General features: G+C 70.9%; 53 protein-coding genes, 1 tRNA gene and 2 pseudogenes (2 of these 56 running past the window's edge). 36 read left to right on the top strand and 20 right to left on the bottom strand.

All coding sequences use genetic code 11. From position 1 onward, the window contains the following. Positions 1-427, top strand: partial view of a hypothetical protein gene (locus tag ACIHCX_RS23410; protein WP_400032460.1) — the 3' portion only. 32 nt of this gene lie to the left of the window's left edge; only the last 427 of its 459 coding nucleotides appear in the window; the start codon falls outside the window, past its left edge; the stop codon is at positions 425-427. Between the two features lie 221 nt (positions 428-648). On the opposite strand, the gene ACIHCX_RS23405 is transcribed toward ACIHCX_RS23410, so the two are convergent. Beyond that, on the bottom strand, positions 649-1,107 hold the full coding sequence (locus ACIHCX_RS23405) for a hypothetical protein (RefSeq protein WP_400032458.1): 459 nt from the start codon (positions 1,105-1,107) through the stop codon (positions 649-651). A gap of 45 nt (positions 1,108-1,152) precedes the next feature. Then, positions 1,153-1,236 (bottom strand): annotated as a pseudogene (locus tag ACIHCX_RS23400) (glutamine synthetase); the annotation flags it as partial. A gap of 275 nt (positions 1,237-1,511) precedes the next feature. Between ACIHCX_RS23400 and ACIHCX_RS23395 the strand changes: the two are divergent. Continuing rightward, a complete protein-coding gene (locus tag ACIHCX_RS23395; RefSeq protein WP_400032456.1) occupies positions 1,512-1,781 on the top strand; it encodes a hypothetical protein in 270 nt (89 codons plus the stop codon). A gap of 4 nt (positions 1,782-1,785) precedes the next feature. Here the strand turns inward: ACIHCX_RS23395 and ACIHCX_RS23390 are convergent, their stop codons facing one another. Then, positions 1,786-2,538 (bottom strand): hypothetical protein, encoded by a 753-nt coding sequence (locus tag ACIHCX_RS23390; protein ID WP_400032454.1) that lies wholly within the window; start codon positions 2,536-2,538, stop codon positions 1,786-1,788. A 290-nt stretch (positions 2,539-2,828) separates the two neighbouring features. Between ACIHCX_RS23390 and ACIHCX_RS23385 the strand changes: the two genes are divergently transcribed. Further along, complete coding sequence (locus ACIHCX_RS23385; RefSeq protein ID WP_400032452.1) at positions 2,829-3,326, top strand: hypothetical protein; 498 nt, start codon at positions 2,829-2,831, stop codon at positions 3,324-3,326. 179 nt (positions 3,327-3,505) lie between these two features. Beyond that, positions 3,506-6,448 (top strand): hypothetical protein, encoded by a 2,943-nt coding sequence (locus ACIHCX_RS23380; protein ID WP_400032450.1) that lies wholly within the window; start codon positions 3,506-3,508, stop codon positions 6,446-6,448. A 486-nt stretch (positions 6,449-6,934) separates the two neighbouring features. Here the strand turns inward: ACIHCX_RS23380 and ACIHCX_RS23375 are convergent, their stop codons facing one another. Next, positions 6,935-7,423, bottom strand: a complete 489-nt coding sequence (locus ACIHCX_RS23375) for a hypothetical protein (RefSeq protein ID WP_400032448.1) — start codon at positions 7,421-7,423, stop codon at positions 6,935-6,937. A gap of 164 nt (positions 7,424-7,587) precedes the next feature. Between ACIHCX_RS23375 and fxsT the strand changes: the two genes are divergently transcribed. The 3 genes and pseudogenes from fxsT to ACIHCX_RS23360 all read left to right on the top strand — a co-directional run bounded on the left by fxsT (position 7,588) and on the right by ACIHCX_RS23360 (position 11,066). After that, complete coding sequence (fxsT, locus tag ACIHCX_RS23370) at positions 7,588-10,479, top strand: FxSxx-COOH system tetratricopeptide repeat protein (protein WP_400032445.1); 2,892 nt, start codon at positions 7,588-7,590, stop codon at positions 10,477-10,479. A 91-nt stretch (positions 10,480-10,570) separates the two neighbouring features. Beyond that, a pseudogene (locus ACIHCX_RS23365) lies at positions 10,571-10,648 on the top strand (single-stranded DNA-binding protein); the annotation flags it as partial. Between the two features lie 76 nt (positions 10,649-10,724). Then, on the top strand, positions 10,725-11,066 hold the full coding sequence (locus ACIHCX_RS23360) for a hypothetical protein (RefSeq protein ID WP_400032443.1): 342 nt from the start codon (positions 10,725-10,727) through the stop codon (positions 11,064-11,066). 609 nt (positions 11,067-11,675) lie between these two features. Here the strand turns inward: ACIHCX_RS23360 and ACIHCX_RS23355 are convergent. Both ACIHCX_RS23355 and ACIHCX_RS23350 read right to left on the bottom strand, forming a co-directional pair. Further along, positions 11,676-12,341, bottom strand: coding sequence for a GNAT family N-acetyltransferase (locus tag ACIHCX_RS23355; RefSeq protein WP_400032441.1), 666 nt, complete (start codon positions 12,339-12,341; stop codon positions 11,676-11,678). Beyond that, complete coding sequence (locus tag ACIHCX_RS23350; protein WP_400032438.1) at positions 12,322-13,080, bottom strand: GntR family transcriptional regulator; 759 nt, start codon at positions 13,078-13,080, stop codon at positions 12,322-12,324. Before ACIHCX_RS23350 ends, ACIHCX_RS23355 begins: the two co-directional genes overlap by 20 nt. 461 nt (positions 13,081-13,541) lie before the next feature. Between ACIHCX_RS23350 and ACIHCX_RS23345 the strand changes: the two genes are divergently transcribed. The 14 genes from ACIHCX_RS23345 to ACIHCX_RS23280 all read left to right on the top strand — a co-directional run bounded on the left by ACIHCX_RS23345 (position 13,542) and on the right by ACIHCX_RS23280 (position 24,770). Then, entirely contained in the window at positions 13,542-13,808 is a 267-nt protein-coding gene (locus ACIHCX_RS23345; RefSeq protein WP_400032436.1) for a DUF6284 family protein, read from the top strand. Beyond that, complete coding sequence (locus tag ACIHCX_RS23340) at positions 13,805-14,107, top strand: DUF6303 family protein (RefSeq protein WP_400032434.1); 303 nt, start codon at positions 13,805-13,807, stop codon at positions 14,105-14,107. Before ACIHCX_RS23345 ends, ACIHCX_RS23340 begins: the two co-directional genes overlap by 4 nt. After that, positions 14,104-15,105: a DUF2637 domain-containing protein gene (locus tag ACIHCX_RS23335; protein ID WP_400032432.1), complete on the top strand. Its 1,002-nt coding sequence runs from the start codon at positions 14,104-14,106 to the stop codon at positions 15,103-15,105. Before ACIHCX_RS23340 ends, ACIHCX_RS23335 begins: the two co-directional genes overlap by 4 nt. Then, positions 15,102-15,440: an RRQRL motif-containing zinc-binding protein gene (locus ACIHCX_RS23330; RefSeq protein ID WP_400032430.1), complete on the top strand. Its 339-nt coding sequence runs from the start codon at positions 15,102-15,104 to the stop codon at positions 15,438-15,440. The genes ACIHCX_RS23335 and ACIHCX_RS23330 overlap by 4 nt, the downstream gene beginning before the upstream one ends. 29 nt (positions 15,441-15,469) lie before the next feature. Next, on the top strand, positions 15,470-15,772 hold the full coding sequence (locus tag ACIHCX_RS23325) for a hypothetical protein (RefSeq protein WP_400032428.1): 303 nt from the start codon (positions 15,470-15,472) through the stop codon (positions 15,770-15,772). Positions 15,773-15,865: 93 nt separating this feature from the next. Further along, on the top strand, positions 15,866-17,437 hold the full coding sequence (locus ACIHCX_RS23320) for a hypothetical protein (RefSeq protein WP_400032426.1): 1,572 nt from the start codon (positions 15,866-15,868) through the stop codon (positions 17,435-17,437). Between the two features lies 1 nt (position 17,438). After that, positions 17,439-19,541 (top strand): hypothetical protein, encoded by a 2,103-nt coding sequence (locus ACIHCX_RS23315; RefSeq protein WP_400032424.1) that lies wholly within the window; start codon positions 17,439-17,441, stop codon positions 19,539-19,541. A 211-nt stretch (positions 19,542-19,752) separates the two neighbouring features. Next, positions 19,753-20,274, top strand: coding sequence for a hypothetical protein (locus ACIHCX_RS23310; protein WP_400032422.1), 522 nt, complete (start codon positions 19,753-19,755; stop codon positions 20,272-20,274). Between the two features lie 18 nt (positions 20,275-20,292). Next, positions 20,293-20,601, top strand: a complete 309-nt coding sequence (locus ACIHCX_RS23305) for a hypothetical protein (protein WP_400032420.1) — start codon at positions 20,293-20,295, stop codon at positions 20,599-20,601. 87 nt (positions 20,602-20,688) lie between these two features. After that, positions 20,689-21,618, top strand: a complete 930-nt coding sequence (locus ACIHCX_RS23300) for a bifunctional DNA primase/polymerase (protein WP_400032418.1) — start codon at positions 20,689-20,691, stop codon at positions 21,616-21,618. 86 nt (positions 21,619-21,704) lie between these two features. Then, positions 21,705-22,037, top strand: coding sequence for a hypothetical protein (locus ACIHCX_RS23295; RefSeq protein WP_400032416.1), 333 nt, complete (start codon positions 21,705-21,707; stop codon positions 22,035-22,037). Next, entirely contained in the window at positions 22,034-23,260 is a 1,227-nt protein-coding gene (locus tag ACIHCX_RS23290; protein ID WP_400032414.1) for a DUF3631 domain-containing protein, read from the top strand. The genes ACIHCX_RS23295 and ACIHCX_RS23290 overlap by 4 nt, the downstream gene beginning before the upstream one ends. A 167-nt stretch (positions 23,261-23,427) precedes the next feature. Beyond that, positions 23,428-23,625, top strand: a complete 198-nt coding sequence (locus ACIHCX_RS23285; RefSeq protein WP_400032412.1) for a helix-turn-helix domain-containing protein — start codon at positions 23,428-23,430, stop codon at positions 23,623-23,625. Then, complete coding sequence (locus tag ACIHCX_RS23280; RefSeq protein WP_400032410.1) at positions 23,625-24,770, top strand: tyrosine-type recombinase/integrase; 1,146 nt, start codon at positions 23,625-23,627, stop codon at positions 24,768-24,770. The genes ACIHCX_RS23285 and ACIHCX_RS23280 overlap by 1 nt, the downstream gene beginning before the upstream one ends. 66 nt (positions 24,771-24,836) lie before the next feature. Here ACIHCX_RS23280 and ACIHCX_RS23275 read toward each other — a convergent pair. The 3 genes from ACIHCX_RS23275 to ACIHCX_RS23265 form a co-directional block, all read right to left on the bottom strand. Further along, positions 24,837-24,912 (bottom strand) — tRNA-Arg (locus ACIHCX_RS23275). A 56-nt stretch (positions 24,913-24,968) separates the two neighbouring features. Then, positions 24,969-26,594, bottom strand: a complete 1,626-nt coding sequence (locus ACIHCX_RS23270; RefSeq protein ID WP_400032408.1) for an IclR family transcriptional regulator C-terminal domain-containing protein — start codon at positions 26,592-26,594, stop codon at positions 24,969-24,971. 76 nt (positions 26,595-26,670) lie between these two features. Next, complete coding sequence (locus ACIHCX_RS23265; RefSeq protein WP_400032406.1) at positions 26,671-27,966, bottom strand: M6 family metalloprotease domain-containing protein; 1,296 nt, start codon at positions 27,964-27,966, stop codon at positions 26,671-26,673. A gap of 387 nt (positions 27,967-28,353) precedes the next feature. On the opposite strand from ACIHCX_RS23265, the gene ACIHCX_RS23260 reads away from it, so the two are divergent. After that, positions 28,354-29,007, top strand: coding sequence for a TetR/AcrR family transcriptional regulator (locus ACIHCX_RS23260; RefSeq protein WP_400032404.1), 654 nt, complete (start codon positions 28,354-28,356; stop codon positions 29,005-29,007). 247 nt (positions 29,008-29,254) lie between these two features. Beyond that, complete coding sequence (locus ACIHCX_RS23255; RefSeq protein WP_400032402.1) at positions 29,255-30,808, top strand: MFS transporter; 1,554 nt, start codon at positions 29,255-29,257, stop codon at positions 30,806-30,808. A 100-nt stretch (positions 30,809-30,908) separates the two neighbouring features. Here the strand turns inward: ACIHCX_RS23255 and ACIHCX_RS23250 are convergent, their stop codons facing one another. After that, entirely contained in the window at positions 30,909-31,442 is a 534-nt protein-coding gene (locus tag ACIHCX_RS23250) for a MarR family winged helix-turn-helix transcriptional regulator (protein WP_400032400.1), read from the bottom strand. A 105-nt stretch (positions 31,443-31,547) separates the two neighbouring features. Between ACIHCX_RS23250 and ACIHCX_RS23245 the strand changes: the two genes are divergently transcribed. Continuing rightward, a complete protein-coding gene (locus tag ACIHCX_RS23245) occupies positions 31,548-32,339 on the top strand; it encodes a dioxygenase (protein ID WP_400032398.1) in 792 nt (263 codons plus the stop codon). A gap of 469 nt (positions 32,340-32,808) precedes the next feature. Further along, entirely contained in the window at positions 32,809-33,807 is a 999-nt protein-coding gene (locus tag ACIHCX_RS23240; protein ID WP_400032396.1) for an RNA polymerase sigma factor RpoD/SigA, read from the top strand. Between the two features lie 270 nt (positions 33,808-34,077). Here the strand turns inward: ACIHCX_RS23240 and ACIHCX_RS23235 are convergent, their stop codons facing one another. Beyond that, a complete protein-coding gene (locus ACIHCX_RS23235; protein ID WP_400032394.1) occupies positions 34,078-35,112 on the bottom strand; it encodes a helix-turn-helix transcriptional regulator in 1,035 nt (344 codons plus the stop codon). A 62-nt stretch (positions 35,113-35,174) separates the two neighbouring features. Here ACIHCX_RS23235 and ACIHCX_RS23230 point away from each other — a divergent pair, with 62 nt between their 5' ends. The 5 genes from ACIHCX_RS23230 to ACIHCX_RS23210 all read left to right on the top strand — a co-directional run bounded on the left by ACIHCX_RS23230 (position 35,175) and on the right by ACIHCX_RS23210 (position 41,409). After that, positions 35,175-36,716, top strand: a complete 1,542-nt coding sequence (locus tag ACIHCX_RS23230; protein ID WP_400032392.1) for an MFS transporter — start codon at positions 35,175-35,177, stop codon at positions 36,714-36,716. A 172-nt stretch (positions 36,717-36,888) separates the two neighbouring features. Then, on the top strand, positions 36,889-37,650 hold the full coding sequence (locus tag ACIHCX_RS23225; protein ID WP_400032390.1) for a DeoR/GlpR family DNA-binding transcription regulator: 762 nt from the start codon (positions 36,889-36,891) through the stop codon (positions 37,648-37,650). After that, positions 37,647-38,588 carry a 1-phosphofructokinase gene (gene pfkB, locus ACIHCX_RS23220; RefSeq protein WP_400032388.1) on the top strand — a complete coding sequence of 314 codons (942 nt, stop codon included), beginning with the start codon at positions 37,647-37,649 and terminating at the stop codon, positions 38,586-38,588. Before ACIHCX_RS23225 ends, pfkB begins: the two co-directional genes overlap by 4 nt. Positions 38,589-38,729: 141 nt before the next feature. Next, a complete protein-coding gene (locus ACIHCX_RS23215) occupies positions 38,730-41,009 on the top strand; it encodes a fructose-specific PTS transporter subunit EIIC (protein WP_400032386.1) in 2,280 nt (759 codons plus the stop codon). 145 nt (positions 41,010-41,154) lie between these two features. Beyond that, the gene (locus ACIHCX_RS23210; protein WP_400032384.1) at positions 41,155-41,409 is read left to right on the top strand and encodes a hypothetical protein; all 255 of its coding nucleotides are present in this window, start codon (positions 41,155-41,157) and stop codon (positions 41,407-41,409) included. Between the two features lie 59 nt (positions 41,410-41,468). Here the strand turns inward: ACIHCX_RS23210 and ACIHCX_RS23205 are convergent, their stop codons facing one another. Further along, positions 41,469-42,215 (bottom strand): DUF6227 family protein, encoded by a 747-nt coding sequence (locus tag ACIHCX_RS23205; protein ID WP_400032382.1) that lies wholly within the window; start codon positions 42,213-42,215, stop codon positions 41,469-41,471. Between the two features lie 206 nt (positions 42,216-42,421). Beyond that, positions 42,422-43,450, bottom strand: a complete 1,029-nt coding sequence (locus tag ACIHCX_RS23200; protein WP_400032380.1) for a P1 family peptidase — start codon at positions 43,448-43,450, stop codon at positions 42,422-42,424. Between the two features lie 133 nt (positions 43,451-43,583). Between ACIHCX_RS23200 and ACIHCX_RS23195 the strand changes: the two genes are divergently transcribed. Further along, positions 43,584-43,790 carry a hypothetical protein gene (locus ACIHCX_RS23195; protein ID WP_400032379.1) on the top strand — a complete coding sequence of 69 codons (207 nt, stop codon included), beginning with the start codon at positions 43,584-43,586 and terminating at the stop codon, positions 43,788-43,790. A gap of 28 nt (positions 43,791-43,818) precedes the next feature. Here ACIHCX_RS23195 and mscL read toward each other — a convergent pair whose 3' ends face one another. From mscL to ACIHCX_RS23165, 6 genes are all read right to left on the bottom strand, one after another. Beyond that, on the bottom strand, positions 43,819-44,277 hold the full coding sequence (mscL, locus tag ACIHCX_RS23190; RefSeq protein WP_400032378.1) for a large conductance mechanosensitive channel protein MscL: 459 nt from the start codon (positions 44,275-44,277) through the stop codon (positions 43,819-43,821). A 63-nt stretch (positions 44,278-44,340) separates the two neighbouring features. Further along, on the bottom strand, positions 44,341-45,000 hold the full coding sequence (locus ACIHCX_RS23185) for a hypothetical protein (RefSeq protein ID WP_400032376.1): 660 nt from the start codon (positions 44,998-45,000) through the stop codon (positions 44,341-44,343). Between the two features lie 135 nt (positions 45,001-45,135). Beyond that, positions 45,136-45,969, bottom strand: a complete 834-nt coding sequence (locus tag ACIHCX_RS23180) for an S-methyl-5'-thioadenosine phosphorylase (protein ID WP_400032374.1) — start codon at positions 45,967-45,969, stop codon at positions 45,136-45,138. 100 nt (positions 45,970-46,069) lie between these two features. Continuing rightward, positions 46,070-46,396: an FmdB family zinc ribbon protein gene (locus ACIHCX_RS23175; RefSeq protein WP_400032372.1), complete on the bottom strand. Its 327-nt coding sequence runs from the start codon at positions 46,394-46,396 to the stop codon at positions 46,070-46,072. 67 nt (positions 46,397-46,463) lie between these two features. Beyond that, positions 46,464-47,759, bottom strand: a complete 1,296-nt coding sequence (locus ACIHCX_RS23170; RefSeq protein ID WP_400032370.1) for an MFS transporter — start codon at positions 47,757-47,759, stop codon at positions 46,464-46,466. Positions 47,760-47,962: 203 nt separating this feature from the next. Next, on the bottom strand, positions 47,963-49,474 hold the full coding sequence (locus ACIHCX_RS23165; protein ID WP_400032743.1) for a potassium/proton antiporter: 1,512 nt from the start codon (positions 49,472-49,474) through the stop codon (positions 47,963-47,965). A gap of 215 nt (positions 49,475-49,689) precedes the next feature. On the opposite strand from ACIHCX_RS23165, the gene ACIHCX_RS23160 reads away from it, so the two are divergent. Continuing rightward, complete coding sequence (locus ACIHCX_RS23160; RefSeq protein WP_400032368.1) at positions 49,690-52,539, top strand: penicillin acylase family protein; 2,850 nt, start codon at positions 49,690-49,692, stop codon at positions 52,537-52,539. Positions 52,540-52,634: 95 nt separating this feature from the next. Here ACIHCX_RS23160 and ACIHCX_RS23155 read toward each other — a convergent pair whose 3' ends face one another. After that, positions 52,635-53,249: a 5-formyltetrahydrofolate cyclo-ligase gene (locus ACIHCX_RS23155; protein WP_400032366.1), complete on the bottom strand. Its 615-nt coding sequence runs from the start codon at positions 53,247-53,249 to the stop codon at positions 52,635-52,637. A 103-nt stretch (positions 53,250-53,352) separates the two neighbouring features. On the opposite strand from ACIHCX_RS23155, the gene galU reads away from it, so the two are divergent. The 4 genes from galU to ACIHCX_RS23135 form a co-directional block, all read left to right on the top strand. Then, the gene (gene galU, locus ACIHCX_RS23150; protein ID WP_400032364.1) at positions 53,353-54,279 is read left to right on the top strand and encodes a UTP--glucose-1-phosphate uridylyltransferase GalU; all 927 of its coding nucleotides are present in this window, start codon (positions 53,353-53,355) and stop codon (positions 54,277-54,279) included. A gap of 4 nt (positions 54,280-54,283) precedes the next feature. Then, positions 54,284-55,606, top strand: a complete 1,323-nt coding sequence (gene glp / locus ACIHCX_RS23145) for a gephyrin-like molybdotransferase Glp (protein WP_400032362.1) — start codon at positions 54,284-54,286, stop codon at positions 55,604-55,606. 86 nt (positions 55,607-55,692) lie between these two features. Beyond that, entirely contained in the window at positions 55,693-56,205 is a 513-nt protein-coding gene (gene moaC, locus ACIHCX_RS23140) for a cyclic pyranopterin monophosphate synthase MoaC (protein ID WP_400032360.1), read from the top strand. Further along, positions 56,202-56,654, top strand: partial view of a molybdenum cofactor biosynthesis protein B gene (locus tag ACIHCX_RS23135; RefSeq protein WP_400032358.1) — the 5' portion only. Its footprint extends 90 nt past the window's final position; 453 of the gene's 543 nt are visible here — the first part of the coding sequence; the start codon lies at positions 56,202-56,204; its stop codon lies off the right edge, out of view. The genes moaC and ACIHCX_RS23135 overlap by 4 nt, the downstream gene beginning before the upstream one ends.

Here is a 56,654-nt window from a genome sequence, read left to right as displayed (position 1 = left end):
ACAGCTCGCTGAGCTTCTTGACATCGTGTACTACGAGGTGAGTGGTCGCAGGTCTGATGGCTTTGATCAGCCGAGCGATGATGCTGAGGAGGAGATTGGTGACGACCGCGCAGACATCCAGCTCATGCAGCGGGTGGAGGGGAACCACTTGGCGGTCCGAACACGCGCCATGGTTGTGACGTCGGAAGGACGAATGGTTGCCGACGTGGCTGCCGTATTCCGTACGCCGGAACCTGTCAGTATCCCAGCGGCCATTGCGAAGCGCTTTGCCGCAGTCATCGCAACACCCGTAACACGGCCTTACCTGCGGGAAGCGATCCATCAGTCTGCCGTGAAGCTGGGCATCGCTGCACCGCTTCTCTCCGTCCTGGACCTTGAAGAGGTTGGCCTCTTGCCGGCAGTTACCGAGCGTAAGCCCCTACCCTGAGGCATAGGCCTCTCCCGCATGCTCCCTGCGTAAACTGCCACCGCATCATTCACCGTCGCGCTCCCTGGCCGACTACGAGGGAACTGCGGAGCCTCACGGGGGTGTGGAGCCCGCTGCCGGCCCGTCATAGCCCTCCCAGACCGCTCGTCTAGCTGGGCAAACACCCGTGAGGACGCGACTGTGAGTCGCGCCCTCATGGCCGTTGCTGGTCATTGTCGTCTCTACTGCGGGTATCCCTGCTCGGTCATGCACTGCTGGAACGTCTTCTCGTGCATGGTGGCGGAGTACGCATCGGTGAGAGCGTCGGCTGTGTCGTCACCGATGGAGGAGTTGCCGGGGTAAGCCTGGTCGGCGACGGTCTCGCAGTGGGCGCGGGCTTCGGTCTGTGTGAACTGCACATGGTCGTTGCTGTCCCGCGTAGGGCTAACCGCGGTGCCGACGGCGTCTTGCCCGTCCTTGCCAGCTGGTCCGGGCAGGCCTATCGGGCCGGGCGGTCCGGAAGGGCCGGGAGCGCCCGATGGCCCCGCGGGGCCGGGCTTGCTGTGCTGGGTTTGCAGCTCGCTGATCTGCATCTGCTGGACAACGAGCGCCGTGGACTGTGCGGCAAGCACGGCGATGAGTGCCCCGACGAGCACGAGGTGCCGCCGCGGTCTTCGCGGTGTTTCGTTTTCGGTGCTCACGTACCCCCCTGGGTCTGCGATGGCGAAAGCGTAGGGGGACCTGCACAGCACTGGCAGGTGCTTGCGCAGCCCGTACGCCGTGACCTCGCTGCGGAACTCGTGCCACTCGGCGGGCTTGTTGCGGAGGAAGAGGCGCGGGTCGGGAGCGACCTCGCGCGATCAAGACTGGCGCAGCGCAGACCGGTAGCCGAACGGTCGTCGTTGGTCGCTGTGGGCCGCCCTTCGACGGCCCACAGACGGCCCACAGACGGCCCCGCAGGGCGACCCGGCAGATTTACAGTCCGCGCGGCTAGTCTGGCGTGACCGGCGGTAAACGACCTGGACACCTAGTGTGCCCCACGCCAACCCCACAGGGCCATCGGTTCGGCCTGTCCCTCTACGGCCACTGAACCAGCGGCAAGGTCATGGCCAGTACCGCGGCGGCCTCCCTGCGGCATCCGAGCACCCGCGGTCTGGACCGCCTCGTCGTCCTGCCCACCGACAACGACGCCGAGGACCAGCCCGAACCCCAGGCAGTGCACCACACCCTCGCCCCAATGGGCGGCTTCACCTTGTGCCTGTGCGTCGTCATGGGCTGGGGTAGCGTCCTCCTCGCCTACGTTCTCACCCCGGCGTGGACGCCATGGCCCAGCCTGGCCCGTTGCCGCACGCTGACAGTTGCCGAGGAGTCCTGATCACTCAGCAAGGCCCGTCCGCGAGGTGTGTCGCAATCTCGTAGTCGACGCCTTTCATAACGTGGTCGCAGAACAGGCAGTGGGCGCGTTTGTGACTGTGCTCGTCGACCGCGGCCCTGGTGGTGCAGGAGACGCAGTAGAGGAGGATGCCTTTCGCGGCGGCGAGCTGGGGCGCGAGGCGATTCATGCGCTGCTTCACAAACACCTTGATATGACCGAGACCGCTGCGGATCCGGTCCAGAGATCGCCGTTCTTCTTCCCCACAGCGCATAACGACGCTGGAGTCGCTGAGGACTGTTGTCAGCAGGAAGTCCAGAACGGTGGCCGCGCGGGCCTCCATGGCCGTCGCGTTGTGGACGAGGCCGAAGTGCTGCAAGGCGTTACGGTCCCGGGTCAGGGCGCGGACGGCCTTCATGTCGTCGTCGGTGATGGCGACATCCGCGATGTTGCGGAGCCGGGCGAGCGCGTCATCGACAGTGCAGCTCTTGAAGTTGCCGCTCTGGTAGCGGTCCCAGGTGGCGCGGCCGGGGTCGTCGAAGGCGAGGCTCCAGTGCTCGTCAACCAGGATCGCCTTGAGCAGGACCTCGGTGCCAGCGTGAAGGTGGAGAACGGCGTACTTCACGTCCCGGGGGGTGACGTTGGCGCCGGTGAGGTGGTGCACCGCACTTTCCAGGTAGTCGAGCCCGTTGCGCAGCGGAGGGAACTCCAGCTGGTGTCCGTCCGGTCTTTCCGAAGTGTTCTCGTCGGCTGTTGCCACCGGTTCCCCCTGATCGGCGTCTGGAGGCCGCAACCTACTACGTGGCGCCGGTGTCCGTACCAGGATTTCCCGAGTGCTGACGTGCCGTCGGCGCAAGCGCACCCTCTACGGCTGGATGCAGGCCGGGCGGCGGCACGTCCGAGGCCGTCTACGCGGAAGTCCGTAATCTTCTGCACGTGTGGCTCTCAGGGCTGGTCGGGGTCGTGTTCACGCCGAAAACCGTCCGTGTGGCCATGTCCGTTGGGCATGATGTAGCGGCGTGAACGTTATGGGGAGGGGGAACTGGTCGCATGGTGATCGAGGCCGGGGTGGTGGCTGGGTACGTGATCGCGTGGGCAGTGCGCAAGGCCCGCCGGGCGACTGGCCGTCTGGATGCCGAGGCCGATGGGATCATTGATGCGGGGCTGGACCGGCTACACACGGCGGTAGTCGATAAGCTCGGCGCGCATCCCGCTCTGGATGATCTGGCCGAGGAGGCCGCCGCCGATGAGGGGCAGGTCAGCGAGTTGACCCGCCAGCAGGTGGAGTTGGCGGTCACTGCCGCAGCTCGGAAGGACGACACGTTCGGTCAGCAGGTCACCGAACTGGTGGCCCAGCTGCAGGCCGCTGAGAAGAGTGGCGGCACCTCGGTCGTGGCTGGCGCCGGGTCGGCGGTGTTCACTGGAAACACCCAGGCCAGCGGCAACGGGATCGCGTTCGGGCAGGTCGGCGGGGACGTGCACGTGGACCGCGGGACTGTCGGCGAGCAGCCGCCGGACCCTTCCGAGCCGGGCCGGTCCCGCCCCTGACCGTACCCGGAGCATCCAGCAGCGTGGCCGCTGTCACGGCGCCGCGGACGCCGTCCGATCCGGTTGGCCTGCGGCCCGGGCACGACTGCGAGGCGGGCGGCGGTACCACCATCGAACGTGTTGCCGGGAACGCGCATGTGACGGTTAACCACTACTGGACGTCTGCCACGCCACGGCCGGTGCGTTCGACGTACCGGCGGCAGGTGGAGCGGATCGCCCCGCTCCGGTTGCTGGACCGGGAATCCGAGCTGGCCGAGTTGGCCGCCTTCTGTCTACAGGAGCAGCGCGGCCCGTACGTGTGGTGGCAGGCTGGGCCTTGGGCGGGCAAGTCCGGGCTGCTGTCCACCTTCGTCCTCACCCCGCCTGAACCCCTTTCTGCCGGCGGGGTGAGGTTGGTGTCGTTCTTCATCACCGCCCGGCTGGCCTCACAGGACACCCGGGAAGCGTTCACGACCACGCTGAGTCAGCAGCTGTGTGCCCTGCTCGGGGTGGACCTGCCAGCCGGTGGGGATGAGGCTGCCCGGGAAGTGGCCCTGATGGATCTGTTCGCCGACGCCGCGGCCGCCTGCCAGCAGGCGGGGGGCCGGCTGGTGCTGGTTGTTGACGGGCTGGACGAAGACCGTGGCATAACCACCGGGCCGGGAGCGCACAGCATCGCCGGGCTGCTGCCGGGCCGCCCCCCGTACGGGATGCGGGTCGTCGTCGCCGGCCGGCCCAACCCTCCGATCCCCGACGACGTGCCCGACTGGCATCCGCTGCGCGACCCGGGCATCGTCCGCCTGCTCGGCGACTCTCCGCACGCCCGGGATCTGCAGCGACTGGGCCACTCCGAACTCAAACGCCTACTGAAGGGCACCCCCGTCGAGCAGGATCTGCTGGGCCTGCTGACCGCCGCGCGTGGCGGCCTGTCCGGCCCCGACCTACGGGAGCTGACCGGCGCGGACCTGGTGACCGTGGAGGAGGTACTGCACACCGTGGCTGGGCGCACCTTCACCCGCCGGCTCGCCACCTGGGCACCGGACGACGGACCGCAGGTATACCTGCTCGGCCACGAGGAACTGGACAAAGCCGCCTGGCACTACCTCGGCCCCGACGACCTGGCCCGGTACCAGGACCGCCTGCACACTTGGGCCGAGGGCTACCGCACCCCTACCGACGGTCGGCCGCCGTGGCCGTCGCACACACCCGAATACCTGCTGACCGGCTACCCCCGCATGCTGGCCACCGCCGGCGACACCAACCGCCTGACCGCCCTGGCCATCGACCCGGCACGCCACGACCGGATGCTCGACCTGACCGGCGGCGACACCGCCGCCCTCACCGAGATCGAAACCTGCCAGGACTTGCTCCTGGACTGTTCACAACCGGACCTGTACGCCCTGGCCAGGCTGTCCCACCACCGCGGCCAGCTCGAATCCCGCAACGCCCTCATCCCCACAACCCTCCCCGCCGTGTGGGCCACCCTCGGCTACCCCAACCGGGCCGAGCAGATCGCCCGGGCCATCACCCACCCCGGCCAGCGGGCGCTGGCGCTGGCCGGGGTGGTTGGGGCGGTGGCCGCTGCCGGTGACCACGTGCGGGCCCGCGAGCTGGCCACCGACACCGAGCAGATCGCCCAGGCCCTCGCCAGCCCATATGAGCGGGCGCTGGCGCTGGCCGGGGTGGCCGGGGCGGTGGCCGCCGCCGGCGACCACGAACACGCGAAGCAGATCGCCCAAACCCTCACCAACCCGGACCAGCGGGCGCGGGCGCTGGCCGGGGTGGCTGGGGCGGTGGCCGCCGCCGGCGACCACGAACACGCCGAGCAGATCGCCCGAACCCTCACCAACCCGTTCCAGGGGGCGCGGGCGCTGGCCGGGGTGGCTGGGGCGGTGGCCGCTGCCGGCGACCACGTGCGGGCCCGTCAGTTGGCCACCGACACCGAGCAGATCGCCCAGGCCCTCACCAACCCGTATGAGCGGGCGCGGGCGCTGGTCGGGGTGGTTGGGGCGGTGGCCGCTGCCGGTGACCACGTGCGGGCCCGCGAGCTGGCCACCGAAACCGAGCAGATCGCCCAGGCCCTCGCCAGCCCATATGAGCGGGCGCTGGCGCTGGCCGGGGTGGCCGGGGCGGTGGCTGCCGCCGGCGACCACGAACACGCGAAGCAGGTCGCCCGGGCCATCGCCCACCCGGACCAGCGGGCGCGGGCGCTGGCCGAAGTGGCTGGGGCGGTGGCCGCCGCCGGTGACCACGTGCGAGCCCGCGAATTGGCCACCGACACTGAGCAGTTCGCCCGGGCCATCGCCGACCCGCGGCGGGCGCTGGCGCTGGCCGGGGTGGCTGAGGCGGTGGCTGCCGCCGGCGACCACGAACACGCGAAGCAGATCGTCCGGGCCCTCACCAACCCGTTCCAGCGGGCGCTGGCGCTGATCGGGGTGGCTGGGGCGGTGGCCGCCGCCGGCGACCACGAACACGCCGAGCAGATCGCCCGGGCCCTCACCGACCTGTATGAGCGGGCGCTGGCGCTGGCCGGGGTGGCTGGGGCGGTGGCTGCCGCCGGTGACCACGTGCGGGCCCGTCAGCTGGCCACCGACGCCGAGCGTTTCGCCCGGGCCACCATCACCGACCCGGACCGGAAGGCACGGGCGCTGACCGAGGTGGCTGGGGCGGCGGCTGCCGCCGGTGACCACGTGCGGGCCCGTCAGCTGGCCACCGACACCGAGCAGTTCGCCCGGGCCATCACAGACCCGTATGAGCGGGCGCGGGCGCTGGCCGGGGTGGCTGAGGTGGCGGCTGCCGCCGGCGACCACGAACACGCCGAGCAGATCGCCCGGGCCCTCACCGACCCCCGCCAGCGGGGGCGGGCTCTGGCCGAGGTGGCTGAGGCGGTGGCCGCCGCCGGCGACCACGAACACGCCGAGCAGATCGCCCGGGCCATCACCAACCCGGAACGGAGGGCGCGGGCGCTGACCGAGGTGGCCAAGGTAGTCGGTCCGTCGCGGGCCGGTTGTTTGCTGGGGGAGGCATTCACGCTGGGATCGTGGCTGACGCCTCTGCCGGTCTTGGCACTTCTGTACCCGCAGGAGGTGATCCGGATCGCTGACGCGGTGTACGCAGAGGAAGCTTCTCGCGATGCCCAGTAGATGAGGTACTTGCAGCGGGCGAACCCTCAGCTCACCTGCGCCGACGATTTCGAAAACTATCTGCTACGCCCGTGGCATAGCTATGCCACGACGGTTTTCAAGAGCGTCGCGATACCACGGCCGAACCCTGCTCTGACCTGCATCGATGGGTTCATCGGTCCGGCTTTCCAGCACGTTGGCCCACACATGGCCCACGGAGCCCCGAGTTGAGCACGTGGGCACGCTGGGCGACCGTCTGCATTTCAGGCCGTGTCTTGGCGGGGCCGGGCCCGATCACGGGGCTGCGGGAGATTTCAATTGGTGATGGTGGTGCCCTGCTGTTGGCGTACGTCGGCGGAGATGCCGGGCAGCCGCGCCCTCACCCGCGTACGGGTGCACCGTTGGGGTGTGTCTCGGGTTGTCCATGCCCCCTGTGGTTGTGACGGGAATGGCTGCCAGTGATGGCGTCATCTGACGGTCTTCGCGCGGTGCCGGACTTGTGTCCGTCTACCGTGGGTCGGCTGGGACGGCCGCGAGGAGGTTCGGGACTCCGCAGGCACTGGCGAGGAGGTCGGCATAGGCGGTCAGGACACTGCGGGTTTCGCGCAGAGCAGTGCGAAGTTCGTCGGCACGGCTCCAGGCCTGCTCGTGGTCACGACGCGAGCGATCGGCGGGACGGCACGACTCCCAGTCTTCAAGCGCGGGGTGCCAGTGGGCGAGCAGGGGGCGGATGCCGTAGTTGAGCATGGCCACCGCCAGGTAGCCGAAGTTGTACTGGCCGTCCTTCTTGGGTTCGGCGACCTCGGGGCCGTACTTGCGCAGGACTTCGCGGGTGGTGGTGAAGAGGGAGTACAGGCTACTGAGCGCTTCGCGTAGGAGTCCTTCGTCGGCCCGCAGCGGCACGACCGAGACGCGGGTCACCAACTCGACGTACAGTTCCCAGGCCGCCCGTCGTTCGGCATCGTTCGGCTCCCAGGTACCGGAGATCTCCAGCACGCGCAGGTTCAGCTTTACATCTACGCTCTTCGGCGCCCGCACCATCTCATGCCCCCTGCCTGGACTGCTCAATTTCCACGATTCGCATCTGTGGCCACCGTATACGGGGGATCATGGGTGCGGCGTCATGTCACGAACGTCATTAAGGGGGAAGTGGGGGAGGGATGGCCGCAGCAGCGGAGTCGATCTTCGTCAGTTACGCCGGGCCGGACCGGGCCTGGGCGGAGTGGGCGGCCTGGCATCTGCGGGAGGCTGGCCACCACGTAGAAATCGATGTGTGGGACTGGCGGACGGGCGACAACTTCGTTGAACGGATGAACGACGCCATGCGGCGCGCCACGACGGTGGTGGCGCTGTTCTCCAACAACTACTTCGACCGCACCCGGTGGACCCGGGAGGAGTGGACCTCTATCGTCGCGCGTCGCGAGCGTCTTATTCCTCTGACGATCGCACCCCTCGCGGCCGCTGAGGTCCCCGACATCCTCAGCGCCGTCCTCCGAAAAGACCTGCACGGCCTGGACGAGCAGGCCGCCATTGCCGCGCTGCTGGACGCCGTCAAAGGGCCCACCGGCCCAAACGCGAAGCCTGTCTTTCCGGGCGCACCCGCACCCGCACGCACCTCCCCCGCTGGCTCCAGCAGTCAGCGTCCCCGACTGCCCAGCGGCGCACGCGTGGTGCCACACGTGTGGAATGTTCCAGACCGTAATCCCCACTTCATTGGGCGTGAGGCCCAGCTCGCCCAGATTCGGGACGGGCTGCTGGGTGGTCAGCGGGCGGTTGTCCAAGCCCTGCACGGCCTAGGCGGCATCGGCAAGACGCAGATCGCCCGCGAGTACGCCCACCGCTTTGCCAGCCAGTACGACACTGTGTGGTGGATCGACGCCGAACAAGCCGACCAGATTCATACCTGGTACACCGAGCTGGCCGCCCGGCTGAGTATCGCCAAACCCGACGCTGGCGCCGAACACAATGCCCGCACGCTGCTGGAACACCTGCGCGCCCAGGACCGGTGGCTGATCATTCTGGACAACGCCGACGACCCTCAGGACCTCGAGGGTCTGATCCCCTCCGGCCCCGGCCATGTCCTGATCACCTCGCGCAATCCCGGCTGGAGCGATCGCGTCCACGGCCTGAACCTGGGCGTGTTCACCCGAAGCGACTCCCTGGCCTACCTCGCCGCCCGCGTCCCTCTCATCAACCCGGAGCAGGCCGACGGCCTCGCGGACGACCTCGGTGACCTCCCCCTCGCCCTGGCCCAAGCGGCCGGAGTCATCACCAGCGGCATGACCGTGGACCGCTATCGGGTGTTGCTCGCCGAGAAGACCGCCAAGCTCATGGACAACGGCGGTCCGCACAGCTATCCAACGCCCCTGGCTGCCGCCGTGGACATCGCCACCATCCGCTTGGCCGCCGACCGGTCAGATGCTGCCGAATTGCTTCGTCTCGGCGCCTACTTCGGCCCCGACTCGATCCCCATCGCGTGGCTGGAGGCCGCCCTCGATCAGTTGGCCATCGACGTCGACCCGGATGATTTCATGTGGCCTCAGGCAGCCCTCCAACTGTTGGCCCGGTACGGTCTAGCTCGCCTTGACCACGAAACCTTCCAGATCCACCGGCTCACCCAGGCCATCCTCCGCGACCGGTCCACGGAGGCCGACGCCACTGTGGCGGAAGACGACGTCACCACGATCCTGAAGATCGCCACGCCCCAGGGCCCTGAGGCCCCGGCCACTTGGCCCCAGTGGGCCGCTCTCACCTCGCACCTCACAGCACGCAAGTACAGCGCCGCCAATCGCCCCCAACTGCGCCCGGCGCTGATCCAGGCTGCCCGCTACCTCATCACGAGCGGCCAGCCACGCGCCGCCCGCGAACTCACCACCACCCTCCACCACACCTGGACCCGCACCCTCGGCGACGATCACGAAGACACCCTCACCAGTGCACAACACCTCTGTCACGCCATGAGTGACCTCGCGGAGTACGCCGAGGCCCGGCGTATGCAGGAGGACATCCTCGAGCGCCGTCGGGCTGTCCTCGGCGACGACCACCCCGACACCCTCCAATCTGCTAACGACCTGGCCGTCAACCTGAATAACCTCGGTCAGCGCGCCGAGGCCCTGCGGATGCACTACGACACCCTCGAGCGCCGTCGCACTGTCCTCGGCGACGACCACCCCGACACCCTCCACTCCGCCCAGAACGTCGCCGGCACTCTGTATGACCTCGGCCAGTACGCCGAGGCCCGACGTATGACAGAGGACATCCTCGAGCGCCGTCGCACTGTCCTCGGCGACGACCACCCCGAAACGCTCCGCACCGCCTACGGCCTCGCCAGCACCCTGCACAACCTCGGCCAGCACGCTGAGGCCCGACGTATGGCAGAGGACATCCTCGAGCGCCGTCGCACTCTCCTCGGCGACGACCACCCCGACACCCTCCGCTCCGCCCACGGCCTCGCCACCACCCTGCACAGCCTCGGTCAGCCCGCTGAGGCCCGACGTATGCACGACGACACCCTCGAGCGCCGTCGCACTCTCCTCGGCGACGACCACCCCGACACCCTCCGCACCGCCCACGGCCTCGCCACCACCCTGCACAGCCTCGGCCAGCACGCCGAGGCCCGACGTATGGCAGAGGACACCCTCGAGCGCCGTCGCACTGTCCTCGGCGACGACCACCCCGACACCCTCCGCACCGCCCACGGCCTCGCCACCACCCTGCACAGCCTTGGCCAGCACGCCGAGGCCCGACGTATGCACGACGACACCCTCGAGCGCCGTCGCACTCTCCTCGGCGACGACCACCCCGAAACCCTCCGCTCCGCCCTCGGCCTCGCCACCACCTTGGGTGCCCTCCGAGAACACGTTGCGCCAGTGCGACTACTGAAAGACACTCGTGCCCGAAGCCGCCGCACCCTCGGCAATGGCCATAAATTCACGGAGGCTGTGACCCAGGCACTCGCTCGGGCATTGACTGCCGCTGGTAAGCCTCACGAAGCGCAGAGACTGCTGGCTTCACTCAAGACTGGGCCGCGCCAAACTCGACGGAAGCGCTGACCTGGCTTAAGAACCAGGCCCTCATCCACCGTACGTAGCCCGGGAGAGCAACCGCCAGGGTTCGCGGGCACCACGCCCTCTCTCCTGCATACGAGGCATGCGCGTCATCGTGCAGGGCCGGCTGAAGCAACGGTCCTACGAGGACCGTGAGGGCGTCAAGCACATGGTCTAGGAGCTGGACGTCAGGGAAGTCGCCGTCAGCCTGCGCAGCGCCACGGCCAAGGGACCCTGAGCACCTCGACGACATGGGCGACGTGGACTACAAGGGGAACGACGCGCTGCGCGAGATCGACGCGTTCACCGAGTTCGGCACGCGCATCAAGAACGAGGTGAAGGTCGACTACGAGTGCGCCAACCTCGTCACGTTCGCCGACTTCCCACACGTGCACAGCTACGGCAAGGTGGGGCGATCAACGTCAAGTTCGACTACGGCGGGAACGACCCGCTCTTCGAGAACTTCGCTGTTTCACGCGAAGCTGCATGCGAGTCGACCTGACCTGCAGGAATCCCACGCCGCGTACGTCGAGGGCTACACCGACAAGAAGCTTCGAAGAGCGATCTCGGTGACCAAATCCGCCCATGACTAACCAGAGCGCATGAGTACCGAGCCGTCAACAGCACATGATTCAAGCGGTATTGGGGCGCTGAGAGACCCGGACGTGGTGTCAGTGCCGTGCGTCAGAATGGTCCACGCGGCCACGGCCCCTCCGAACACGGCGGGGACCTCCTGGTCCTAACGCAGGCCCATGGGCTCCTCCGGAAACGGCGGCGGCCCCCTGGTCCTACGCAGGAGGCCGCCAACACCGTCAGAGACGCCAACCGAAGGAGGCCAACATCTCCAGCACCAGGAAGTGTAGGTGCAGGGTCTGTCATCGCCCCACCTACACGATCACCTGCCCCGGCCGGAAGCGTGACCGCATACGCACCAGCATCGCCGAACGGCAAGCTCAACGCCACTTCCGCCGCCTTCTGGGCTCTGCCGCGGATGAACTCATGCGGGCTGGTGTGAAAGCCAGCTTGAGTGGGGTTGCAACCTTCGCTCTCTACTGGTGGCATCACCGCCACTGATCGACTGGAGGGCTCGGTGTCCGGTCTCCGCCGCGCCGGGCCCTCCGCGATTGTCCAGAGAGGTCGACTCAACGCCTGTCACCCGTCGACACCCCATCGTCGTGCGCCGGTGTACGTGGCTGTTGATGTCAGAGTGTGGTCCCGTTTCCGCTGGTCATGTCGTCGTTAGCCCCTGCTTCCGCCCGTTGGTGCGGCACTTCGGGGGACATTGCCGTATCTCCGTGGCACCCCTCATAGGGGCCAACAGGCAAAAGGTCATCTGGCAGGGCTAGCTCACCCGCCCGGCGTTGAGCGAGCCACCCCGAGCGCCTGTGGGACGGTGCCTCGGTGCGTACGTGCTGGAACCCCAACCGTTCGTAGTACGCGTGCAGCCCGGCGTTCGTGCGCCACGTGTCGATGCGGACCCAGGTTCGTCCTTCCAGGGCGGCGAGCCGGGACATCCAGTCGATGACCCGTGTTCCGAGCTGCCGGCCAGACGCTTCTCGGGCAACGATCAGCTTGTAGAGGTACAGCGCTGCTTCAGGACGATCGGCATCAGTCCAGAAGTCCCGGTCGACAGGACCACGGCTGACGGTGGCGAGTACCTCGTCACGCTCGCCGACGACGACCCACGCCCGCCCCTCGTCTATGCTCGCGCGCCACTTCGAGATAGCGCGCTCGCCGGTCTCCCGGTCGCTCCACTGGTCGGTTCCCTTAGTGCGTAGCCACTCTTCGGCCTCTGCGCGTAGGGCCAAGAGGGCGGGTACGTCCTGCGCCGCGGCGGGGCGGAGGTACTCAGTCCGTACTGACTTCATAGAGGATCTTGTGCCTGTCTCCGGGAAGGATGGTGACCATGCAGCGGAGGGGGCGGTCGTCCGCGTCATAGCCCGTTCGGGTGTGCTCTGCGACTGGAGTAGCTGCGGGAAGGCCAAGTTGCTCTGCTTCCTGGTGAGTCGGCATACGGACTGAGATTTCGTCCACGAACTTGGCTTGCACGAGTCCTACGGAGGCCAGGATGCCGCCGGGCGCTGAGACGTCGCGCGGCTCCATCAAGGGTGTGCCGACCACGAGTTCCTGAGGGAAGTACGAGTCGGCGAGTGCATAGGGCCGGTTGTCTATGAACCGGATGCGCTTGCGCGCCACAGCCAATCCGTCTGCGGGGAGCCCAAGACGCTCTCGGACGTGGGGCGGGGGCACAACGATGGAGACCGAGATCTCTTGGCGGGGAGCGTTTCCGTTCTCCGCGATTGCGCTCGCCCACTGGTCGCCGGCGGTCCGCCCATCCACGGCATTCGCGTGGCGGCTCCGACTTTCGAGCGTCGTCCAGTTCCAGACGACAGGGGGGTAGTCCTCGCGGACGTACTTCCCTTGCCCCTGGCCGGTAACGACCAAGCCTTCGTCAATCAAGAGGCGGACACCGGCGCGGACGGTCTCGCGGCTGTAGCCGTACTGACTCATCATCCTGGATTCGCTGGGCAGGGCCTCACCCGGTGCCAGCCGGCCGGACTGGATCTGTTCGCGCAGGTCATAGGCGATTTCCTGCGCCTTCGTCATACCGCGTCGCACTGCCAAGACATCCCCTCTGGTCCGACTCCTCCGTACAAGTTAGACCAGGGGACTTGACTCTCCAAGTAGGACTCGTGCAATCTCTTGCTGCGGCACTCCTCCAGACAAGTCGGATGAGGTGTCACGTCCGGTTCTGCCGTACAGGTGCGCCCGGAGGGAAGCCCCAGCTCAGGCGGGGGTGAGTACGAAGGAAGCGCAAGTTCCTTGACAACTGAATGGGGATCACACCGCCTCTCCTCGGCCAAGTAGGCGGCCACACGGGTCCCCCGTGTGAGGTACAGCGCGACTCAATCTCCGCAGCACCGCTGCGGCCGGTTGCCTCCGCTGCTCGTCTCGTACGAGCAGCGCTGAGGGGAGCCGGATGTTCCGACTTCAACGGCGCGCGGCCCCGGTGCGGGAACACCGGGGCCGCTGTTCGGGCCGTTCCTGTCTGAGAGGAACCAGACCCAATGAGCCACATCGTTACTGTTCAGGACGCTGTTACCGCGTTCGCCGACTTCATGGAGCCGACGGACGCTGAGCTGGACGCGATCGAACTGGAGATGCCCGCGATCCTCGCGGACGTCGACCTGCTGGACGCGCAGATCATCACCCTTGACCGCACGCCGACCGAGCTGGACAACCGGCGCATCCGCCGGGCCCGCAATCGGGTGCTGGCCGCGCGTCGCACGCTGGCCAACCACTCCGCGGACACGCACCGGGACGGTGCGGCGTGAGGGAGCAGGAGACGGCGCGGGAGTTCACCGCGCAGATGTCCGTGCGGGACGGCCGCTGGCGCCTGTACGTCGTGCTGCTCGGCACGACGGAGCGGTGGCCCGAGTTCACGTTCGGCCGGCGCTGGCCGGCGCCGACGCTCACGGAGCGTTCACGAGCGCTCAGCGTCCTCGGGTTCGAACCGGTCGCGGGCGGTGAGTGGGCGTGGTCGGAGGACAGCAAGATTCCCAACGACCCCGCCACCGCGGTCATTCTGATTGCTGCGATCCGGGTGCGTTCACGGGCGGAGGTGGCCGCGTGAACGCCGTTCATATCCGTTCAGCCGAGCGCGCCCTGTCCGTCGGCACATGGCTGATCGTGGCCGGCGCGGTGCTCTACTCGGTGCTCACCGTGACGCCGCTCGCGGCCGCTCACACTCCGGCGAAATGGTCGTGGACCGCGCCGATTCTCCCGCTGGTCGTGGACGCGGCGGTCGTCATCGTGGTCCGCCTGGACGCCGTTCTCGCCCGACTGGGCGGTCACGGTGGCCGGTGGCCCGTCGTACTGCGGTGGATGACCGGCTGCATGACCCTCGCCCTCAACGTTGCCGACTCCGCCCTGAAGAACGACCTGGTAGGCGTGGCTGTCCACGCCGTGGCACCGCTGCTGCTGATCGTCACCGCGGAGACCGGGCTCGCCTACCGGCGCGCTATCGCCGCCGCCGTGACGCGGCTGGAGTCCGAGCAGCGCGCCGAGCGAGAAGCGCGGGAGCGGGCCGTAGTCGAGCGCCGTGAGGCGGCAGACCGGCGGGCCCGTGGGGAGCGTGAACACGCCGCGCAGTTGGCGCGTGAACAGCGTGAGCACGAGGCACGGCTCGCCCGTGAGCAGACCGAACGCGAGGAAGCCGCCCGGCGTGCCGAGTGGTCCGAGCGGGAGGCGCGCGAGCGTGCGGAGCGGGAGGACCGTGAACGCCGTGAGCGCGAGCGTGAACAGCAGCAGCGCGAGCGTGAACGCGTCGAGCGGGAGGCCGCTCAGCGCCGTGAGCGGGAGCGGCTGGAGCGTGAGGCCGAAGCGCGCCGGCAGCAGCAGGAGCGGGCCGAGCGTGAACGCCGTGAACGCGCCGCGCTGCTGTCCGGTGGCCCGGTGAACGAGAAGCTCCCCGAAGACCGGGCCCGCGCCGTGGTGCGCGCGGCGTTCGGTGAGGGCCTGCCGGTGCGGGCGGCTGCGGACCTGTGCGGCTGGTCGGTCGGCTGGGTCTCCGCCCGCTACACCGAGCACCGCGACTGCGCCGCACTCGTGCTTGAGGGCGCATCCTCGTGAGCGCGCTGCCCGTCTACCGGTGGCGGCTCGCCCCGGACGGTTTGGCCACCCGCCGGCAGCTCCGCGCGATGGGGCTACGCCCGGGTGGCCAGGACGTGGCAGCAGAACTCCAGCGTCCCCGCCGACGGCGGGGCCCGCTGGTCGCCTACCTCTACCGCGTCGACCAGGCCCGGCCGGTCCGCCCCATGACCGCGGCCCGCACGGCGGCACTGGCCAAGGCCAACCGCGCCCGACGCACCTGCCCCACCTGCCGGCGCGATGCCGGATACGTCATCCCGCCCTCACTCGGCATGTGCGCTGCCTGCGCCTTTCCCGAGGAACAGCGCGCCGCCTGAACACCCCAACTTGGAAGGGACGTTCCCAAGTGAACGACACCCGTCACCGCGTTCTCGTCTCCGGCGCCGTCGCTGTCAGTGCGGCGCTGGCCACGTCCGTCGGCGTGCGGCTGTCCGGCTACGGCGTGCCGCTCTCGCTGCTGCTGGCCTGCTGCGCCTCGTGCCTGGCCACGTTCTCCAGCCTGCTCTTCCGCGTGATCGACACATGGTCGACGACCACCTACCGGTGCCGGCGGCCCGGCTGCGACTTCCACGTGAGCCTGAGCAACACGGACGCCGCGGAGAACCGGCGCTGGCAGGAGATCGCCGCCCACCACCCGCACCGCGGCTGAGCTGGCCGCGTTCACCCCTCACTTCGGCAGGCCCGGCCGAACACCTACCACAGCCCCGGCCGGGCCCTACTCCACTGAAGGAGTGCTCACAGCATGACGGAACTCAGCACCGAGCCGGTAGCCGTCGAGGCTTCCCCGCCCCCTCCGCCCCCGCCGCCCGACCCCACGCCCACCACGGCCAAGGACGGGAAGGAGGTGGAGCACACGCCCGGCGGCTGGCCGGTCGTCCCCCTCGCACTGACCGGGGCGAACAGCACCGTAGGAGCGGTCGCCGCCGCCTCCCTGGCCGGCGGCCCGATCGCCGCCATAGTCGCCGCAACCGGCGCCGTTGTCCTCGGCACCTTCGCCGCCACCCGCTCCCGCAAGCCCAACCCGCGCCGCGAGGCACGACGGGCCGCCACCCGCGCCGCCGGCCACAACGCCGCCCGTAGCGCGGGCCTACGCCACGGTGGCACGGGAGCAGGCGGCAGCCGTAGTGCTGGTGGCCGTTCGGGCAACTCTCGCGCCGGTCGCAGCGGTGGCCGATCCGGCAGTGTGCCGGGCCAGCACCGCCGCGGCACCGGCCCGGCCGCACGCCACAACAGCACCGCCACCAGCGGGAAGACTGGTCAGGGCTTCTCCAAGCACGCGGCTGGCAGCGCAGGGAAGGGTGCCAGCCGGGTCGGCCAGATGAAGGCCCTGCGAGCGTCGCAGCAGGCCGCGGCCGGGTCCCGTGCCGACAAGCGGGCACACACCACGGCGGCCCGCCGCGCGGTCGCCGACGCTCGCCGCAACGCTAGAGCCTCAGCTGGCAACAGCCGGTTGGGCAAGGGCAGGAACGGCGGGGGCGGTCTCCTGGGTGGTGCCGCCCGCAAGGCCCGCGCCGCGCGGGATACCGCCATCGCCAAGAACCGGGCCAAGCGGGACACCAAGACCGGCGGCACCATCGCGGCGCAGCGTGCCCAGGTGCGCAAGGCCCCCGCGCGGAAGGCGGCCCGTCAGGCGCTGCGCAGGTCCGCGGCCCGTTTCCACGGCCGCCGCCTGCTCGCCGCCCTGCTCGCCCTGCCCGTCGGTCTGCTCGGGCTCATCACCACCCCATTCGGACGCAAGTTCGATATCCCGTGGCTGATGTACCCCGGCCGCCGCCTGTACCGGCGTCTGGTCCGCACTGCTGCCGAGCAGCGCGCCGGCCGGGATGAAGCCACTCGCACGAACCTGCGCGAGCAGGAAGCCGCCGCCGACGCCGAAGCCAGCGAGGACGGCACGGACGGCATCGCGGACGGCGTCGAGCGGCCCGCAGCCAAGGTCCCCACCACACCCGAGGTGAGTGAAGGAGAGCACGTGTCCGGTTTCCGGTTCGAAGAGGTCGCGGCCGAGATGGAGCAGGCCGCCAACCAGTACGACCCCGAGAACGCCATGGAGATCCTGGCCATGGTCGAGGGGCTGCCGGCCGCGCTGACCAGCGTGGCCAACGTGATGAAGATCCTCGCGGAGCGCTCCGACAGTGAGTTCCCGCTGGAGAAGGAAGTCGCGGACGGCTTCAACGACATCTTCGGCGCCCTGATGAGCGCCGTCGCCGTCGCCGAGGACATGGGCCCGCTGTTCCGGCAGGCCCACGAGCAGGACATCGCCCGCCACGAGGACCCCCGCAACGGCCACGAGGCCGAGAAGGGCTGGAACGTCTGACATGAGCAGCACCGCCACCGCCAAACACCACGGCAGTGGCCCGGTGCTGGACTGGGCCGCCGGTCACGGACCCGTGACCGGCGCCCTGTCCGCCACCACCGGAGCCTTCGCCGTCGCCACCACCGGCGCCGCCACCGCCATGCCCCCCGGCTGGGCCCTCGCCGTCGGCGCAGCCGGCGCCCTCGGACACACCGTCGTCGGCCTGCGAGTGCGTCACGCCGGCCGCACCCTGGCCACCCGCGCCGCCTCCTGGCTCGTCGGCGCCGGCTGGACCACCTGGGCCATGACCCACGGCCCCCTGACCTGGGCCGCCCTCGGATCCCTCGCCACCATCGGCGTCGGCATCGGCGCCGCCGCCCGCTCCACCGCCCACTACGAAGAGGCGCGGGAAGAGGAGGCCAACGCAGCCGAGCAACGGCAGATCGCAGCCGAACTGTCCGCGGAGCGCCGGGCCATCGCCGCGGAATGGGTGGACCGGATCCAGCGGGTCTGCTCCATCACCGTGCGCGTCCTGGGCGTGGAGCAGTGGGAGACCGGGGCCGGATACTCCATCGACGCCGAACTCCCGCCCGGCGGCGCCACCTGGAACAAGATCGCGGGCGAGTCCGCCCGCCTGTCCGCAGATGCGCGGCTGCCGCACGGCTGCACCGCCACCGCCTCCCCCGGCATCCACCAGGGCCGCGTCATCATCGACGTGACCACGCTCAACGTGCTGGAGGAGGAGCGCACCTACCCCGCCGACTACGGGCCGCTCTCCCTGCACACCGGCATCCCCTGGGGCTACCGGACCAACGCGGAGAACATCCGCGCCTATCTGCGCGAGCAGTGCGCGCTGATCGTCGGCCCCACCGGATCGGGCAAGACGAACATGGTGCACTCGATCCTCGCCGGGTTCGCCCGGGCTGGGGACATCCTGACGTGGGTGATCGACCTCAACGCCGGCAGCGCCGGCCTGCCCTGGGTCCTGCCCGCCCTCAACGGCGAGATCAAGGCGGAGGACGGCCAGCCCGTCCGGCCCGGCATCGACTGGCTCGCCGGGACGTTCGACGAGGCCGTGACGATGCTCGACGCAGCCGTCAAGGTCGCCAAGCAGCGCAAGATGGGCTACCAGGACGTGCTGGCCAAGGCCAACACCGACCTGCTGCCCATCAGCGCCAAGATTCCGCAGATCATGCTGGTCATCGACGAGGGCGCGGAGATCCTGGCCAGCCCCGACCGCAGCATGCGCAAGCTCGCGGAGAAGATCCTGGAAGTGATCCGGATCGCCCGCGCCATGGGCATCCGCACCGTCCTCACCGCCCTGGGTGCCACCGGCAGCGTGCTGAGCAACCTGATGATCCGCCGGGAAGCCAAGGTCCGCGTCGCCCTCACGGGCGGTGAGACCGAGGGCATGGACCTGACCAAGATGTTCCCCGGCAGCCGCGGCCTGCGCGTCGACCAAGCCCCCTACAAGGGGGCCGGGTTCATGGGCACCCCTGAGTCCCCGGCCGGGCTGTTCAAGGCGTGGCGGATCCTCCCGAACCAGATCCGGGAGATCACCGCCGCCACCTCCGACCGGCACCCCCTCCTGGACGACGTGTCCGCGAAGGCGGCCGGGTCCGCCTACGCCCGACGCTGGGACGCCGACCGCACCGCATGGATGCGCGAGCACACCCCCGACGACGACAGCACCGGCACCCGTTCTACGGGGTCGGGGCTGAAGCTGTCCGCGCTGAGCAGTCAGGAGAGCAAGCAGGGCTCACCGGAAGACGAGATGCTGCGCCAGTTCCGGGCGCAGATCGACGCCGAGTTCGGCACCGCCCCCGACCCGCACACCCCCGCAGCCGAAGCGCCGCCGCCCGCCTCGGGTGGGCTGAACCTGTCGGCGCTGCGGGGCGAGCAGGACAGCCCGGCGCAACAGGACGCGTTGGCGCTGCTGCTCGCCGCCGGCACCGAGGGCACCGGAGCATCCGCCATCGCCCGCGCGCTCGCCGACACCCACGGCACGACCCGTCAGACGGTCGTCGGCTGGCTCAAGACATGGACGAAGGACGGCACCGCCGTCCGCATCGGGGAGGGCACCAAGGCCCGATACGTCCACCGCCAGCACGCCCCCGAGAGCTGATCACTTGTCGCCTGTCGGCCCGCCCGGAGCACAAGTCCCTGTGGCGGGCCTGGAAGGCCGGAAACGGCTTGTGACCTGCAAGGCGACAAGCGACAAGACAAGACAAGCGACAAGCCGCACGACAAGCCAGACGACAAGCGACACGACAAGCACGGCACGGGCAGCACCCCCTCCCTGGGGGTGCTGCCCGCCGCCTTGAAAGGACCCTGTTGTGCACTCCGACACCCCTGCCGAGAGCACCCCCGACCCCATCCGCTCACACCCGCGGATGAGCGACGCCGAAGCCACCGCAGAGGCCCGCAGGATCATCGCGGACGCCTACCGGCCCGTGCCGCAGATGCCCACCCGCTTCCGCGACCCGGCCCCGCTTCCCGCCTACGGCACCACCCCGCCCGTCCCTCAGCCGGACAGCCGCATCGTCCCGCCATGGGCCGCCGGGACCGCCGTCGCCGGGATCGGCGTCGGCGCCACGTGCGTGGGACTGGGCTGCGGGATCTGGCTCGCTTGCCAAGGATTCGCCGCCGTGACCCTCACCAGCGTCTTGTTCGTCACCCTGCCGATCGCCGCCGTGGCAGCCGTCGCCGCCGCCATCGGATCAGCCCTGCGCTCCCTCAAGGCCGCCCACACCGAAACCCACCACCACTACGCGGGACCGGTCCGGCAGGAGACCCACACCATCACTGCCCACACCCGCGGGCTGATCGCCCGCACCCACAACGAACACCACCGCTGAGGAAAGGGAACACCCAGCGTGAACCGCCACCCCCTGCCCCGACTGCGCGTCCAGCTCGCCCACTGGCCCCGCCGGGCCTTGATCCTGACCGACACGCCCCGCTCCGACTGCCCCATCTGCGACGGCGTGGGCGGCATCGAGCGCGAATACGGCGACTACGACACCGGCGAGTACGCCGGGAGCGACTGGGACCCCTGCGACTGCTGGAACGAGAACCATCGCTGGCTCCTGCTGCCCCTCCCGCGCCTGCCCCGGTGGCTGCACCGGCGCCACCGCGACGCCGACCCGTGGGCGCTCCACGGCTACAGCGACGAACCGCCGTTCTAACTACGCCAAGGGCGGCCCCCCATTCCGCCAAGAACCGGGACCGCCCTTGTCAGCCAGCATCCATCCGAGGAACTGGAGACATCCAGCATGCCCCAACCCCCCGGCATTTTGACCGCCGATCTCACCTGCCTGCCCTTACTCGCCTCCGCCCTCGCATCCGCGAAGCGCGGGTGGCCCGTCATCCCCCTGCACCCGCACGCCAAGCGGCCCGCCGGGCACCCCGAACGGGCCTGCCCCGGCACCGGACGCTGCGCGGGCGGACATCGCAAGCCCGAGCAGCGCGCCACTACCGATACCGCGCTCATCCACGCCACGTGGGCCACCCGCCCGTACAACGTCGGGATCGCCACGGGTCCGGCCGGGCTGCTCGTGGTCGACCTGGACGTGTGCAAGCCCGACGAGCCAAAAGGAGCGCCTGACGGCACAACTTCCCTTGCGGCGCTCTGCGAGCGCACCGGCCAGACCGTCCCGCCCACCTACCGGGTGCGGACCGCGCGCGGCGGAGAGCACCTGTACTTCACCGCCCCGCCCGGAGCGCGGCTGAAGAACAGCGCGAACCGGCTCGGCCCCCACATCGACACCCGCGCCTGGGGTGGCTACGTCGTCGCCCCCGGCAGCACCACCCCCGACGGCACCTACGAGGTCGCCCACGACGCGCCCGTGGCCGAACTGCCGGACTGGCTTACCGCGTTGCTCACCGACCCGCACAAGCCGGTCGCGGTGCCTATCCGGGTCCACGACGGCACCCGCGCCGCACGGACCGCCCTGGAACGCGAGTGCGCCGTCATCGCCGCCGCGACCGAGGGCGGGCCGAACGGGCGGAACAACACCCTGCACCGAAGCGCCTGCAAGGTGGCGCGGTTCGTGGCGTGGGGCGACATCCCCCGGCACGTGGTGGAGGAGGCAATCCAGGGGGCGGGGGAGGCGACGGGACTGCCGCCGGCCGAGTGCCGCACCACCATCCGCAGCGCCCTGGACTGGGTCATCGCCCATGCAACCCCGCGGGGGGCAGCATGACGGCGCCGACTCCCCCCGCCCTGGATTGCCTCACCAACACCCCGACCGGCCCGCATGTCGCTCCACAGCCTTTGGACGCTCCGGGAGTGGGCGAGCCGAAAGGCGCCGCCCGCAAGGGCGTCGTAACTGCCCTTCCCCGCTGGAACCGGTCCCCGGTCCGGCAGGGTGCCGACCCGACACCGGACGCCCCCGGTATCCGGATCTTCGCCCCGCCGGTCTACCGCCACCACTACGACGGCGCCCGCTGGTCGACCCGGCCCGGCGCTCTGCCCACCGCTGCTTACGCCTGCGCTTGTGGGCTGACCGGCACCGCCACTGGCCCCGACGCCATCGCCGCCCTGGTCACCGACTACGACGCCCACCGATCCACCTGCGCCGGAACGCCCGCCCCGCCGTCCGAAAGGAGGCACGCCGCATGACCGCCATCGACGGAGCCGCGCTGCTCAACGAGGTGGAAGCCTTCCACCGCCGCTTCAACGTCTTCCCCACCGAGGCCGCCTACGTCGCCGTCACCTTGTGGGACGCGCACGCCCACCTCATCGAGTGTTTCGAGACCACGCCCCGGATCGCGTTCCTGTCCCCGGAGCCGGGATCGGGCAAGTCCCGCGCGCTGGAGATCGTGGAACTCCTCACCCCGCGCCCGGTCACCACGGTGTCCGCGTCCGCGAACGCCCTGTACCGGCTGGTCGACTCCGCCGCCGGACTGCCCACGGTGCTGTTCGACGAGGTGGACACCATCTTCGGCCCCAAGGCAGGCGCGGATGAGGCACTGCGCGGCTTCCTGAACGCCGGATACCGGCGCACGGCGGGTGCCCTGCGGTGCGTCGGGGAGGGCTCCAACCAGAACGCGCAGATCTTCAACTCCTACTGCGCCGTGGCCATGGCCGGGCTCGGCTCCCTGCCGGACACCGTCCTGACCCGCTCCGTCATCATCCGCATGCGCAAGCGAGCCCCCAACGAGAAAGCCGAGCCCTACCGCCAACGCAAGCACGAGGGCCAGGGACACGCCCTGCGTGACCGGCTCGCCAAGTGGGCCGACACCGTCCGCGACCAGGTCGCGGGCGCCTGGCCCGAGATGCCCGAGGGCGTCACCGACCGACCCGCGGATGTATGGGAGCCCCTGCTCGCCGTCGCAGACGCCGCCGGGGGCGAATGGCCCGCACGAGCGCGCACGGCCTGCCTGGAGCTGGTCAACGCCGCGCACGACAACGATGAAGCCTCGCTCGGCGTGCGGCTGTTGACGGACCTGCGGGACAAGGTGTTCTGCGGCGCCGACCGGATGCCGACGGCGGCCATCATCGAATGCCTGCTCCGCATGGATGACGCCCCATGGGGCGACCTGGACGACAAGCCCATCAACTCCCGCACCCTCGCAAAGATGCTGGGCCAGTACGTCACCCCGGCCAACAAGCCCATCAAGCCGCGCGGCATCCGCACCCCCTCGGGCTTCCCCAAGGGCTACTACGCGGAAGACCTCACGGACGCCTGGACTCGCTACTGCCCCCCACCCCCTGGAAAATCCGCCACGTCCGCCACGTCCGCCACACCGCAGGTCAGCAGGGGTGAATCCGTGGCGGATACCGCCACAGCCATCCGCCACACGCCCGCGGAAACCGCCACACAACCCGCCCTCGCCGGCTAGCCGACCCGGCTCCCTCAATGCCGCCACACAGTCCGGGTGTGGCGGCACCTATCCGCCACAAAACCGCTATCCGCCACACGATCAAAGCTCTGACCTGCGGTGTGGCGGCGTGGCGGACGTGGCGGATCCCCCGGAAGAAGAGCCACAGCCCCGTTTTGGAGGCCGCAGTGGGGTCAGCCCTGCCCACCACCCACAAAGCGCTCACGGTCCCCGAAGTCATGGAGGCCCTGAGGCTCAGCCGCTTCAAGGTCTACGACCTCATCCGCTCCAAGCAGCTCCGCAGCATCAAGATCGGCCGGTGCCGACGAGTCCCGGCTGACGCACTCCGGGCTTTCATCGAGGACCAGTTGGAGGAAGCCGCCTGATGGCACGCAAGAGGAACCCGAACGGCGCTGGCAGCATCTGGCAGCGCAAGGACGGCCGTTACGAAGCCCGCGTGTACGTCCCCCAGCCTGACGGCACCCGCAAGCGCAAGACGGTCTACGGCAGCACGTGGGAGGAGTGCGACACCAAGCGTCAGGAGTTGGTGCGCCGTGACCGCCAGGGCATTCCGACGCCGACCCGGTCCGCCAAGCTGTCCGAGTGGCTGCCGTACTGGCTGGAGCACTACATCGAGCCGCGCCGCAAGCTCAGCACCTACGACAAGTACGAGACGCACGTACGGCTCTACCTCGTCCCCCTACTGGGCACCAAGCGGCTGGAGTCGTTGAGCGTCGCGGACGTACGCCGCTTCATCTCCCGCATGCAGAACGCTCACTCCGCCGCGACAGCGAAGGAAGCGCACCGGGTACTGCGCACAGCGCTCACAGCGGCCGTGCGCGAAGAACTGATCACGCGGAACGTCGCGGCGCTGGTCGAGCCGCCGCGCGTGAAACAGCGGGAAATCCGGCCCTGGACCCTGGAAGAGACACTGACGTTCCTGGAAGCCGCGCGCCGAGACCCGCTGTACGCCGCGTTCGTCCTGGCCGTCGCCATGGGCCTGCGGCGCGGTGAACTGGTAGGCCTGCGCTGGTCGGACGTGGACCTGGGCAACCGCGTCTTGCACGTACGTCAACAGACCCAGCGCCGCAGGGGCACGCTGTACGACGACGACCCCAAGAGCCGCCGTAGCCGCGTGGTGCCGATGCCTGCGCTGTGCATCGCGCCGCTGCGCTGGCACCGGCTACGGCAGCGGGAAGCGTTCGCGCGCACGGGCGTCGCCTGGTCCGAGACCGGCTACGTCTTCGCCACGCGGACCGGCCGGCCGGTCGAGCCGCGCAACGTCTACCGGTCCTTCACGCGGGTCGCGGCCGATACGGGCCTGCGAGTGGTCCGGCTGCACGACGCGCGGCACGGCTGCGCCACGCTGCTGACGGCGGCCGGCGTCGCGCCACGGGTCATCATGGAGATCCTGGGGCACAGCCAGATCAGCATCACGATGGACGTGTACACGCACGTCGTGCACGACACCCAGCGGGAGGCGATCAGCCACATGGACCGGCTGCTCAAACGCCGTCTGCCGGCCGCCTGAGAGGCGACTGCCGTCAATTGCTGCCGTCAAAGGCCCCGGACCATGATCGGTCCGAGGCCTTTTCGCTGGTGCCCCCGGCAGGATTCGAACCTGCGACACCCGCTTTAGGAGAGCGGTGCTCTATCCCCTGAGCTACGAAGGCGGATCGTGGTCGTGTCGGCCACAGGCGTCAGCGTACCGGATCTGGGCGGTGGGGAGTCAGGTCAGGGCGACACGGGTGAAGCGGGAAGCCATATGGAGGTCCTCCTCTATGCGGTGGGCGGTGCGGAGGAGGGCGGGGAGGAGGTCCTCGACGCACTCCTCGTGGGTGTGGCGGGCCGCGTGCAGGGCGATGTTCGTCGCGGCGACCGCTCTGCCCGCGCGGTCGCGGATGGGGACGGCGATCGAGCGCACGCCCTGTTCGAGTTCCTCGTCGACCAGGGCGTAGCCGTGGCCTGCCAGGAGGGCTCGGCCCAGGGACGTCGCGCGGGCCGGGAGGCGGGCGCCGACCGTGATGTCGACGCTCATGATGCGGCTCGTGGTGGCGCGGGCCGTGTACTGGATCTCCTCGCCGGACGGTGTCAGCACGGCGAGCGAGGTCGTCTCGTGCACGTGGGCCGCCAGGCCCTCCAGGTGCGGCTGGGCGATCCCGGACAGGGCGGCGCGGGAGAGGGGCGGGAAGCCCAGGGAAAGGACCCGGGGGGTGAGGGCGAAGGTGCGGGTGTCAGGGGAGTGGCTCACCAGGCCCAGGTGCTCGTAGGTGATCAGCGCCCTGCGGGCCGTCGCCCTGGCCAGGCCCGTGGCCTTGGCCACCTCCGCCAGGGTCAGGGCGGTCCGGCCCTCGTCGAAGGCCGTCAGGACCGTCAGTCCGCGGGCCAGGGATTCGACGAAGTCGCGGCCCAGTTCCTGTTTCATGGCGGCCGTCCAGGTCGCCAGGCCGGACGGCGGCGGCGCGGGTGCCGGGGGCGGGGCCTCGCGCAGGTCCCGTTCCATGGCCGCGACCGTCTCCCGCAGACGGGGCAGCAGCGTCGTGCACAGGGCACGCGCCGAGTGGCGACTGGTGTGGCTCACCACGCTCGCCACGCAGGCGATCCGGCCGTCGGCGGGGTTCCGTACCGGGACGGAGACCGCGACGAGGCCCGGTTCGATCAGTTGGTCGTCCAACGACCAGCCTTCCCGGGCGGCTTGAGCGGTTCGCTCCTCGAAGCCGTCCGGTCCCGGGGAACGCGGCGGCACCGCGGGGAAGTCGCGGTCCTCCGGGTCGACCGAGTGGCGCTCGTGCCAGCGGTGCCAGTCCTCGTCCGTCCACTCCGTGGCGAACAGCGCGCCCGGCGCCGTGCGTTCGGCCGGGAGCAGGTCGCCGATGCGGAAGCTCAGGGACATCGCGCGGCGCCGGGTCGCCTGGTGGATGAAGCGGATGCCGTCGCGGTCGCCGACCGCCAGGGACACCGACTCGTCCAGTGCGTCGGCGAGCGCGTCGGCGCGTGCGCCGAGCAGGGCCGGCAGACGCAGGGCGGCCAGGTAGGCGTTGCCCAGTTCCATCAGGCGGGGGGTGAGGACGACATCGCGGCCGTCGAGGCGTACGTATCCCATCCGGGCGAGCGTCGCCGTGATGCGGTCCACCGTCGAGCGGGCGAGGCCCGTGGCGCGCTCCAGGGCGCTGGGGCTCAGCGCGCCCCCGGCCCGCGTCAACTGCCGCAGCACCGCTACGCCCCGCATCAGGGGGGCGACCGCCTCGGCGGGTACGGCCGGGAGCGTGCTTGCCGTGGCGCTGGAGTGCCCGGTGGGGGCGTCGGTGCCGGCGGCCTCGTGGGCCTCCGGATCCGTCGTGGTGTTCGCGGGCATCGGTTCGGTTCTCCGGTACGGCGGCGGTCGCAGCAGGCCTACGGTAGTCCGTTCGCGGGTTCGCGGGGGCCGCGTGTCACTGCCGGGTGATGCGCACCCGGTAGTTCCCCGCGCGGTCGGCCGAGACCACGTCGACGCGGAGGTGCGCCTTGGGATCCTTGAAGGACTCGCCCGGTGTGAAGGGCGCGTCGGAGAGTTCCGCCTCGACGTTGGGGCTGCGGGTGCAGCCGCCGGAGTGGGGGTGGGAGTCGTGGACCTTGATCGGGCCCTGCCCGGTGTCGACTTCGGCGTTGACCTTGTAGACCAGGATGCCCGGCCGGCACACCGCTTCGTCGTTGCCTGCCCGAGTGCGCAGTTCGAGGGCGTAGCCGGTGTGTTCGTCGAGGGGGACGAAGACCAGTTTGCGGCCGCCCGGGCGGCCCAGCGGGGTGAGGGTGTACTCGGTGGAGCCCTTCTTGGCCGCGCAGCTCACCTGGGAGGCGTCCAGCCAGCCCAGCTTCCACTTGTGCCAGCCGAGCAGGTCGTTGTTGGCGCCCCAGTCCTCGCTCATGATGTCCCAGTGGCCGACCGACTCCCCGCCTTCCTGGGTGTAGAGGTCGGGCAGGCCGAAGACGTGGCCGTTCTCGTGGGGCAGGACACGGAAGCCGGTGCGCTGGTAGGAGCCGGAGCCGTCGTCCTGGCGGGAGTAGATGAAGGAGACGTTGGCGATGGCGACCCCGTTGGCGACGGGCGCGTCCGAGTTGCCGGCGAAGGTGACCGACAGGACCGTGTCCAGGGCGGAAGGGCCCGCGTTCGGGGTCATGAGTATGTTGATCAGGTCGTAGTCCCGGAAGTTCACCGTCGGGCCGGCGGCCGCGACTATGTCCTTGATCAGCCGGCGGTAGCCGGGATCGAACGGGGCGCCGCGCTCCAGGCCGTAGTCCTTGAACGATTTCGGCATCCGCAGCCACCGGGTTATCGGGGTCTCCGCGTGATAGTCGAGGCGGCCGTAGGAGGCGGTGCGGAACCACTCCTGGGTCTGCGGGAAGAACTCGTGGAAGCGGTCGAGCGCGCTGTCCGCGCCGGGCGCGTCGGAGAAGTCGACCATCAGGGTCAGGGCGTGGACGGTGCCGAGGGAGCGGGCGTAGCCGCCGGTGGTGGGGACGCCCTCCGACATCTGTACCGAGGAGGCTCCGGTGATCATGCAGGGGGTCAGGGCGGGGGAGCGGGCCAGCACGGACGCCTCGGGGTCGGTCGCCGCGTCGCCCGCCGTGAGAGGCCCGGTTCCCGCCGAGGTGCCGACGGCGAGGATCAGCGCCGTGACGGAGGCCATGGCGACCGCACGGCGCTTGGGTATCGGGCCTGAACGGCGGCGGGGCGGCTGCACCTGCATGCGTTCACCTTTCGCGCCGGGCAGCCACCGGTTTCCGGCTGCACCCTTGCGATCACCCTGTGTCGAGGGGGCGTTCGGCGCGCGCTGGAGCGGTCCGGTCGTGGGACGGGCCGCCCGGGGGGTCGCTCGGTCGTGGGAATGCGTGCGTCCAGGTGGATGTGACCCAGGTCACGGAAAAACACGCGGCGGCCGGGAAATAACCGGGGACCCCTTCCCCGTTTGGTCATGTGTCCGAGCGAAACGGGGACTCGTTCCCCGGATCGCCCCGCCCGACTCATCGCCCGCCGACTGCGACCGGCCGACTGACCGGCGCTCACCGGTCGACTGTCCCGCCGACCTGGACCGATCCACCGACTTCAACCGACCCACCGACTTGAGGAGTACGCCGTGCAGGCCGCGACGACCGCGAACCTCGTGCAGCGCAAGGCGACCCGGCCTCGCGCCGACGCACTGCGCAACCGGGAGCGGATCGTCACCGCCGCTCGCGAGATGTTCGTCGAGCACGGCCCCGAGGTGCCGCTCGACGAGATCGCCCGCCGGGCCGGCGTCGGCAACGCCACGCTGTACCGCAACTTCCCGGACCGTGACGCCCTCGTGCGCGAGGTCGTCTGCTCGGTCATGGACCGTACGGCGCGGGCGGCCGAGCAGGCGCTCGCCGAGACGGGTGACGCGTTCGACGCCCTGGAGCACTTCGTGCACGCCGCCGCCGACGAGCGGATCAGCGCGCTGTGCCCGATGGTCTCCAGCACCTTCGACCAGCACCACCCCGACCTGGAAGCCGCCCGCGAAAGGATCGAGCACCTGATCGAGGAAGTCATGGACCGCGCCAAGGAGGCCGGGCAACTGCGCCCCGACGTGGGAGTCGGCGATGTGACGGTCGCGGTGGCCCAGCTCTCGCGGCCACCGGCCGGCACCGGCTGCGGCAGCGCCGACCGCTTCGTGCACCGTCATCTGCAACTGTTCCTGGACGGCCTGCGGGCCCCGGCCCGCTCCGCCCTGCCGGGTGCGGCCGCGACCCTGGAGGACCTCCGCCGGGCCTGACCGCCTGGAGTGATCGCCCGGGACCGTACTCCGGTCATCACCGGTGCCGGTGCCGGTACCGGTAGCCCGGACGATCACCGCCCGCCCACCGAAACCATCATCCGAAACCGAGTCCCGGGCCCGCCGTGAAGGTCGGCCGCGTCCCTCCGACGGCAATTTTTCCGTCTTTTCTCGTCCCGTTCAGCTCTTCGCTGTCTTTTTCCGTCACGGTCTCTTTCCGTCACAAAGTCCCGAAGTGGGTACCCCCATGTCTGAAACAGCCGCAAAGGCTCCCGGCGTTCTGGAGAAGTCCGGCGATCCGGGCCGCTGGAGGGCGCTCGTCTTCATCGCGCTCGCCCAGCTGATGGTCGTGCTGGACGCGACCATCGTGAACATCGCCCTGCCCTCCGCCCAGCGCGACCTGGGCATCTCCGACGGCAACCGGCAGTGGGTCGTCACGGCCTACGCCCTCGCCTTCGGCGGACTGCTGCTCTTCGGCGGCCGGATCGCCGACCTGTGGGGCCGCAAGCGGGCCTTCGTGACCGGTCTGACCGGCTTCGCGGCGGCCTCCGCGCTCGGCGGCGCGGCCACGACCGGCGCGATGATGTTCGGCGCCCGCGCGCTCCAGGGCGTCTTCGGCGCGCTGCTCGCGCCCGCCGCGCTCTCCCTGCTCGCGGTGACGTTCACCGACGCCAAGGAGCGGGCCAAGGCCTTCGGCATCTACGGCGCGATCGCCGGTGGCGGTGGCGCCGTCGGCCTGATCCTGGGCGGCTTCCTCACCGAGTACCTGGACTGGCGCTGGACGTTCTTCGTGAACATCCCGTTCGCCGTCGTCGCCGCGGCCGGCGCCTACTTCGTCGTCCGTGAGCCGTCCGGCGGCCGCAACCGCTCCTCGCTCGACGTCCCGGGCGTGGTGCTGTCCACCCTCGGCCTGGTCGCCCTGGTGTACGGCTTCACCCGCGCCGAGTCCGAGGGCTGGAGCGACACCCTGACCGTCTCGATGTTCGTCGCGTCCGCCGTCCTGCTGGTGGCCTTCGCGCTGGTCGAGTCGCGGGTGAAGGCCCCGCTGCTGCCGCTGCGCGTGGTCACCGACCGCAACCGCGGCGGGATCTACCTGTCGCTGGGCCTGGCGGTCATCGGGATGTTCGGCCTGTTCCTCTTCCTGACGTACTACCTCCAGGTCGTGCGGGGGTACACGCCGGTGCGGACCGGCTTCGCCTTCCTTCCGATGGTCGCGGGCATGATCACCGGATCCACCCAGATCGGCGCCCGCCTGATGACCCGGGTGCCGGCGCGGCTGCTGATGGGCCCCGGCTTCCTGGTCGCCGCCACCGGCATGCTGCTGCTGACCCAGCTGGACCTCGGCTCCTCCTACGCCGCCCTGCTGCTGCCCGCGATGCTGCTGCTCGGCCTTGGCATGGGTACGGCGTTCATGCCGGCCATGTCCCTGGCCACGCAGGGTGTCCAGCCGCGGGACGCGGGGGTCGCCTCCGCGATGGTCAACACCTCGCAGCAGGTGGGCGGCGCCATCGGCACGGCCCTGCTGAACACGATCGCGGCCTCGGCCACGACCTCGTACGTCAAGGACCACCTCGCGGGTGCTGCCACCAGGCCCCAGCAGCAGCTGGTGCAGTTGCAGGGCATGGTGCACGGCTACACCAGCGCCGTCTGGTTCGCCGTCGGCATCCTGGTCGCGGCCGCCGTGATCGCCCTGACCCTCGTCGACGCGGGCCGTCCGGGCGGTACCAAGGTGACCGGGTCCGAGGCCGGCACGGGCACGGGCGCGAAGGACGAGACGGCGGTGCCGGTCATCGCCCACTGACACGCCCACCGGGCGGCCCGTCGCTCGGCTCAGTACCTCAGCCTCACTCGGCTCCGTCCCGCAGCCTCTGTACCTCGGCCCTGCACCTCAGCTCCGCTTCTCAGCGGAGCCAGGGAAGGTCCGCACCCGCTTCGTTCGGCTGAAGTCCCTCGGCGATGATCTGCATGATCTCGCCGAGGGACTTCTGCTGTGCCGGGCTGAGCCGCTCGAAGAGCGCCTGGCGTACGGCGGTCACATGGCCCGGCGCGGTGCGGCGCAACACCTGAAGGCCCTGATCGGTCAGGACCGCGAACTGGCCGCGCTTGTCGGAGGGGCAGTCCTCGCGGCTCACCCAACCGCTCTTCTCCAGACGGGCGATCGCGTGGGAGAGCCGGGAACGGGTGATCTTGGCGTCCATGGCCAGCTCGGTCATCCGCAGCCGGTGCTGTGGGGCCTCGGCGAGCTTGACGAGGAGGCCGTAGTAGATGTGCGGCATGCCCGCGTCGCGCTGGAGCTGACGGTCGAGGTGGTCCTCGAGCAGGGTGGTGGCGTGCAGATAGGAACGCCAGACGCGCTGCTCCTCGGCGGTGAGCCAGCGGTGACCGTCGGCCTCGGCGGGGGCGGGCTCGGGGGCGGAAGCAGGTGGCGTGTTCATACGTCCACTGTACGAGCTGCTTCTTGAAACTTAAACAAACCCGGCGTAATCTCGGTAGGGAGCTTTAGGTTTCAAGCATTCTCTACCTCGCAGGGAGTCGCCGCCATGTCCGCCGCCGCTCGGGAGCGCATGCCCGCCCTCTACCTCAGCCACGGTGCCCCGCCGCTCGCGGACGACCCGGTCTGGCCCGGTCAGCTCGCCGCCTGGTCCGCCGAGCTGCCCCGCCCCAAGGCGATCCTCGTCGTCTCCGCCCACTGGGAGGAAGCCCCGCTGGCCCTCGGTGCCATCGAGACGGTTCCCCTGGTCTACGACTTCTGGGGCTTCCCCGAGCACTACTACCGGGTGCGGTACGAGGCCCCCGGCGCACCCGAACTCGCCGAGAGCGTACGGAAGTTGCTGCGCGCACCCGGAATGCCCGTGCAGGACGTGCCGGACCGCGGCCTCGACCACGGCGCCTACGTCCCGCTCGTCGAGATGTTCCCCGCGGCCGACATCCCCGTGCTCCAGGTCTCCATGCCGACCCTCGACCCGGTCAGGCTCATGGACATCGGCCGCCGGCTGGCACCGCTGCGCGACGAGGGTGTGCTCATCGTCGGCTCCGGCTTCTTCACCCACAACCTGGCCGCCCTGCGGCACACCGGGGGCGGGGTCCCGAGCTGGTCCGCGGAGTTCGACGACTGGGGCAGGCGTGCCCTGGAGACCCGCGACTGGGACGCCCTGCTGGACTTCCTCGACAAGGCCCCGGCCGGCCGCTACGCCCACCCGCGCACCGAGCACTTCGCCCCGCTGTTCGTGACCATGGGCGCGGCGGAGGCCGGTGGCGAGCTGGGCGCGCAGAGGTCCGTGATCGACGGCTTCTGGATGGGCCTGGCCAAGCGCTCGGTGCAGTTCGGCTGAGGCATGTGCGCCCCCGCCGCGTAAGACGAGGGTGTGGAGAGTCTTGGATTTTCGCGAGAGTCCGGGCGCGCGGCAACTTTCCGGCGGCGCGATTCGTCCATCAGGGTGGAAGGCAGTCGAAGGGGACGCTCTTCCCGAAGTGGCGCCATCGGTGTGAGCGGAGTCTCGCATCCGGGGCGACCGGCGGGGTCCGTGAGAGATCCGGGAAGCCCTCGGCGCCACCCTGACCTGCGGTTCCGCGACCGTCGACGGCGACGTTCGGCGACTGCGGCGAGACAGGGTACTGCATGATCAGAAAATTGGAGGGGCGGGTTGGGAATTCTGTCCGGATTCCAGTCGTTGTTTCCATCGGATGCCGGGCACCCGAGGAGAGTTCCCAAGCAGGTGCCAAGCATCTGAAGGACCACCCGCTGACCCTCCCCCAGAGCCTTGACGGCCTGGGGGGACCCCCATTCGCAAGGGAGCACGCATGGCAACCCGTGCCGTCGCCCGTCGTAAGTCCGCCTCCGGCGAGACGACCGACGCGGCAAGCAGTGTTCGCGCCCATGGCGGCGAGATCGCCGATCGCGACCTGGTCGGCATGTATCTCGACGAGATAGCGCGTACACCGCTGCTCGACGCCGCCAAGGAGGTCGAGCTGTCCCAGATCATCGAAGCGGGTGTGTTCGCGCGGCAGATTCTCGACGGGCACGAGGAGACGAAGACGGAGGGCACCGACGAGGAGCTCCAGGCCCTGGTCGACCAGGGGGAGCGGGCCAAGGACGTCTTCATCCGTTCCAACCTGCGCCTGGTCGTGGCGGTCGCCCGGCGGTACCCGCGCAGTGGCCTGCCCCTGCTGGACCTGATCCAGGAGGGCAACGCGGGCCTGGTGCGCGCGGTGGAGAAGTTCGACTACCGCAAGGGCTTCAAGTTCTCGACGTACGCCACCTGGTGGATCCGCCAGGCGATCACGCGCTCGATAGCCGACCAGTCGCGCACGATCCGTCTGCCCGTCCACCTCGTGGAGGAGCTGGGCCGCATCCGCCGCGTCCAGCGTGAGTTCAACCGGGAGCACGGCCGTGACCCGGAGCCCGCGGAGATCGCCGAGGACCTCGGCTCGACGCCCGAGCGCGTCTCGGACGTCCTCGACTGGGCCCGTGACCCGGTCTCGCTGAACATGTCGGTGGACGACGAGGGCGAGACCCAGTTCGGGGACCTGCTGGAGGACACTTCCGCGGTCTCGCCCGAGCAGTCGGTCATGACGCTGCTCCGCAGTGAGGAACTCGACGACCTCATCGGCCGCCTCGACCAGCGCACGGCCTCCATCATCAAGATGCGGTACGGCATAGAGGACGGCCGCGAGCGTACGCTCACCGAGGTCGGCAAGGAGCACGGCCTGACGCGTGAACGCATCCGCCAGATCGAGAAGCACGCGCTGCTCGAGCTGAAGAAGCTGGCCCGCGACACCGGCTTCGACGCCGCGGCGTGAGACCGGGCGCGTAAGCCTGTCGGTGTATCGGGCGACCGCGTACGCCGGGTGGCGAAAGGCCGCGCAAACATGGCCGTGTACCGCCGCTTCAAGCGGCGGGGGCACGGGAACAACCCTTCAGGATCCAGGAGTTCGGATCCCGGACGGGCCCCTCCCGGACGGGCTCCAAAGTCCAGAGCCACGTCCCGACGCACTCCCCCCCGGCGCCGGGACTTCCCCAGAGCCGGGTTCCGGCGCCCCTCCCCCCGGGGTGCCGGAACCCGGCTCCACCTACGGAACCTCCCCCGGAAGGCCGGTTACGACCGCCGATCCGCCCTCCGTCCACTTCTCGCCGCCTCCGTCGGCCCCGCCGGCCCGCGTCAACCGTGCCCCCAACTGCCGTACGCACCACACGAGTTCCTCGGGTTCCAGCACCGTGAACTCGCAGTCCAGCATCGCCAGCCGCACCGCGAGCCACTCCACCTTGTCGCCGACCGCGGCCCGCAGCCGGCAGCCGCCCGCGTCGAGCGGCTCCGGTGCGCCGAGCCACGAGGGCAGTCGCGCCGCGACCACCTCGACCGGTTCGGCGAAGGCCACCGTGAACGTGTAGGTCTCCTGCCGGCGGTACATCGACTGCCGGAGGTACTCGGCCGCGCTTCCGGTCGGCAACTCCCGCGGAGCGAACCGCGCACCGGTGGCGAGGGGCTCGCTCACCCGGTCCACGCGGAACGTCCGCCAGTCCGCTCGGTCCAGGTCGTACGCCACGAGGTACCAGCGCCGACCGGTCGACACGAGCCGGTACGGCTCGGTCAGCCGACGCGACGCGGCCCCGTCGCCGGCCCGGTAGGCGAACCGCAGCCGCTCGTGCCCCGCCACCGCGGAGGCCATGACGGTGAGCGTCTCCGGCGCGACGCTCGCCGCGTCTCCGCCGGTCAGCGGCGTCGTCGCGGCCTGAAGCGTGGAGACGCGGTGCCGCAGCCGGGCCGGCAGCACCTGCTCCAGCTTCGCCAGCGCCCGCACCGACGCCTCGTCCACGCCCTCGATCGCGTGCCCGGCCCCGGCGCGCAGCCCGACCGCGATCGCCACGGCCTCCTCGTCGTCGAGTACGAGGGGAGGCATGGCCTTCCCGGCGACCAGCCGGTAGCCGCCGTCCGACCCCTTGGTCGCCTGCACCGGATAGCCCAGCTCGCGCAGCCGGTCGATGTCCCGCCGGACGGTGCGCCGGGACACCCCGAGCCGTTCGGCGAGTTCACCGCCGGGCCACTCCCGAGGCGTCTGGAGGAGAGAGAGGAGCTGGAGGAGCCGGGCCGGTGTGTCCGTCGTCATACATCCGAGCATGCCGCAAAAGTAGGACATGATCTGGCCTAATGCCTGCCTAGGTTGCCGTCATGTCCTCCACCGAAACCCCCACCGACGGCACGGTCCGGACCGCCGACCGCCGTCGTTGGTTCGCACTGGCGATCGTGATGACCGCGGCCTTCATGGACCTCGTGGACGTCACGATCGTCAACATCGCGATTCCGTCCATCCAGCAGGACGCCGGCGCGTCCTTCAGTCAGATCCAGTGGATCACCGCCGGATACGCCCTCGCCTTTGCGGCCGGTCTGATCACCGGCGGCCGGCTCGGCGACATCCACGGCCGCAAGCGGCTGTTCCTCCTCGGCATCGGCGGCTTCACCCTCGCCTCCGCGCTGTGCGGCTTCGCCGCGAACCCCGAGATGCTGGTCGCCGCCCGCATCCTGCAAGGCGTCATGGCCGCGATGATGGTCCCGCAGGTGCTGTCGATCGTGCACGCCACCTTCCCGGCGCACGAACGCGGCAAGGTCTTCGGCCTGTTCGGTGCGATCGTCGGCCTGGGCGCGGTCTCCGGCCCGCTGCTCGGCGCGCTGCTGACCGAGTGGAACCTGTTCGGTCTGGAATGGCGGCCGATCTTCCTGATCAACCTGCCCGTCGGTGCCCTGGCCCTCGTCCTCGGCAACCGTTTCATCAGCGAGTCCAAGGCCCCTCGGGCCCTGAAGCTCGACCTCGTCGGGGTCGCCCTGGTCACCCTGGGGCTGCTGATGCTGCTCTACCCGCTGACCCGGGGTCGCGAGCTGGGCTGGCCGCTGTGGGGGTACGCCTCGATGGTGGGCGCGCTCGTGGTCTTCGCGGCGCTGGTGGCGTACGAGCGGAGCAAGGCGGCGCGGGACGGTTCGCCGCTCGTCGAGCTGTCGTTGTTCCGGGTGAAGAGCTTCGCCGCGGGCATCGCGGTGCAGACCGTCTTCGGAGTCGCGCTGGGCGTGTTCTTCCTGGTCTGGACGCTGTACATGCAGGTAGGCCTGGGCTGGAGCCCGCTGCGTGCGGGCCTGACGGGCGTCCCGTTCTCGATCGCCGTGTCCGTCGCGGCCGGGATGTCCGTGCAGAAGCTGGTCCCGCGCTTCGGCCGCAAGGTGCTCCAGACGGGCGCCCTGGTGATGGCGGCCGGTGTCCTGCTGTACATCGGGGAGTCCGAGCGGTACGGCCTGCGCATCGCCCCCTGGCAGATGGCGCTCCCGCTGGTCGTGATGGGCCTGGGCATGGGCCTGATCGTGGCGCCGCTGACCGACGCGGTGCTCTCCGAGGTCCCGCGTGAGCACGCGGGTTCGGCGTCCGGACTGATCAACACCGTGCAGCAGATGGGCAACGCGCTGGGACTCGGCCTGGTGTCGGTGGTGTTCTTCGGGGTCATCGGCGACCGTCTGACCCCGGCCGAGGTGGGTCCGGCCTTCGTCAACGGCTTCCAGCACGCGCTGGTGTGGGTGGCGGCGGTGCTGGGCGTCATCTTCGTCCTGATGTCGGCCCTGCCCAAGTGGCCGGGCCAGCCGGCGGAGGGCGCCGAGGAGACAGCCGAGGAGGCCGGGGAACGGGCCGTGGCGGCGGAGCCGGAGCGGGCGGACGAACTGGTGGGCTGACCCGTACCCGTACCCGTACCCGTACCTGTACCTGGACCTGCACCCGGACCCAACTGGACCGGAAGTCCGTTCATACCCGGTTTCATGCCCGAACCTGTTTACTTCCTCGACATCCCGGCGTAGCCTCCGAGGGGAAACCACAAGTTCGGGCATCAGGCGGAGGCGAACAGACATGTACGCACCGGAGCGGCAGCAGGAGATCCTCCGGCTCGCCCGGGACGGCGGCCGCGTGGACGTCGTGTCGCTCGCCGAGGAGTTCCAGGTGACGGCGGAGACGATCCGCCGCGACCTGAAGGCCCTCGACCGCGCGGGCCTGCTGCGCAGGGTGCACGGCGGCGCCATCCCGGCCGGCCGTCTCGACTTCGAGCCGGACCTCACCGAGCGCGAGTCCACCGCGGCCGACGAGAAGGACCGCATCGCCAAGGCGGCCCTGGCCGAAGTGCCGGCCGAGGGCACGCTGATCCTCGACGCCGGTACGACGGTGGCCCGCATGGCCGCCGCCCTGCCCCTGGAGGCCTCGCTCACCGTCGTCACCCACTCCCTGCCGATCGCGGCCCGCCTCGCGGACCATCCCGGTCTCCAGCTCCACCTCGTGGGCGGGCGTGTGCGCAACCGCACGCGCGCCGCGGTGGACGCCTGGGCGCTGCGGGCCTACGGCGAGATCCGCGCCGACGTGCTGTTCGTCGCCGCCAACGGCTTCTCCGCCGAACACGGCCTGACCACCCCCGACCTCGCCGAGGCCGCGGTGAAGCGCGCGGCGATCGCCGCCGCCCGCCGTGTGGTGCTGCTCGCCGACTCCGCCAAGCACGGCCAGGAGCACTTCGCCCGCTTCGGCACTCTGAACGACGTGGACCTGCTGATCACCGACAGCGGATTGAGTACCGAGGACGCGGCCGCCATCGAGCGCGGCGGCACGGAAGTAGTACGCGCATGATCGTCACCGTCACCCCCAACCCCTCCCTGGACCGCACCTACGAGGTCCCCTCGCTCGAGCGCGGCCGGGTCGTCCGGGCCACCGGTGAGCGCATGGACCCGGGCGGCAAGGGCGTGAACGTCTCGCGCGCCGTCGCGGCCGCCGGCCGGCGCACGGTCGCCGTCCTGCCCCTGGGCGGCGCGCCGGGCGCGCTCGTCGCGGACCTGCTCGACGCGCAGGGCATCGACGTCGCACCGGTGCCGGTCGCCGGGGCCACCCGCTCGAACATCGCGCTCGCCGAGGCCGACGGCGTCCTGACGAAGATCAACGCACCGGGTCCGGAACTCTCCGCCGAGGAGCAGGAGTCGCTGCTGGAGACCGTGCGGCGGCAGTCGCGCGGCGCCGACTGGATCGCGTGCTGCGGCAGCCTGCCGCGCGGACTCGCGCCGTCCTGGTACGCCGACCTGGTCGCACGGGCACACGAGGCCGGCGCACGCATCGCGCTGGACACCTCCGGGCCCGCGCTGCTGGAAGCGCTGCGCGAGGGTCCGGACCTGGTCAAGCCCAACGCCGCGGAGCTCGCCGAGGCCGTCGGGCGCTCCCTGGCGACGGTCGGCGACGCGGTGAAGGCGGCCGAGGAACTGCGCGGACTCGGCGCGCGCACCGTGCTCGCGAGCCTGGGCGCCGACGGGCAACTGCTCGTGGACGACGCGGGCGCCTGGTTCGGCAGCGCACGCGTGGACGCCGTCCGCAGCAACGTCGGCGCCGGGGACTCCTCCCTCGCCGGGTTCCTGATCGCCGGCGGCACCGGCCCGGAGGCCCTGGCGCTCGCCGTCGCACACGGCGCGGCCGCCGTCCAGCTGCCGGGCAGCCTGATGCCGACACCCGCCGACCTGGACCCGGCGGCGGTGACGGTCACCGCGGACGTGCCGGTGGACCGCGCCCTGACGGAGCCGTGACATGACCCCGCGCCCGCCCCGCAGCCGGTGCCGTACGACGCCTCCGGCCGCCCGCACCCCCCACGACTCCCCCCGCACTGCCCCCGTCCCCACCCCCGCCCACCTCACTGACCGGGCGATACGCGCGCTAAGGAGCCCGCGATGAGCGACATGATCACCGCGGACCTGGTCGATCTCGACCTGTCCGCCGACACCAAGCAAGCGGCGGCGCGCTCCCTCGCCGAGCGGATGGTGGCCCTGGGCCGGGTGACCGACCTGGAGGGCTTCCTCGCCGACGTGGCCGCCCGCGAGGCGCAGATGCCGACCGGCCTCGACGGCGGCATCGGCATCCCGCACTGCCGCAGCGAGCACGTGGTCGAGCCGACGCTCGCCTTCGGGCGCAGCGCGGCCGGGATCGATTTCGGCGCGACGGACGGCCCCGCCGACCTGATCTTCCTGATCGCGGCCCCGGCCGGCGCGGACGACGCCCACCTGAAGATCCTTTCGTCGCTGGCCCGGCAGTTGATGAACGGCGAGTTCACCTCCGCGCTGCGGGCGGTGGACGACGCGGCGGCCGCTGCCGCGCTCATCCGCGGGGACGAGACCGCGGCCACGGCGGGCACGGCAAAGGGCTCCGCCACGGGCACCAAGGGCGCCGCCGCGACCGCCGAGGGCGCCTTGGCGCAGGCGGCGGGCGCTCCCGAAGACACCGCTGCGACGCCGGGGGCGGCCTCCTCCGGCGCCGCGGCGGGCGGTAGGGCCCCGGTGCCGGACGCGAGCGCGAACCCCACGGGCGCGGCGGCTCCGGACAGCACCGCCCCGGACGGGTCTGACGCGAAGGAGCCCGAGTCCGCTCCGGAGCCGGGCGTCGCGCCGGGAGCCGCCGACGCGCCCAGCGCTGCCGCCGCTCCCGCCGCTGCCGTCGCTTCCGGCGAGCGGCCGTTCCGGATCGTCGCCGTCACCTCCTGCCCCACCGGTATCGCGCACACCTACATGGCGGCCGAGTCGCTGGAGAACGCCGGCCGCGAGGCGGGCGTCGAGGTCGTCGTCGAGACCCAGGGTTCGGCCGGCTTCACCCGGCTCGACCCGGCGGTGATCGCGGCGGCCGACGGCGTGATCTTCGCCCATGACGTCCCCGTACGCGACAAGGACCGCTTCACCGGGAAGCCGGTCGTCGACGTCGGGGTGAAGGCGGGCATCAACCGGCCCGGCGAGCTGATCACCGAGGTCCGCGCCAAGGCCGCCCGCGAGGAGGCGACCGCGGCGCCGGCGCCGGGCGCAACGCCGGTCGAGCGGGCCGGCGAGGCGGGCGAGGGCTACGGTACGAAGCTGCGCAAGTGGCTCATGTCCGGCGTCAGTTACATGGTTCCCTTCGTCGCCGCGGGCGGTCTGCTGATCGCCCTCGGGTTCGCGATCGGCGGCTACGAGATCAACAAGGCGCCGTCGGTGATGGACCACTTCGTCTGGACCCAGGCCGACAGTTGGGCCGCCCTGCTGTTCCAGATCGGCGGTGTGGCCTTCGCCTTCCTCGTCCCCGTGCTGGCCGGCTACATCGCCTACGGCATGGCGGACCGCCCCGGACTCGTCCCCGGCTTCGTCGGCGGCTCGATCGCGCTCACCATCAACGCCGGTTTCCTCGGCGGCCTGGCGGCCGGTCTGATCGCCGGTGGTGTGGTGATGGCGATCCAGAAGGTGCGCATCCCGGCGGCCCTGCGCGGCATCATGCCGGTGGTGGTGATCCCGCTGATCTCCTCGGCGGTCGTCGGGTTCCTGATGTTCGTGGTCATCGGCAAGCCCATCGCCACCGCGCAGAAGGGCATGACCGACTGGCTGAACGGGCTGACCGGCACCAACGCCGTCCTGCTCGGCGCGCTGCTCGGCCTGATGATGTGCTTCGACCTCGGCGGTCCGGTCAACAAGGTCGCCTACACCTTCGCCACCGCCGGTATCGCGGTCTCCAACCCCAGCGACTCCGCGATGAAGATCATGGCCGCGGTGATGGCGGCCGGTATGGTCCCGCCACTGGCGATGGCCCTGGCCACGACCGTGCGCGGCAAGCTGTTCACCCGCACCGAGCGGGAGAACGGCAAGGCCGCCTGGGTCCTGGGCGCCTCCTTCATCTCCGAGGGCGCCATCCCGTTCGCGGCGGCCGACCCGCTGCGCGTCATCCCGTCGTCGATGGTCGGCGGCGCGCTCACCGGCGCCCTGTCGATGGTCTTCGGTGCCACGCTCCGTGCCCCGCACGGCGGCATCTTCGTGGTCCCGCTGATCGGCAACCCGTTCCTTTACCTGATCGCCATCGCGGCGGGCGTGTGTGTGACCACCGCCCTGGTGGTCGCCCTGAAGGCCCTGCGCAGGCCGGTGCCGGGCGTGGCGGCCGGCGAGGCGGGCGAGGGCGTGGCGGCCGAGCCCGCGGACCGGGAGCAGCCGGTGGCGGCCTGAACCGCCCCTTGCCTCCCTGCCCTCCAGCCCCTGCCCCTGTCTCTCACTGCTTGTCCCTTTGGTGCGCTGTGAGTTGTTCACGGCACCTGCGAGATACGTCACGGTCCGGGGTCAAAGTCCCGGACCGTGGTGTCTACTGGAACACATGCCTGATCATGTCTCGACCCTGATGTGGATCGGTGTGGCCGTCCCCGCCGCACTGACCACCGCCTGCCTGATCGGCCTCGCCCGCATCCGACGCGGCATCCGCCTCGAGACCGCTCGGCAGCAGTCCGCCCCGAGGCTGGCGGGCCTTCCGCTCCAGCGCGGGGCCGGCCCCGGCCGGGAGTTCGTCGAACTGACCCCGGAGGAGAAGGCCGCCTTCGCGGGCCTGGTGCGTCGACTCGGCAACGGCCGCTGAGGCCCGCCCGGCATACGGGAACGTGACGACAGGCCCCCAGGGCCTGTTCGCAACAGGCCCTACGGCATCAGGGCCGCGCGCCGTTCCATCGCGCTGCGGGCGGCGTCCTCCGTCGCGTACACCTCGCACATGTGGCGGCCGTCGGGGGTCGCCGTGTGCTCGACCTCCCACAGCGAGATCTCCACACCCCCGTCCAGCAGGAACGCGTGCTCGTAGAGCGAGAAGCACAGCCCCGCGCGGCCCGCGCGGCAGGGGCGGCCGAAGGCCTGGGTGATCCGGTGACCGGATGCCGTCGCCAGCAGGGACGCGACGTCCGCGCCCGGCCGGTCGGCGTTCTCCGCGCGCCGCAGCAGACGGCGTGCGTGGTCGGCCGAGTCGTCGGACGCGTACGCGTGCCGGGCCCGGGGCGGCGGTGAGAGCTGGACCAGAACCGGCAGCTCGAACTCCGGCGCGTCCGGCGGGAGCGGCAGCCGGGCGGTGGCGGTGCTCAGCTCCTCCTCGTCGTCGTACACCTCGTGCTGCACCTCGCTGCCCGGCGCCGTGTTGTGCACCAGCTCCCAGAGGGTGAGCGCCGATCCGTCGGCCAGCAGCCAGGTGTGCCGGTAGGTCTCCCGGTGCAGCCCGGCGCTGTGGTGCGCGGAGTGCAGTGAACCGTCATAGGCCAGGGCGCAGTCGAGCCGTCGTATCGTCTCGTCGGGTAACTCGAAGGAGTTCAGGGCGCGGCCGAGGAGTCGCGCGAGGTGCTCCTCCGGAGACTCGGGCGACTCGCGTGGCTCGTACGCAGTCGTCTCGTACGGAACGCTCAAGGTTTCTCCCGGCGTTGCTGCATGTCACCTTGTGGGTGCATACCGTAGCCCCTCGGTCGAGCATCATGTCCGCGAACCGAGAAAACGTCCACGAGGAAAACGGCCGACCCGCGCGAGAAGTTCCCGCGCGAACCGCTGTCCCGTCAAAATCCGCTGGTCAAGCGCGCGTTGTGCAGCCGGAGCCGGGCGGTGGGCGCGGTGACAGGTCAACGGGCGCCGTACAGCTCCTCGTAGGCCGGCCACTCTCCGCCCGGTCCGGCCACCGTCTCGGCGGCCCGTACCGCGCGGACGATCGCGCGGGTCACCTGGTCCGCGCCTGCCGCGAGGATCTCGTTCAGGGCGAGCGGGGAACCGGGGTCGAGCGGACGCGCCCCCGTGGCCAGAGCGAACACCGTGTCGCCGTCGTTGAGCAGGTGCACCGGACGTACGGCGCGCGCGATGCCGTCGTGCGCCGTGCCGGCCAGCTTCTGCGCCTGCGCCTTGGTCAGGTCCGCGTCGGTGGCGACCACCGCCAGGGTGGTGTTCAGCGGGGGCGGCGCGTTGCGCGCGGCGGCCTCCGTGAGGCGCCGCCGCGCGGCCTCGTGCACCCGCGCGTCGGGACACTCCACCCGTCCCTGGAACAACTCCCCGTACAGCACCCCCGTTTCCGGCTCGACCGCCGACCCCACCGCGTTGGCCACCACCAGCGCGGCCACCGTGACACCCGAATCGAGCACCGTGCTCGCCGTGCCGACCCCACCCTTGAGCGGTCCCACGGCCGCTCCGGTTCCGGCGCCCACACACCCCTCGGGCACCCGCCCGCCCACCTCGCTCGCCGCGGCGGCCTCGACCGCGGCGCGCCCGGTGGCCGCGTCCGGCCGGGCCCGGAAGTCACCGCCGCGCCCCAGGTCGAACACGCAGGCAGCGGGTACGACCGGCACGACGTGCGAAGGGTCGGGCCCGACGCGGACCCCGCGCCCCCGTTCCTCCAGCCAGGCCATCACCCCTGAGGCGGCGTCCAGCCCGTAGGCGCTGCCGCCGGTCAGGACGACCGCCTCCACCGTCCGCACCAGGTTGCGCGGATCCAGCGCGTCGGTCTCCTTGGTTCCGGGGCCGCCGCCGCGCACCTCCACGGCGGCCACGGCGCCGCCCTCCGGTGCGAGCACGACCGTCGTGCCGGTGAGCCAACCGCCGTCCGTGCGCGTCGCATGTCCCACCCGCACGCCTTCGACGTCCGTCAGAGCGTCCACTGTCATGGGGGCCAGTCTCCGGGGTGCGGCGGGACCACGGGTCTCTCACGGGTCCCTTCATGCGTCATGGGTCTGCCTGTGCGGAGGACGGAACTGCGTGCAACTTCACGCCGCCTGCCGCGGACCGTACCCTTGAGGCATGAGTACCACCCCCGAGTCCGCCCCCGAGTCGATCCCCGAGTCCGCCCCCGAACCGCGCGACCCGAAGGCCGCGCTGATCTTCGACGACCCGCTGAACCAGCAGTCCACGGACGACACCGACCGCGGGTGGGGCGAGCGCACGGACGGCGACGCCGCCGCCGATCTCAAGCGCTTCCTGGACGAGAAGCCGCCTCACCACCTCTGAGGCGCACGGGCCCGCCGGACCGCGAACGCTACTGCTCGCCGTATTCGGAACGGCGCCGGGCGACCAGCTCGTCGCGGATCTCCTTGAGCACCTCCAGCTCGGTCACCTCCACCACCTCCTGCGTGCCCTCCGTGGCCTTCTTCCGCTCCTCTTGGCGGGCCAGGAACTTCGCCATGGGCAGGACCATCAGGAAGTAGACCACCGCGGCGGTTATCAGGAACTGGAGAGCGGCGCCGAGGACCGAACCCCACATGATCCGGATGCCCTGATCGCCGTCGCAGGCGGTGCTCAGGCACGAGCTGTAATGGTCGAGGTTCTTGGTTCCGATCGCTCCGACGACCGGACTGATCACCCCCTTCACCACCGCGTTGACGATGTTGGTGAAGGCGGCGCCGACGACCACCGCCACTGCCAGATCGACGACGTTCCCGCGCATCAGGAAGGCTTTGAAGCCCTGCCAGAGACTCGGGTCCTTCTTGTCGCTCACCTGCGGGCCCTCCTTGGACAAGCAACTGCAACGTGCGGAACGAACAGCTCCGCAACCTACGTCTCACCAGAGGGTCACCGCCAGCCTGGCCGTGGCGCTCGCCCCCGCCAGCCCCGCCGCGGTGGAGCGCGGCACCGACAGCGCGACCAGCGCCCCGCTCCCGACCACGTCGTCCACGGGCTCCGGGATCCTGGCCACCCGGACTCCGTGTGCGACCACCCGGGCCTGCCCGCCCGTCGCCGGATCCTCCGCCGCGATCACGTCGACCCGGTCGCCGGGGCGCAGCAGCCGGACCGTGGCCGCGTCCGCGATGCGCACGGGCACGATCACCGTGCGCAGCTCATCCGCATCGCGGCGCCCGGCGGCCCGGTCGGCCCGGTCGGTCCGGTCGGCTCTGTCGGCCGGCGCGGGCTGTCCGCCGGCCGCTCCGCCGCCCGGCGGGTCCGGAGCGTCCTGTGGGCCCGCCGCCACGAGCGCGGCCGCGGTGACGGCGAGCCCGGCCGCCACCGCGCGCCCCCGGTGCCGTACGAGCCGGCGCAGTCCGTACCTCCCGCCGCGCACGCGCACCGGCGCGAAGTGCGGTACCTCACACGTGGCCGGGGCATCCGCACCGGGCGCGTACGGAGAGAACCGCGTGAGGGACGCCTGGGGAGCGAGGGGAGCAGGGGGAGCAGGGACGGCAGAGGGCGCCAGGAAAGGGGAGGACGAAGACGGCACGGACATGCGGACCACCACCAGCGACGGGGAATTTCGGCTTGCCACGCCCACGATGAGGCATCGCGCCGCCGCCCGCCGGAGCCCGTGTGCTACCCGCCGGTTGTGGACAACTCCCTCACCCGAAGGAGTAGTTCCGCCCCGCTACGGCAGCGCGAACCCCGGGTCCATCCCGCCCAGCGCACCGGCGCACAGGCAGTCCCGCTGCTCGGTCGAGGGCAGCGCGGCCACCGCGTCGAACAGAACGCCCCGCAGTCGCGCCACGTTGGCCGCGAACACCCGCAGCACCTCCTCGTGCGAGACGCCCTCGCCGGTCTCCGCGCCCGCGTCCAGGTCGGTGACCAGCGTCAGCGAGGTGTAGCAGAGCTCCAGTTCACGGGCGAGCGCCGCCTCGGGGTGGCCGGTCATGCCCACCACCGACCAGCCCTGTGCCTGGTGCCACAACGACTCGGCCCGGGTCGAGAAGCGGGGCCCCTCCACCACGACGAGGGTGCCGCCATCCACCGCCTCCCAGTCCTGCCCGCGTGCCGCCTTCAGCGCGGCCGTGCGGCCCACCGGGCAGTACGGGTCGGCCATCGAGACGTGCACGACGTTCGGCACCGTGCCGTCGGGGCGCGGCAGCCCGTCGAAGTAGGTCTGCGCCCGGGACTTCGTACGGTCGACGAACTGGTCGGGCACCAGCAGCGTGCCCGGCCCGTACTCGGGGCGCAGCCCGCCCACCGCGCAGGGCCCGAGCACCTGGCGCACGCCCACGGAGCGCAGCGCCCACAGGTTGGCCCGGTAGTTGATGCGGTGCGGCGGGAGGTGGTGACCCCGGCCGTGCCGGGGCAGGAAGGCGACCCGCCGGCCGGCGACCTCACCGAGGAAGAGGGAGTCGCTGGGCGCCCCGTACGGCGTGTCCACCTGGACCTCGGTCACGTCCTCGAGGAACGAGTAGAAGCCGGAACCGCCGATGACACCGATCTCTGCGTTCGCCATGACCAGCACACTAGCGCCCGCTCGCACGCGGAGAACCCCTGCCCGCACACACGCCGAGGACCCCACCGTCCCACGACGGAGGGGTCCCGGAAGAAAGGCGTCAGGCGGCCGAGCTCGTGGACGTCGAGGACGACCCCGACGACGACGAACCGGAGGACGAGGACGAGCCGGAGGACGACCCGGACGACGAGGACGAGGACGAGGAGCTCGACGACTTCGACGACGACGCCGGGCTGCTGCTCGACGAGGAGCCGCGGCTGTCGTTGCGGTAGAAGCCGGATCCCTTGAAGACAATGCCGACCGCGGAGAACACCTTCTTCAGGCGGCCACCGCAACCGGGGCACTCGGTGAGCGCGTCGTCGGTGAACTTCTGCACCGCCTCGAGGCCCTCGCCGCACTCGGTGCACTGGTACTGATAGGTGGGCACTGTCTTCCTCCTGGCACTCTCACTCGATGAGTGCTAACGACGGTCCATAGTGACGTATTCCCGAGGATCAGTCCACTGTCACGTGGGCGCGGTGACCGACGCCACGTGCGACCTCGCGGCTCTGCGGCCGGGCCGCGAGCCGCGACCTGAGCGCCACCAGGGTGAGAAACGCGAGCACCGTGCCCGCCATCGGCACCAGGAAGCCGGCGCCGCCCCACAGACGGTCCTCCATCTGTCCGGCGACGGTGACCGCCGCCGCCTGGCCGAGCGCGACCGCGCCCGTGAGCCAGGTGAACGCCTCGGTGCGGGCGCCGGCCGGGACCAGGCTCTCCACCAGGGTGTAGCCGGTGATCAGGGCGGGGGCGATGCACATGCCCACCAGGAGGCCGAGCGCCGCAAGGAGCGGAACCGAGTGCGCGGTCCACAGCGCGGACGCGGCCAGCGCCAGGGCGGTGTAGCCGACGAGGAGGCGGTGCTGCGGGGCGGTTTTCCAGGCGATGGCGCCGCAGACGACGCCGGAGAGCATGTTGCCCGCGGCGAAGGTGCCGTACAGCACCCCGTTGAGGCCGGGCGACCCGATCGACTCGGTGAACGCGGCCAGCGAGACCTGCATGCCGCCGAAGACCGATCCGATGCCCAGGAAGGTGGCGATCAGCACCCGCACCCCGGGGATGCGCAGGGCGGAGACGTGCTCCACGCGCGCGTGCCCGCGGTCGCCGACGGACGGCTGGGTGCGCTTCTGCGCGGCGAACAGCAGGCCGCCGACCAGGGTCAGCCCGGCCTCGGTGACCAGTCCGGCGGCCGGTGCGACCGTCGTGCACAGAGCGGTCGCCAGGAGGGGGCCGACGACGAACGTCAGCTCGTCGGTGACGGACTCGAAGGCGGCCGCGGTGGTCATCAGCGGCGAGTCCTTGAGCGTCACGCCCCAGCGGGCCCGCACCATCGGGCCGACCTGCGGCACCGAGGCGCCCGTCGGCACGGCCGCCGCGAACAGCGCCCACAGGGGGGCGTGCGCCAGGGCGAGCGCGGTCAGGGTCAGCCCTGCCAGGGTGTGCGTCAGAACGCCGGGGACCAGCACCGCGCGCTGCCCGTAGCGGTCGGCGAGACGCCCGCTGTACGGCGCGAACAGTGCCATGGAGACGCCGGTGACGGCGGCGGCGGCGCCGGCCGCGCCGTAGGAGCCGGTGGTGTGCTGCACCAGCAGCACGATGGAGATGGTGAGCATCGCGAACGGCTGGCGCGCGGCGAAACCGGGGAGCAGGAACGTCCAGGCGCCGCGGGTGCGCAGCAGCTGCCCGTATCCCGGGCGAGAGGATTCCGTCGCGGTCCGCGCCGGTTCGGTGTTGGTGACCGTGGATCCCACGGCCCGTGCCTTTCTGCCGCCTGGTAGCGCGGACCCGGGCGTGTGGGCGCGCCGAGAGCTGTCCTCTTGCGCGGACTGCGGTAGATGCCGACGCCCGCTGAGGGGGCTACCCGGCCGCCATACGGTCGCGCCAGCTCTGCGTCAGGCAGAGTTGGTTCGATCAGGGTGCGCCCTCATCGTACAGGGGCGCTGGAAACCCCCTCTCATCCGCGGCTGCCGGCCCCCGCTCCGTCGGCGCCCAGCCAGCCGGCGAGCTTGCCGCCCCGGCCGACCGCGCGCAGGCGCTGTTCGGCCGCCTCCCGGACCGGGTCGGTGGCGACCACGAGGAGTTCGTCGCCGTGCCGCAGGGTGGTGGTCGGCAGCGGCACGAACGACTTGCCCTCGCGGACGACCAGGGTGACCGCTGACCCGGACGGCAGCCGCAGCTCGTTGATCTCCACGCCGTGCATCCGCGACCCGCCGGGGATGACGACGGACAGCAGATGGCCGCGCAGCCGCTCCAGGGGCGCCGACTCGATGCCGAGGTCGGCGGCCTCCTCGCCGGAGCCCAGCCGCAGCTTGCGGGCGAGCCAGGGCAGGGTCGGCCCCTGCACGAGGGTGTAGACGACGACCAGGACGAAGACGATGTTGAAGATGCGGTGGGTGGCGTCGACCCCGTTCACCATGGGGATCGTCGCCAGGATGACGGGCACGGCGCCGCGCAGTCCGGCCCAGGACATCAGGGACTGCTCCTGCCACGGCACCCGGAACGGCAGCAGGCTGGCCACCACGCCCAGCGGGCGCGCGACCACGGTCAGCACCAGTCCGATGACGAGGGCGGGCAGGACGTCGTCGAGCAGTTCGTGCGGGGTGACCAGCAGGCCGAGCATGACGAACATGCCGATCTGGGCGATCCAGCCGAGCCCTTCGGCGAAGCCGCGGGTGGCGGGCCAGTGCGGCAGCTTGGCGTTGCCGAGCAGCACCGACGCGAGGTAGACGGCGAGGAAGCCGCTGCCGTGGGCCAGCGCGCCGGCGGCGTACGCCGTGACGGCGATGGCCATGACGGCGATCGGGTAGAGGCCGGAGGCGGGCAGCGCCACGTGCCGCAGCCCCCAGGAGCCGAGCCAGCCCACCGCCAGGCCGATGGCCGCGCCGATCGCCAGCTCCAGAGCTATCTCGCCGATCAGGACGTACCAGTGCTCGATCGGTCCCGCGGTGGAGAAGGCGACGACCAGGATGACCACTGGGGCGTCGTTGAAGCCGGACTCGGCCTCCAGCGTGCCCTTCACGCGCGCGGGGAGGGGGACCTTGCGCAGCACCGAGAAGACGGCCGCCGCGTCCGTGGAGGACACCACTGCGCCGATGATGAGCGACTGGCGCCATCCCAGGCCGCTGAGGTAGTGGGCGGCGGCCGCGGTGACGCCGACGCTCACGGCGACGCCGACGACGGCCAGGGCGGTGGCGGCCGGAAGGACCGGCTTGATCTCCTTCCACTTCGTACCGAGACCGCCCTCGGCGAGGATCACGACGAGGGCCGCGTAGCCGATGACCTGGGTCAGTTCGGCGTTGGTGAAGCGGACGCCGCCGAGCCCGTCCGAGCCCATGACGACGCCGATCCCCAGGTAGACGAGCAGGCTGGGGAGCCCGCTGCGCGAGGAGACCCGGACCGCTGCGACCGCGACGAGGAGGACGACCGAGCAGGCGAGCAGGAGCTGGTTGAGGTGGTGAACAGTCAGCAGCGGTTCCTTCCGCGAGTTCCCGGTTTACTTCGTTACCTTACCTAACTCTTGACGCTTTCTTGACGCGTCCCGTGACGAGAATGGGGGCGTCTCGCCGCCGCTGGACCCGACTCCGCGTCAAGTGCTACCGGGCCCTGCGCCTATGGTTGCTCCAGCGTTCATTCGAAGTCACAGCCCGACCTGCCGCTCGCGTTAGGACAGCAAGGACAGCGATGCCCCCGAACACCACCGCCTCAAAGGGTGACAAGGCCGGCAAGTCCGGCAGGAAGAAGGGGCGAAAAGCCCGCTTGGCCGTGCTTGTCCTGGTGATGGCTCTCATCGGCGGCACCGCCTACGGCGCCTACTGGTCCGTCAGTACCGTGCGCGCCTCCTTCCCGCAGACCACGGGCACCCTCACGCTGCAGGGCCTGTCGGGGCCCGTCGACGTCAAACGCGACGGCTACGGCATCCCGCAGGTCTACGCCTCCAGCGCGGAGGACCTGTTCATGGCGCAGGGCTTCGTCCAGGCGCAGGACCGGTTCTACGAGATGGACGTGCGCCGGCACATGACGTCCGGGCGCCTGTCGGAGATGTTCGGCAAGGGCCAGCTCAAGAACGACGAGTTCCTGCGCACGCTGGGCTGGGACCGGGTCGCGCAGAAGGAGTACGACAAGACGCTGTCGGCCTCCACGAAGAAGTACCTCCAGGCGTACACCGAGGGCGTCAACGCCTACCTCAAGGGGCGGGCGGCCAAGGACATCTCCCTGGAGTACGCGGCGTTGGGCCTCGCCAACGACTACAAGCCCGGGCCGTGGACGCCGGTCGACTCGATCGCCTGGCTGAAGGCGATGGCCTGGGACCTGCGCGGCAACATGCAGGACGAGATCGACCGGGCCCTGATGACCAGCCGCCTCGGCCCCAAGCAGATCCAGGACCTGTACCCGGACTACCCGTACAGCAGGAACAAGCCGATCGTCAGCGAGGGCCAGTACAGCGAGCTCACTCAGGCGTTCGAAGCGAGCGGCGGCACGTCGGACGCGAGCGGTGGCACCTCCACCGGTACGGGTACCGGCACCGGCACCGGCATCTCGACCGACACGGGCACGGGCATCGCGACCGACCCGACGGGCACGGACGGCGGCGGCACCGCGACGGACGCGTCGGCCACGGGTGACAGCTCCGGTGTGCAGAGCCAGCTGATGGGCCTCTACGACGTCCTGGACGGCCTCCCGACGGCCGTCGGCGTCAACGGCAACGGCATCGGCTCCAACTCCTGGGTCGTCTCCGGGCAGTACACGATCACCGGCAAGCCGCTGCTCGCCAACGACCCGCACCTGTCGGCCTCGCTGCCCTCGGTCTGGTACCAGATGGGCCTGCACTGCCGCGAACTCTCCAAGACGTGCCCGTACGACGTCACCGGCTACACCTTCGCGGGCATGCCCGGTGTGATCATCGGCCACAACCAGGACATCGCCTGGGGCATGACCAACTCCGGCGTCGACGTCACGGACCTGTACCTGGAGAAGCTCAGCGGCAACGGCTACCTGCGCGACAACAAGACGGTGCCGTTCAAGACCCGCGAGGAGACCATCAAGGTCGCTGGCGGCACGTCCAAGACGATCGTCGTGCGCGAGACCGACGACGGAATGCCCCTGCTGTCCGACCGCTCCGACGAACTGAGGACGGTCGGCAGGAAGGCCGCGGTCACCACCGCGGCGCCCGACCGCGGCGACGGCTACGCGATCGCCCTGAAGTGGACGGCGCTGGAGCCGGGCACCACCATGGACGCCGTCTTCGCCATCAACAGCGCGAAGGACTGGAGCTCCTTCCGGTCGGCCGCGGAGCTGTTCGACGTGCCCTCGCAGAACCTGGTCTACGCCGACACCAAGGGCAACATCGGCTACACGCTGCCCGGCCGCATCCCCACGCGCGCGAAGGGCGACGACGGCTCCGTCCCGTCGCCGGGCTGGGACTCCCACTACGACTGGACCGGCTACATCAAGCCGCAGGAACTGCCCTACGAGTACAACCCCAAGCGCGGCTACATCGTCACCGCCAACCAGGCCGTCGTCGACCCGAAGACCTACCCCTACACGCTCACCACGGACTGGGGCTACGGCACCCGCAGCCGGCGGATCACCGACCTGATTCAGCAGAAGATCGACGGCGGCGGCAAGATCTCCACCGACGACATGCGCCAGATGCAGATGGACAACAGCAGCGCGATCGCCAACCTGCTGGTGCCCAAGCTGCTGAACATCGACATCGGCGACAAGGACGTCCGCCAGGCGCAGAAGCTGCTGGAGGGCTGGGACCGCACGCAGGACGCCGACTCGGCCGCCGCCGCGTACTTCAACGCCGTGTGGCGCAACATCCTCAAGCTGTCCTTCGGCAACAAGCTGCCCAAGGAGCTGCGGGTCAAGGGCCAGTGCCTGTGGGTGGAGCCGGCCGGCAACACGGGCCCCGCCGACGAGAACCAGAAGGTCCGCGAGTGCGGTGAGCGCGACGCCGACCAGGCGCAGCCGGACGGCGGCGACCGCTGGTTCGAGGTGGTCCGGGCGCTCGTCGACAAGCCGGACAGCGACTGGTGGAAGACCCCGGCGTCCGGTACCCGCCCGAAGGCGGACAACCGCGACGAGCTGTTCAAGCGCGCGATGATCGACGCCCGCTGGGAGCTGACCGCCAAGCTCGGCAAGGACATCGACACCTGGAGCTGGGGCCGGCTGCACCGCCTGTTCCTGAAGAACCAGACCCTGGGCACCGAGGGACCCGGCGTCCTGAAGTACGTCCTCAACCGCGGGCCCTGGAAGCTGAGCGGTGGCGAGGCCGCGGTCAACGCCTCCGGCTGGAACGCCGCCGGCGGCTACGGGGTGGTGTGGGTGCCGTCGATGCGGATGGTGGTCAACCTCGCCGACCTCGACAAGTCCAAGTGGATCAACCTCAGCGGCGCCTCCGGGCACGCCTTCAGCGCCCACTACACCGACCAGACGGGCAAGTGGGCCAAGGGCGAACTGCTCTCGTGGTCCTTCTCGCCGAACGCGGTCGACAAGAGCACGCGCGACACGCTGGTGCTCAAGCCGTGAGCCGCTGAGGCCACCACGGCGGCGAAGGCCCTCCACGCACGCGTGGAGGGCCTTCGCCGTACCCGGGGCCGTACCCGCGGCCGCAGCCGTGCGCGTCAGGTGAAGCGGCGTACCCCCGAAGGTGTCACCACGGCCTGCACCGGCTGGTCGTGGGGCTCCTCGGGGACGTGCTCGACGACCTCCGTGTCGTACAGCAGGACCACGAGGGCGGGATGCGCCCGCGCCGCCTCCAGGCGGGCCAGGACGCGGTCGTAGGACCCTCCGCCGCGTCCCAGGCGCATCCCGCGCGCGTCGACGGCGAGGCCGGGCAGCAGGACCACGTCGGCGGCCGTCACGGCGTCCGGGCCGAGGCGCTCCCCGGCCGGCTCGAACAGCGCCATCCTCCCGGCGTGCTGCACGCGCGCGAGGGAGCCCTCCCCGGTGTACGCGCCCCAGTCCAGGTCGTTGTCGGGCAGCAGCGCGGGCAGCAGCACACGTGCGCCCCGCGCCCGCAACGCGTCGAGCAACGGAGGGGTTCCCGGTTCGGTGCCCACCGAGACGTACGCGGCGATCGTGCGCGCCCCCGTCAGCTCGGGCAGCTCCAGGGCGCGCTCCGCCAGTGCGTGCGCCGCCTCCCGCACTTCATCCACGGTCAACGTCTTCCTCACCGTGAGGATTTCTCGTCGCAAGGTGCGCTTGGCAGGTTCGGCACCGCGTCCGGTGTGGCTCACTGATCCCTCCGTACCCTTCTTTATGCCGGTATGTCTGCTCATATGAGAGTCAATTAACCGGACAGGCAGATTCCGCGCAAAGGCAGCGGATAAGGTTGCGGCCATGACACAGGCGCACCCCAGGATCAGCAAGGCTGTCATTCCCGCGGCAGGTCTTGGCACCCGGTTCCTGCCGGCCACCAAGGCCACTCCCAAGGAGATGCTGCCGGTCGTCGACAAGCCGGCGATCCAGTACGTGGTCGAGGAGGCCGTCTCCGCGGGTCTCGACGACGTCCTCATGGTGACCGGCCGCAACAAGCGGCCGCTGGAGGACCACTTCGACCGCAACTACGAGCTGGAGTCGGCCCTGGAGAAGAAGGGCGACGGCGAGCGGCTCGCCAAGGTGCAGGAGTCCAGCGACCTCGCGACGATCCACTACGTCCGCCAGGGCGACCCCAGGGGTCTGGGCCACGCCGTGCTCTGCGCGGCCCCGCACGTGGGCAGCGAGCCCTTCGCCGTGCTGCTCGGCGACGACCTGATCGACCCGCGCGACCCGCTGCTCCAGCGGATGATCGACGTCCAGGAGACCTACGGCGGCAGCGTGATCGCCCTCATGGAGGTCGCGCCCGAGCAGATCCACCTCTACGGCTGCGCGGCCGTGGAGGCCACCGGGGACGGCGACGTCGTCCGGGTGACCGGCCTGGTCGAGAAGCCCGACGCGGCGCAGGCACCCTCCAACTACGCGATCATCGGCCGTTACGTCCTCGACCCCCACATCTTCGAGATACTCCGCAAGACCGAGCCCGGCCGCGGCGGCGAGATCCAGCTCACCGACGCCCTTCAGCACCTCGCCGAGGCGTACGCCTCGGCGGCCACCGACGAGCAGCGGGCCGGCGGCCCGGTGCACGGCGTCGTCTTCACGGGCCGCCGCTACGACACCGGTGACCGCGGCGACTATCTGCGTGCCATTGTCAGGCTCGCGTGCGAACGTGAAGACCTGGGCCCGGACTTCAGGGCCTGGCTTCAGCGGTACGTAGCCGAGGAGATGTAACGAGTTGAGCAGCGCCGAGCCCCGCACCGCCGGCCCGGACCACCTGTGGTCGGTGGACGAGCACCTGGAGGACGTCCTCACCACCGTCCGCCCCCTGGAACCCATCGAGCTGCAACTGCTCGACGCCCAGGGCTGTGTCCTGGTCGACGACGTCACGGTGCCGCTCTCCCTGCCGCCGTTCGACAACAGCTCCATGGACGGCTACGCGGTACGGGTCACGGACGTCTCGGGCGCGAGCGAGGAGGCCCCGGCCGTCCTGGAGGTCGTCGGGGACGTCGCGGCGGGCGCGGCCGGACTCCTCCGGGTGGGCCCGGGACAGGCCGCCCGGATCATGACCGGTGCCCCGCTGCCGCCCGGCGCCGAGGCGGTGGTCCCCGTGGAGTGGACCGACGGCGGGCTCGGCGAGGGCCCGGTGAGCGCGATGCGCGCCCGCAGCCTCGCCCCCGAGGGCGCCGACGGGCACGTACGCGTGTACCAGCCGGCCGAGGCACGCGCGCACGTACGCGCGAAGGGCAGCGACGTGGAGGAGGGCGAGCGGGCCCTGCGGGCCGGTACGGTCCTCGGGCCGCCGCAGATCGCGCTGCTCGCCGCGATCGGCCGCGGCACGGTCCTGGTGCGCCCGCGCCCGCGCGTGGTGGTGATGTCCACCGGCAGTGAACTCGTCCAGCCCGACGAGCAGCTCGGCGACGGCCAGATCTACGACTCCAACAGCTTCGCCCTGACCGCGGCCGCCCGGGACGCGGGCGCCATCGCCTACCGGGTGGGCGCCGTCGCCGACGACGCCGACACCCTGCGGTCCACCATCGAGGACCAGCTCGTCCGCGCCGACCTGCTGGTCACCACCGGCGGGGTGAGCGTGGGGGCGTACGACGTCGTCAAGGAGGCGCTGTCCCACGTGGGGGACGAGGACGAGCCGGGCGCCGGCGTGGAGTTCCGCAAGCTCGCCATGCAGCCCGGCAAGCCGCAGGGCTTCGGGACCGTCGGCGCCGACCACGTCCCGCTGCTGGCCCTGCCCGGCAACCCGGTGTCGTCGTACGTCTCCTTCGAGCTCTTCGTCCGGCCCGCCATCCGCACCCTGATGGGCCTTCAGGACGTCCACCGGCCGACCGTGCGCGCGACGCTCGCCGCGGACCGTGCGCTGAGCTCGCCGAAGGGACGCAGGCAGTTCCTGCGCGGGGCGTACGCCGACGGCGTCGTCAGGCCCGTGGGAGGCGCCGGATCCCATCTGGTCGCGGCCCTCGCGCAGGCCGACTCGCTCATCGTCGTCCCCGAGGACACCGAGTCCGTCGAGCCCGGCGCCGAGGTCGAGGTGGTCCTGCTCGGCTGAGCCGTGCGGGGTGGCGGTACCGTGTCGCGCACAACAGGCCCGTGCGCCGCACGGCGGCGGGCCCGGACCGGGAGCTCCACACGATCATGACTGTGCCTTCCCGGGGGGAGACCCCCGGACCCTCAGCGCCGGACCGGCTGACGCACATCGACGACGCGGGCGCCGCCCGCATGGTCGACGTCTCCGGCAAGGACGTGACCGCGCGCACCGCCCGCGCCAGCGGCCGCGTCCTCGTCTCGCCCCGCGTGGTCGAGCTGCTGCGCGGTGAGGGAGTGCCCAAGGGCGACGCCCTCGCCACCGCGCGGATCGCCGGGATCATGGGCGCCAAGCGCACCCCGGACCTCGTCCCGCTGTGCCACCCGCTGTCGGTGTCGGGTGTGAGACTGGAACTGTCGGTCGCGGACGACGCCGTGGAGATCGAGGCCACCGTGAAGACCACGGACCGCACGGGCGTCGAGATGGAGGCGCTCACCGCGGTGTCCGTCGCCGCGCTCACCGTGATCGACATGGTCAAGGCGGTCGACAAGGGAGCGGTCATCACGGACGTACGGGTGGAGGAGAAGACGGGCGGCACGTCGGGCGACTGGAGCCGGGCATGACGCTGGACGCATCGGCCGGAGGCGCACTGCTCGCGCCGTACAGCGCCCTGGTGGTCACGGCCTCCAACCGGGCCGCCGCCGGGGTCTACGAGGACACCGGCGGTCCGCTGGTCGCCGACGGCCTCAGGCGCGCCGGCTTCGCCGTCGACGGGCCGCAGGTCGTACCGGACGGAGACCCGGTGGAGGCCGCGCTGCGCGCCGCCGTCGAGGCCGGGTACGACGCCGTCGTCACCACCGGCGGCACGGGCGTCTCGCCCACCGACCGCACGCCCGAGGCGACCCGCCGGGTGATCGAGACCGAGGTGCCGGGCATCGCGGAGGCCATCCGGGCGTTCGGCATGCGCAAGGTGCCGACCGCGGCGCTGTCCCGCGGGCTGGCCGGAGTGGCCAAAGGGACGCTGATCGTCAACCTGCCGGGCTCGACGGGCGGCGTGAAGGACGGACTGGCC

It is taken from the genome of Streptomyces sp. NPDC052043 (assembly GCF_044548235.1).
In the GTDB taxonomy this organism is placed as follows: domain Bacteria; phylum Actinomycetota; class Actinomycetes; order Streptomycetales; family Streptomycetaceae; genus Streptomyces.
Note: the sequence above shows the minus strand (reverse complement) of the source record. Positions and strands in the feature narration are given on the sequence as shown.

Coding starts and splice junctions, on each gene's coding strand:
- ACIHCX_RS23395 (WP_400032456.1), top strand. CDS start 1,512: ATGGCCAGTACCGCGGCGGCCTCCCTGCGGCATCCGAGCACCCGCGGT.
- ACIHCX_RS23385 (WP_400032452.1), top strand. CDS start 2,829: ATGGTGATCGAGGCCGGGGTGGTGGCTGGGTACGTGATCGCGTGGGCA.
- fxsT (WP_400032445.1), top strand. CDS start 7,588: ATGGCCGCAGCAGCGGAGTCGATCTTCGTCAGTTACGCCGGGCCGGAC.
- ACIHCX_RS23360 (WP_400032443.1), top strand. CDS start 10,725: ATGGGCGACGTGGACTACAAGGGGAACGACGCGCTGCGCGAGATCGAC.
- ACIHCX_RS23355 (WP_400032441.1), bottom strand. CDS start 12,341: ATGAAGTCAGTACGGACTGAGTACCTCCGCCCCGCCGCGGCGCAGGAC.
- ACIHCX_RS23350 (WP_400032438.1), bottom strand. CDS start 13,080: ATGACGAAGGCGCAGGAAATCGCCTATGACCTGCGCGAACAGATCCAG.
- ACIHCX_RS23345 (WP_400032436.1), top strand. CDS start 13,542: ATGAGCCACATCGTTACTGTTCAGGACGCTGTTACCGCGTTCGCCGAC.
- ACIHCX_RS23320 (WP_400032426.1), top strand. CDS start 15,866: ATGACGGAACTCAGCACCGAGCCGGTAGCCGTCGAGGCTTCCCCGCCC.
- ACIHCX_RS23315 (WP_400032424.1), top strand. CDS start 17,439: ATGAGCAGCACCGCCACCGCCAAACACCACGGCAGTGGCCCGGTGCTG.
- ACIHCX_RS23300 (WP_400032418.1), top strand. CDS start 20,689: ATGCCCCAACCCCCCGGCATTTTGACCGCCGATCTCACCTGCCTGCCC.
- ACIHCX_RS23290 (WP_400032414.1), top strand. CDS start 22,034: ATGACCGCCATCGACGGAGCCGCGCTGCTCAACGAGGTGGAAGCCTTC.
- ACIHCX_RS23280 (WP_400032410.1), top strand. CDS start 23,625: ATGGCACGCAAGAGGAACCCGAACGGCGCTGGCAGCATCTGGCAGCGC.
- ACIHCX_RS23270 (WP_400032408.1), bottom strand. CDS start 26,594: ATGCCCGCGAACACCACGACGGATCCGGAGGCCCACGAGGCCGCCGGC.
- ACIHCX_RS23265 (WP_400032406.1), bottom strand. CDS start 27,966: ATGCAGGTGCAGCCGCCCCGCCGCCGTTCAGGCCCGATACCCAAGCGC.
- ACIHCX_RS23255 (WP_400032402.1), top strand. CDS start 29,255: ATGTCTGAAACAGCCGCAAAGGCTCCCGGCGTTCTGGAGAAGTCCGGC.
- ACIHCX_RS23250 (WP_400032400.1), bottom strand. CDS start 31,442: ATGAACACGCCACCTGCTTCCGCCCCCGAGCCCGCCCCCGCCGAGGCC.
- ACIHCX_RS23245 (WP_400032398.1), top strand. CDS start 31,548: ATGTCCGCCGCCGCTCGGGAGCGCATGCCCGCCCTCTACCTCAGCCAC.
- ACIHCX_RS23240 (WP_400032396.1), top strand. CDS start 32,809: ATGGCAACCCGTGCCGTCGCCCGTCGTAAGTCCGCCTCCGGCGAGACG.
- ACIHCX_RS23235 (WP_400032394.1), bottom strand. CDS start 35,112: ATGACGACGGACACACCGGCCCGGCTCCTCCAGCTCCTCTCTCTCCTC.
- ACIHCX_RS23230 (WP_400032392.1), top strand. CDS start 35,175: ATGTCCTCCACCGAAACCCCCACCGACGGCACGGTCCGGACCGCCGAC.
- ACIHCX_RS23225 (WP_400032390.1), top strand. CDS start 36,889: ATGTACGCACCGGAGCGGCAGCAGGAGATCCTCCGGCTCGCCCGGGAC.
- pfkB (WP_400032388.1), top strand. CDS start 37,647: ATGATCGTCACCGTCACCCCCAACCCCTCCCTGGACCGCACCTACGAG.
- ACIHCX_RS23215 (WP_400032386.1), top strand. CDS start 38,730: ATGAGCGACATGATCACCGCGGACCTGGTCGATCTCGACCTGTCCGCC.
- ACIHCX_RS23210 (WP_400032384.1), top strand. CDS start 41,155: ATGCCTGATCATGTCTCGACCCTGATGTGGATCGGTGTGGCCGTCCCC.
- ACIHCX_RS23200 (WP_400032380.1), bottom strand. CDS start 43,450: ATGACAGTGGACGCTCTGACGGACGTCGAAGGCGTGCGGGTGGGACAT.
- ACIHCX_RS23195 (WP_400032379.1), top strand. CDS start 43,584: ATGAGTACCACCCCCGAGTCCGCCCCCGAGTCGATCCCCGAGTCCGCC.
- ACIHCX_RS23185 (WP_400032376.1), bottom strand. CDS start 45,000: ATGTCCGTGCCGTCTTCGTCCTCCCCTTTCCTGGCGCCCTCTGCCGTC.
- ACIHCX_RS23180 (WP_400032374.1), bottom strand. CDS start 45,969: ATGGCGAACGCAGAGATCGGTGTCATCGGCGGTTCCGGCTTCTACTCG.
- ACIHCX_RS23160 (WP_400032368.1), top strand. CDS start 49,690: ATGCCCCCGAACACCACCGCCTCAAAGGGTGACAAGGCCGGCAAGTCC.
- galU (WP_400032364.1), top strand. CDS start 53,353: ATGACACAGGCGCACCCCAGGATCAGCAAGGCTGTCATTCCCGCGGCA.
- moaC (WP_400032360.1), top strand. CDS start 55,693: ATGACTGTGCCTTCCCGGGGGGAGACCCCCGGACCCTCAGCGCCGGAC.